This is a genomic window from Chryseobacterium viscerum, from assembly GCF_002899945.2.
GTDB lineage: Bacteria > Bacteroidota > Bacteroidia > Flavobacteriales > Weeksellaceae > Chryseobacterium > Chryseobacterium viscerum.
This window is the reverse complement of the sequence record NZ_PPEG02000002.1, coordinates 173,014-230,684: the sequence shown is the minus strand read 5'-3', so window position 1 is coordinate 230,684 and position 57,671 is coordinate 173,014. Positions and strand designations below refer to the sequence as shown.

The 57,671-nt window shown below is 36.9% G+C and carries 51 protein-coding genes (2 of these 51 only partly in view); 25 read left to right on the top strand and 26 right to left on the bottom strand.

Going from position 1 to position 57,671, the window contains the following annotated elements:
* Together C1634_RS04690 and C1634_RS04685 are read left to right on the top strand one after the other, a co-directional pair.
* Window positions 1-257 carry the 3' portion of a hypothetical protein gene (locus C1634_RS04690; protein ID WP_103233033.1) on the top strand. 100 nt of this gene lie to the left of the window's left edge, so the window shows 257 of its 357 coding nt (coding positions 101-357); its start codon lies off the left edge, out of view; the stop codon is at window positions 255-257.
* Window positions 258-311: 54 nt separating this feature from the next.
* Window positions 312-1,325, top strand: coding sequence for a TQO small subunit DoxD (locus C1634_RS04685; protein ID WP_103233034.1), 1,014 nt, complete (start codon window positions 312-314; stop codon window positions 1,323-1,325).
* 346 nt (window positions 1,326-1,671) lie between these two features.
* Here the strand turns inward: C1634_RS04685 and C1634_RS04680 are convergent, their stop codons facing one another.
* The gene (locus tag C1634_RS04680; protein ID WP_103233035.1) at window positions 1,672-2,268 is read right to left on the bottom strand and encodes a hypothetical protein; all 597 of its coding nucleotides are present in this window, start codon (window positions 2,266-2,268) and stop codon (window positions 1,672-1,674) included.
* Between the two features lie 356 nt (window positions 2,269-2,624).
* Here C1634_RS04680 and C1634_RS04675 point away from each other — a divergent pair, with 356 nt between their 5' ends.
* Window positions 2,625-3,320 (top strand): HNH endonuclease, encoded by a 696-nt coding sequence (locus C1634_RS04675; protein ID WP_103233036.1) that lies wholly within the window; start codon window positions 2,625-2,627, stop codon window positions 3,318-3,320.
* A 43-nt stretch (window positions 3,321-3,363) separates the two neighbouring features.
* Here C1634_RS04675 and C1634_RS04670 read toward each other — a convergent pair whose 3' ends face one another.
* The 5 genes from C1634_RS04670 to C1634_RS04650 form a co-directional block, all read right to left on the bottom strand.
* A complete protein-coding gene (locus tag C1634_RS04670) occupies window positions 3,364-4,941 on the bottom strand; it encodes a DHA2 family efflux MFS transporter permease subunit (protein WP_103233037.1) in 1,578 nt (525 codons plus the stop codon).
* A 140-nt stretch (window positions 4,942-5,081) separates the two neighbouring features.
* Window positions 5,082-6,185, bottom strand: coding sequence for an HlyD family secretion protein (locus C1634_RS04665; RefSeq protein ID WP_103233038.1), 1,104 nt, complete (start codon window positions 6,183-6,185; stop codon window positions 5,082-5,084).
* 16 nt (window positions 6,186-6,201) lie between these two features.
* Window positions 6,202-7,518, bottom strand: coding sequence for a TolC family protein (locus tag C1634_RS04660; protein WP_103233039.1), 1,317 nt, complete (start codon window positions 7,516-7,518; stop codon window positions 6,202-6,204).
* Entirely contained in the window at window positions 7,502-8,140 is a 639-nt protein-coding gene (locus C1634_RS04655; protein ID WP_109737965.1) for a TetR/AcrR family transcriptional regulator, read from the bottom strand. The genes C1634_RS04660 and C1634_RS04655 overlap by 17 nt, the downstream gene beginning before the upstream one ends.
* Before the next feature lie 381 nt (window positions 8,141-8,521).
* Complete coding sequence (locus C1634_RS04650; protein ID WP_103232936.1) at window positions 8,522-9,640, bottom strand: DNA polymerase III subunit; 1,119 nt, start codon at window positions 9,638-9,640, stop codon at window positions 8,522-8,524.
* A gap of 252 nt (window positions 9,641-9,892) precedes the next feature.
* Between C1634_RS04650 and mdlD the strand changes: the two genes are divergently transcribed.
* The 4 genes from mdlD (at window position 9,893) to C1634_RS04630 (ending at window position 14,369) form a co-directional block, all read left to right on the top strand.
* A complete protein-coding gene (gene mdlD / locus C1634_RS04645) occupies window positions 9,893-11,212 on the top strand; it encodes an NAD(P)-dependent benzaldehyde dehydrogenase MdlD (RefSeq protein WP_103232935.1) in 1,320 nt (439 codons plus the stop codon).
* Between the two features lie 196 nt (window positions 11,213-11,408).
* Window positions 11,409-12,722, top strand: coding sequence for a hypothetical protein (locus C1634_RS04640; protein ID WP_103232934.1), 1,314 nt, complete (start codon window positions 11,409-11,411; stop codon window positions 12,720-12,722).
* A gap of 1 nt (window position 12,723) precedes the next feature.
* A complete protein-coding gene (gene lptC / locus C1634_RS04635; protein WP_103232933.1) occupies window positions 12,724-13,314 on the top strand; it encodes an LPS export ABC transporter periplasmic protein LptC in 591 nt (196 codons plus the stop codon).
* 11 nt (window positions 13,315-13,325) lie between these two features.
* A complete protein-coding gene (locus C1634_RS04630; protein WP_103232932.1) occupies window positions 13,326-14,369 on the top strand; it encodes an anhydro-N-acetylmuramic acid kinase in 1,044 nt (347 codons plus the stop codon).
* A gap of 51 nt (window positions 14,370-14,420) precedes the next feature.
* Here C1634_RS04630 and C1634_RS04625 read toward each other — a convergent pair whose 3' ends face one another.
* A complete protein-coding gene (locus tag C1634_RS04625) occupies window positions 14,421-14,810 on the bottom strand; it encodes an orotate phosphoribosyltransferase (protein ID WP_103232931.1) in 390 nt (129 codons plus the stop codon).
* A gap of 36 nt (window positions 14,811-14,846) precedes the next feature.
* Here C1634_RS04625 and C1634_RS04620 point away from each other — a divergent pair, with 36 nt between their 5' ends.
* A complete protein-coding gene (locus C1634_RS04620) occupies window positions 14,847-15,455 on the top strand; it encodes an NUDIX hydrolase (RefSeq protein WP_103232930.1) in 609 nt (202 codons plus the stop codon).
* A 153-nt stretch (window positions 15,456-15,608) separates the two neighbouring features.
* Here C1634_RS04620 and C1634_RS04615 read toward each other — a convergent pair whose 3' ends face one another.
* Together C1634_RS04615 and gldJ are read right to left on the bottom strand one after the other, a co-directional pair.
* On the bottom strand, window positions 15,609-16,880 hold the full coding sequence (locus C1634_RS04615) for a UDP-N-acetylmuramoyl-tripeptide--D-alanyl-D-alanine ligase (RefSeq protein ID WP_103232929.1): 1,272 nt from the start codon (window positions 16,878-16,880) through the stop codon (window positions 15,609-15,611).
* Window positions 16,881-17,036: 156 nt separating this feature from the next.
* The gene (gene gldJ / locus C1634_RS04610; protein ID WP_103232928.1) at window positions 17,037-18,638 is read right to left on the bottom strand and encodes a gliding motility lipoprotein GldJ; all 1,602 of its coding nucleotides are present in this window, start codon (window positions 18,636-18,638) and stop codon (window positions 17,037-17,039) included.
* Window positions 18,639-18,802: 164 nt separating this feature from the next.
* On the opposite strand from gldJ, the gene porU reads away from it, so the two are divergent.
* Both porU and porV read left to right on the top strand, forming a co-directional pair.
* Window positions 18,803-22,705: a type IX secretion system sortase PorU gene (gene porU, locus C1634_RS04605; protein WP_109737964.1), complete on the top strand. Its 3,903-nt coding sequence runs from the start codon at window positions 18,803-18,805 to the stop codon at window positions 22,703-22,705.
* A 59-nt stretch (window positions 22,706-22,764) separates the two neighbouring features.
* Window positions 22,765-23,928, top strand: coding sequence for a type IX secretion system outer membrane channel protein PorV (gene porV / locus C1634_RS04600; protein ID WP_034699905.1), 1,164 nt, complete (start codon window positions 22,765-22,767; stop codon window positions 23,926-23,928).
* A gap of 84 nt (window positions 23,929-24,012) precedes the next feature.
* On the opposite strand, the gene blaCHM is transcribed toward porV, so the two are convergent.
* Entirely contained in the window at window positions 24,013-24,771 is a 759-nt protein-coding gene (blaCHM, locus tag C1634_RS04595) for a CHM family subclass B1 metallo-beta-lactamase (protein ID WP_103232925.1), read from the bottom strand.
* A 214-nt stretch (window positions 24,772-24,985) separates the two neighbouring features.
* Here blaCHM and C1634_RS04590 point away from each other — a divergent pair, with 214 nt between their 5' ends.
* Window positions 24,986-27,250, top strand: a complete 2,265-nt coding sequence (locus C1634_RS04590) for an FUSC family protein (RefSeq protein WP_109737963.1) — start codon at window positions 24,986-24,988, stop codon at window positions 27,248-27,250.
* Here C1634_RS04590 and C1634_RS04585 read toward each other — a convergent pair.
* A complete protein-coding gene (locus tag C1634_RS04585) occupies window positions 27,231-27,845 on the bottom strand; it encodes a 4'-phosphopantetheinyl transferase family protein (protein WP_103234621.1) in 615 nt (204 codons plus the stop codon). The two genes, C1634_RS04590 and C1634_RS04585, sit on opposite strands and share 20 nt — an antisense overlap.
* Window positions 27,846-28,008: 163 nt before the next feature.
* On the bottom strand, window positions 28,009-28,527 hold the full coding sequence (locus C1634_RS04580) for a HugZ family pyridoxamine 5'-phosphate oxidase (protein WP_103234620.1): 519 nt from the start codon (window positions 28,525-28,527) through the stop codon (window positions 28,009-28,011).
* Between the two features lie 172 nt (window positions 28,528-28,699).
* Here C1634_RS04580 and ahcY point away from each other — a divergent pair, with 172 nt between their 5' ends.
* The 7 genes from ahcY to C1634_RS04545 all read left to right on the top strand — a co-directional run bounded on the left by ahcY (window position 28,700) and on the right by C1634_RS04545 (window position 38,037).
* Window positions 28,700-30,013 carry an adenosylhomocysteinase gene (gene ahcY, locus C1634_RS04575; RefSeq protein ID WP_103234619.1) on the top strand — a complete coding sequence of 438 codons (1,314 nt, stop codon included), beginning with the start codon at window positions 28,700-28,702 and terminating at the stop codon, window positions 30,011-30,013.
* A gap of 102 nt (window positions 30,014-30,115) precedes the next feature.
* Window positions 30,116-30,919 (top strand): DUF2963 domain-containing protein, encoded by an 804-nt coding sequence (locus tag C1634_RS04570; RefSeq protein WP_109737962.1) that lies wholly within the window; start codon window positions 30,116-30,118, stop codon window positions 30,917-30,919.
* Window positions 30,920-31,281: 362 nt separating this feature from the next.
* A complete protein-coding gene (gene yiaA / locus C1634_RS04565) occupies window positions 31,282-31,674 on the top strand; it encodes an inner membrane protein YiaA (protein ID WP_103234617.1) in 393 nt (130 codons plus the stop codon).
* 208 nt (window positions 31,675-31,882) lie between these two features.
* A complete protein-coding gene (locus tag C1634_RS04560) occupies window positions 31,883-33,184 on the top strand; it encodes a BspA family leucine-rich repeat surface protein (protein WP_165835258.1) in 1,302 nt (433 codons plus the stop codon).
* Between the two features lie 31 nt (window positions 33,185-33,215).
* Window positions 33,216-34,889 carry a BspA family leucine-rich repeat surface protein gene (locus tag C1634_RS04555; protein ID WP_109737961.1) on the top strand — a complete coding sequence of 558 codons (1,674 nt, stop codon included), beginning with the start codon at window positions 33,216-33,218 and terminating at the stop codon, window positions 34,887-34,889.
* A 15-nt stretch (window positions 34,890-34,904) separates the two neighbouring features.
* Complete coding sequence (locus C1634_RS04550; protein ID WP_103232585.1) at window positions 34,905-36,461, top strand: BspA family leucine-rich repeat surface protein; 1,557 nt, start codon at window positions 34,905-34,907, stop codon at window positions 36,459-36,461.
* Between the two features lie 16 nt (window positions 36,462-36,477).
* A complete protein-coding gene (locus tag C1634_RS04545; RefSeq protein ID WP_103232584.1) occupies window positions 36,478-38,037 on the top strand; it encodes a BspA family leucine-rich repeat surface protein in 1,560 nt (519 codons plus the stop codon).
* 55 nt (window positions 38,038-38,092) lie between these two features.
* Here C1634_RS04545 and purE read toward each other — a convergent pair whose 3' ends face one another.
* Window positions 38,093-38,596: a 5-(carboxyamino)imidazole ribonucleotide mutase gene (gene purE / locus C1634_RS04540; RefSeq protein ID WP_103232583.1), complete on the bottom strand. Its 504-nt coding sequence runs from the start codon at window positions 38,594-38,596 to the stop codon at window positions 38,093-38,095.
* A gap of 53 nt (window positions 38,597-38,649) precedes the next feature.
* Window positions 38,650-39,480: an AraC family transcriptional regulator gene (locus C1634_RS04535; protein WP_165835257.1), complete on the bottom strand. Its 831-nt coding sequence runs from the start codon at window positions 39,478-39,480 to the stop codon at window positions 38,650-38,652.
* 85 nt (window positions 39,481-39,565) lie between these two features.
* On the opposite strand from C1634_RS04535, the gene C1634_RS04530 reads away from it, so the two are divergent.
* Both C1634_RS04530 and C1634_RS04525 read left to right on the top strand, forming a co-directional pair.
* Window positions 39,566-40,576, top strand: a complete 1,011-nt coding sequence (locus tag C1634_RS04530; RefSeq protein ID WP_228409983.1) for a zinc-dependent alcohol dehydrogenase family protein — start codon at window positions 39,566-39,568, stop codon at window positions 40,574-40,576.
* Window positions 40,577-40,690: 114 nt separating this feature from the next.
* Window positions 40,691-41,596: a DMT family transporter gene (locus C1634_RS04525; protein WP_103232581.1), complete on the top strand. Its 906-nt coding sequence runs from the start codon at window positions 40,691-40,693 to the stop codon at window positions 41,594-41,596.
* A 177-nt stretch (window positions 41,597-41,773) separates the two neighbouring features.
* Here the strand turns inward: C1634_RS04525 and C1634_RS04520 are convergent, their stop codons facing one another.
* On the bottom strand, window positions 41,774-42,703 hold the full coding sequence (locus tag C1634_RS04520; RefSeq protein ID WP_103232580.1) for an alpha/beta hydrolase: 930 nt from the start codon (window positions 42,701-42,703) through the stop codon (window positions 41,774-41,776).
* A 155-nt stretch (window positions 42,704-42,858) separates the two neighbouring features.
* On the opposite strand from C1634_RS04520, the gene C1634_RS04515 reads away from it, so the two are divergent.
* The gene (locus tag C1634_RS04515; RefSeq protein WP_103232579.1) at window positions 42,859-43,422 is read left to right on the top strand and encodes a hypothetical protein; all 564 of its coding nucleotides are present in this window, start codon (window positions 42,859-42,861) and stop codon (window positions 43,420-43,422) included.
* A gap of 6 nt (window positions 43,423-43,428) precedes the next feature.
* Window positions 43,429-45,552 carry a cation:proton antiporter gene (locus C1634_RS04510; RefSeq protein ID WP_103232578.1) on the top strand — a complete coding sequence of 708 codons (2,124 nt, stop codon included), beginning with the start codon at window positions 43,429-43,431 and terminating at the stop codon, window positions 45,550-45,552.
* A gap of 293 nt (window positions 45,553-45,845) precedes the next feature.
* On the opposite strand, the gene C1634_RS04505 is transcribed toward C1634_RS04510, so the two are convergent.
* Together C1634_RS04505 and C1634_RS04500 are read right to left on the bottom strand one after the other, a co-directional pair.
* The gene (locus C1634_RS04505; protein WP_103232577.1) at window positions 45,846-46,958 is read right to left on the bottom strand and encodes a 5-(carboxyamino)imidazole ribonucleotide synthase; all 1,113 of its coding nucleotides are present in this window, start codon (window positions 46,956-46,958) and stop codon (window positions 45,846-45,848) included.
* Window positions 46,959-46,982: 24 nt separating this feature from the next.
* Window positions 46,983-47,534 (bottom strand): DUF1543 domain-containing protein, encoded by a 552-nt coding sequence (locus C1634_RS04500; protein ID WP_103232587.1) that lies wholly within the window; start codon window positions 47,532-47,534, stop codon window positions 46,983-46,985.
* Between the two features lie 97 nt (window positions 47,535-47,631).
* On the opposite strand from C1634_RS04500, the gene C1634_RS04495 reads away from it, so the two are divergent.
* Both C1634_RS04495 and C1634_RS04490 read left to right on the top strand, forming a co-directional pair.
* Window positions 47,632-48,462, top strand: a complete 831-nt coding sequence (locus tag C1634_RS04495) for a sulfite exporter TauE/SafE family protein (RefSeq protein WP_103232576.1) — start codon at window positions 47,632-47,634, stop codon at window positions 48,460-48,462.
* The gene (locus C1634_RS04490; protein WP_109737959.1) at window positions 48,462-48,845 is read left to right on the top strand and encodes a DUF1634 domain-containing protein; all 384 of its coding nucleotides are present in this window, start codon (window positions 48,462-48,464) and stop codon (window positions 48,843-48,845) included. Before C1634_RS04495 ends, C1634_RS04490 begins: the two co-directional genes overlap by 1 nt.
* Before the next feature lie 3 nt (window positions 48,846-48,848).
* Here the strand turns inward: C1634_RS04490 and gloA2 are convergent, their stop codons facing one another.
* Together gloA2 and C1634_RS04480 are read right to left on the bottom strand one after the other, a co-directional pair.
* On the bottom strand, window positions 48,849-49,226 hold the full coding sequence (gloA2, locus tag C1634_RS04485) for an SMU1112c/YaeR family gloxylase I-like metalloprotein (RefSeq protein ID WP_103232574.1): 378 nt from the start codon (window positions 49,224-49,226) through the stop codon (window positions 48,849-48,851).
* Window positions 49,227-49,249: 23 nt separating this feature from the next.
* Complete coding sequence (locus C1634_RS04480; protein WP_103232573.1) at window positions 49,250-49,690, bottom strand: nuclear transport factor 2 family protein; 441 nt, start codon at window positions 49,688-49,690, stop codon at window positions 49,250-49,252.
* 110 nt (window positions 49,691-49,800) lie between these two features.
* Here C1634_RS04480 and C1634_RS04475 point away from each other — a divergent pair, with 110 nt between their 5' ends.
* Complete coding sequence (locus tag C1634_RS04475; protein ID WP_103232572.1) at window positions 49,801-50,883, top strand: endonuclease/exonuclease/phosphatase family protein; 1,083 nt, start codon at window positions 49,801-49,803, stop codon at window positions 50,881-50,883.
* 44 nt (window positions 50,884-50,927) lie between these two features.
* Here the strand turns inward: C1634_RS04475 and C1634_RS25875 are convergent, their stop codons facing one another.
* The 7 genes from C1634_RS25875 to C1634_RS04445 form a co-directional block, all read right to left on the bottom strand.
* The gene (locus C1634_RS25875; RefSeq protein ID WP_153816324.1) at window positions 50,928-51,071 is read right to left on the bottom strand and encodes a hypothetical protein; all 144 of its coding nucleotides are present in this window, start codon (window positions 51,069-51,071) and stop codon (window positions 50,928-50,930) included.
* 1 nt (window position 51,072) lies between these two features.
* The gene (locus tag C1634_RS04470; RefSeq protein ID WP_103232571.1) at window positions 51,073-52,131 is read right to left on the bottom strand and encodes a diphosphomevalonate/mevalonate 3,5-bisphosphate decarboxylase family protein; all 1,059 of its coding nucleotides are present in this window, start codon (window positions 52,129-52,131) and stop codon (window positions 51,073-51,075) included.
* Between the two features lie 21 nt (window positions 52,132-52,152).
* Window positions 52,153-53,922, bottom strand: coding sequence for an AMP-dependent synthetase/ligase (locus tag C1634_RS04465; protein ID WP_109737958.1), 1,770 nt, complete (start codon window positions 53,920-53,922; stop codon window positions 52,153-52,155).
* Window positions 53,919-54,932, bottom strand: coding sequence for an NAD-dependent epimerase/dehydratase family protein (locus tag C1634_RS04460; protein WP_109737957.1), 1,014 nt, complete (start codon window positions 54,930-54,932; stop codon window positions 53,919-53,921). Before C1634_RS04460 ends, C1634_RS04465 begins: the two co-directional genes overlap by 4 nt.
* Window positions 54,933-55,430: 498 nt before the next feature.
* A complete protein-coding gene (locus C1634_RS04455; protein ID WP_103234559.1) occupies window positions 55,431-56,435 on the bottom strand; it encodes an MvdD family ATP-grasp ribosomal peptide maturase in 1,005 nt (334 codons plus the stop codon).
* Entirely contained in the window at window positions 56,428-57,384 is a 957-nt protein-coding gene (locus tag C1634_RS04450) for an MvdC family ATP-grasp ribosomal peptide maturase (protein WP_109737956.1), read from the bottom strand. The genes C1634_RS04455 and C1634_RS04450 overlap by 8 nt, the downstream gene beginning before the upstream one ends.
* A gap of 75 nt (window positions 57,385-57,459) precedes the next feature.
* Window positions 57,460-57,671, bottom strand: partial view of a microviridin/marinostatin family tricyclic proteinase inhibitor gene (locus C1634_RS04445; RefSeq protein WP_109737955.1) — the 3' portion only. The gene runs 13 nt beyond the window's last position; only the last 212 of its 225 coding nucleotides appear in the window; the start codon falls outside the window, past its right edge; it ends in the stop codon at window positions 57,460-57,462.

Sequence of the window (57,671 nt, the reverse complement as noted above, 5' to 3'; positions counted from 1 at the left end):
ACATCAGCGGCCTCAATAAAGTAAAAACAACCTCATCTCTTTCCTTCAGTTGTGATTCTGCATCTGCTTCCTCCGGAATTTCAGTTTTAAAAAATAAAGTTCAGAGCCGGTACAAAGAATCTTTTTCCGGTATTTATTTCGTTGCTGGGAACTCTTTTGAAGAGAAGATTTTTTTCAATCAATATTCAGGGCATTCTACAGGAAACAGCCCGCCGAAATATATTTTATTTAAAAGACTGAAACTTAATCTGGTTTAAACTTTTTTAAGCCTCATTAAAAATCAGTTTTTTACAATAACAATATTAATTTCAATGAAACATACCATAAACAGCCTGTCTTCGGACCTGGCCGGATTATATACATTATCCCTCCGAATGGTTATCGGATGGACTTACTTTTCAGCTTTCTGGCGCAGACTTATCCTTGAAAACAAACTTATTCCCGATGAACAGGGATATATCGGGGAAAAATTCAATCATTTCTTACCCAATGCCCTCGGAATAAAACCAATTATTGAGTATCTGGTTACCCATCCCGATGCTTTAGAGAGATCCATGATTACTTTCACCATCATTGAAGCCATTGTTGGATTATTGATTATTCTTGGATTATTTACCCGGCTGATGAGCATTGGGATCTTCAGTCTTGCCCTTGGGATCCTGCTAGGATCCGGATGGCTGGGCACAACCTGTCTTGATGAATGGCAGATAGGGGTTTTAGGAGTCGCAGGCGGATTTGTTCTGTTTCTTACCGGAAGCGGCCCTTATTCGATGGATTATTATTTCATAAAGAATAACAAGAGCTTCACTCAAAAAAAATGGTTCCCATGGTTAGGTTCGGGAGATCTCCCTGTTTCAAAACCTAAAACGATTGTCTTTGCGGGCTCGCTGATTATATTCGGATTAACTCTTTTTACCAATCAATATTTCCATGGAGGTGTATGGGGAACCTTACATAATAAATCGGTAAAGCCAAAGCTGGAAATATCAAACATCTCTCATAACAGTTCAGATCTGACATTTAAAGTGTACAGAACAGAAGGTGCTGATGTCTATGGTTCTTTTCTGATAGGCATTCATATTCTGGACAAAAACGGAAATATTTTAAAAGAATTGAACCATAAAGAACTTTCCGATTTTTCTAAAGAAAATATAAAAAACCATTACGTTGCCAAAGTAAAACCCGGAAAACACAGTCTTGTTATTCCGTTGGGAGCAAAGCCAGATTTAACTCTAAATATTGATGATGTTCTTTTGAAAAGTGAAATTTATACCCTGAAACTAATTGATGTAAGTGGTATTGAGTGGATAGAGAGGATTGAATAAAATATTTTATTGGTGTACGCAAAGGCGCGGAAAGTTTTGTATAAATATCTTATAAGACGCAGGGATTTTATCTCCGATAAAATTGAATACTACTGATATTTTTGATAATGTTATCGTTAAAGTGTGTGTGATTTTATGTTTTGGCTAAAGCCAATTGAAGGTATTATTCTTTTGTAAATGGGCTAAAGCCCACTCCTATTGAATTTTCTGTATGATATAATTTCGTTAAAATAAGATCTGCAGAATCAGCAAAATCTGCGAGAAGCTTTATGCACTTTAGCTAAAGCCATTAGATATTCATTTACAGAAAAAGCGGACTAAAGTCCGCTTTTATTCATATTTGATGTTATTTTTCTGAGACAATGACATGATAACTGCATGAACTGTCCGGATCAAGCTTCAGGACTTTTATTTCAAGTAAAACATCCAGTCCCATGGTATCGCAAACTCCCTGTATGAAAGGTTTGATGACCGGCCATTTCAGCAAACCTGCAATCTGCAGGCTATGGGTGATTTTGTGGTAACGGTCTACTCCTTTAATCAGCAATTCGCCTCTGTGATCATTTAATTCTTTAAATTCAAAATTATATTCGGGACTGGATGTAAAAACTGCTCCTATCAATATTTTTGCTACAGCCGGAATACCGGGTTGCAGATTAGGTTTTGCTTCAAGGTTCCTCAGGGCCATTCTTGATCCGAGATCATACATAAAAATACTGGAAAGCTGCTCAATAGCTTCTGCTCCGTAAAGCTTTCCGATCTGCTTGAGCATGCCTCCATAAAACGCTCCTGTAATATCTGACAGGCGTTGGGTAAGCTCTGTAAAGGTTCCTGGAAAAAAATCTGAAATAATCTGAGCCTGATTCATTTCAGGAAGATAAATATCATTTTCCCTGAAATCTGATAATGCCAAATAGGTCTCTGGAAGTTGTATTTGATTCATATTTAATGTTTTGTAAGTGTTTTGAGATCATGGTTAAGTTTAGTATGAAAGAAAAAATAGTAGTAATAACAACCTTTAGGAAAAAAGACTATCACATTTATGGGTATAAAAGCATCGTAAAGGGTAAAGTACGATGGGCTGAGATACAAATACTCTTCAGATAAAAGTCCTGTAATATAGTAAGACTCTACTTTTTGAAAAGACATTTTCGGGTTGAGGGAATCTATTCATATTTTTTCATTTGGTTATGTAAAAATAAATAAATTCTCCAATAAGTGATATTAATTTATTTAAAAAGTACATTAAGGTATAAATAGTTTATATTTAAATATTTAATTAGAAAACTTACAGATAATATGAGTAGACATATACCTAAAACAATCAGTGATAAAGTATTTCAAATGCATTTTTTTGAATGTGCTTGGTGTTGTGAAAAATTAACTGAACGTCATCATATTGAGGAATATTCAAAAGGAGGAAAGCATGAAGTTGACAATTTAATTTTATTGTGTCCCAATTGTCATACGCAGGTTCATAAAAATGAAATTTCAGAATCCGATTTACTTAAGAGAAAGTCAACTCACATGAAAGGAGACAGACTATCTGGAGGAATACAGTTTGACATTAGCACTTTAAGAGTAAAATTAGGAAATAATTTTTTTGAAAATGTTCCAATTTTGATAATGATTAATAAAGAAAATATATTGGGATTACAAAAAGTAAATAATAATATACTTTTAAATTGTAGATTCTATAATGAACAAGGTTATCTAATATTTTGGATGTCTGCAAATAGATATTGGGCTCAGTCGGATTTTATAATTAGATATAAAAAAAATGAAATAACTATAAGTAATACAGAGAATGATAATTATATCTTAAAAATATGGGCTGAAAACGAAGAAATTAATATAGCTGGAAAAAACTACGTTAATGGTTCAATTGTTGAATTCTCGCCAACCTTTTTGAATTTTAATACCCCTACAATGTACTCATCCTTTAATAATTGCATATTTGCTAATAGTCCAGTTGGCATAAATATAAAATATTAAATAAAAAAAACCTTCGAAAATTTCGAAGGTTTTTTTTAAAAATTTAGTGCATGGCTTCACTCAAATCTATTTTTTCTTTGCTTTTCCTTTCTTTTACGAGTAAGATAAACGGAATACATACCAGGAATACGATTCCGAGGTAAAGAAATACGTCCATATAGGACAATACTGTTGCCTGTTTCGTTACAGATAAATCAAGCATTTTATAAGCGGCATTCATGGCTTCATCAGGTGTTTTTCCTTTTGCTATAAAACTTGCTTTAAGAGCTGCGAGTCTCTGCTGAACTTCAAAGCTATTTTCGTCCAAGTGGGAAATCAGATTATTCCTGTATTTCTGACCTGCATTGGCGATAAATGTTGTAATGGCAGCAATACCAAATGAACCTCCTAACTGTCTCATCATTCCTGTAAAGGCTGCTCCCTGACCAATCTCCTGACCTTTCAAGGTGCTTAGTGATAAAGAGGTAATCGGGATAAATAATAATCCAAGACCGGCCCCTCTTACAATCAGCATCCAGAAAAAGGCATCTTTACTGGTATCCGGTGTCAGAATTTTATATCCCCAGAAACTATAGACAAAGAAGATAAAGAGTCCTAATGAAACCAGGATCTGCTGTTTGGCTCCTTTTGCTAATAGTCTACCAATAATAGGCATCATAAAGGCGGTTGTCAATGCAGCCGGAATCATTAATGCTCCTGACTGAAGAGCCGTCCATCCCAAAATACTCTGTGTATAGAGTGGAACGATGAACGTGGAACCATAAAGTCCGAATCCAAGCACGAATGACATCATTGTTCCGATTCTTAAGTTACTGTTTTTAAGTACCCTGAGCTCAACGATAGGATACTTAAAGGTGAGTTCCCGCCAAAGGAATAATATAAATCCTAAAATTGCCGCTGCAGTAAATGCTACAATCATTCCGCTTTCAAACCAGTCTTCTTCATGACCTCTTTCCAGAATGAACTGTAATGAACCTACCGTTACTGCCAGTAAACCAATTCCAATCCAGTCGACATCCGAAACCTTACGCTTTTCTGCATATTTCGGACTTCTTACAAATTGCAGCGTCATCAAAGTTGCTGCAATTCCGATCGGAATATTAATATAGAAAATATATGGCCAGCTGAAGTTATCAACGATATACCCCCCAAGAGGCGGACCTAATGTAGGCCCGATAATTACTCCCAGACCATAAATAGCCTGAGCCATACTTCTTTTTTCAATCGGATAAGATTCCGTAATGATCGTTTGTGAAGTTACCAATAAGGCTCCACCACCGATTCCCTGCATCAATCTGAAGAACACGAGTTCCCAGATATTGGTCGCATTTCCACATAAAAATGAAAATATGGTAAATATAATGATGGATGCCGCAAAGTAATTTCTACGCCCAAACTGCTGGGAAAGCCAGCTCGTCATCGGTACTATAATTACGTTACCAATGGCATAAGCCGTAATTACCCATCCCACTTCTGAAAGTGTAGATCCAAGATTCCCCTTCATTTCATTCAAGGCAACATTGACAATCGTGGAGTCTACAATTTCTAGAAGGGCACAAAGGATAGCTGTGATCGTAATGATCACTCTCCGCGCTCCATATTCTACTAATGAATCTTGCATAAGTTTTTACGATGTAAAAGTCAATGGTAAATTTTGCTCCGCAAGTGAATCGTGAATATTAAATCTGTCCGTTTTAAATTGACAGCAAAACTGATTCACTATTGACAACGAAGCTTATTGACTTTTAGTAATTTTAAATGTTATTTCAAAGCAACCTCTGCCTTCACGTTCATCCCTGTTCTCAATCTTTTTGCAATATTCTTATCAAGATTTACAAAATCAATTTTCACAGGAAGTCTCTGAACTACTTTTACGAAGTTACCACTCGCATTATCCGGAGGAAGTATAGAGAAAGTAGCTCCTGTAGCCGGAGAGAAAGAACTTACTACTCCATCAAATTTCTGGTCAGGAAAAGCATCAATTTCAATTTTCACTTTCTGTCCTTCTACCATTTTATCTACCTGTGTTTCCTTAAAGTTGGCCACTACCCATTTCTGGTCGTTTTTAACCAAAGCAAACAACTGTGATCCTGCCTGCAGATACTGACCAGCCTGAGTAGATACTTTTCCTACATGTCCATCTTCAGGGGCAAGGATTACGGTATATGATAAGTTTAATTTTGCATTTTCAACATCTACTTCTCTCTGCTTTGCCACAGACCCTGCAACACTGATTTGTTGTGAGCTTGCTGCCGTCTGAGAAGAAGCTATATGGGTTTGCTGAGCAATTTGATTTCTCTGATCAATCAAAACCTGTAGCTGTCTGTCTGCTGATTGTTTTGCAGCCAGAGCCTGCTCATATTGCTGCTCTGTAATAGAGTGGTCTTTCACAAGATTAGCATATCTTTTCAGATCCTGAGTAGTTTTCCAAATATTTACTTTCGCAGCTTCTATCTGAGCATTAGCAGTTACTACAGCAGCTTCTGAAGAACCGATATTTTTTGAAGTAGCCGTTGTGGTAGCTTCTGCATTTGAAATATTACTTTTGGCTGTAGATAGTGCTGCCTGAGCCTGCTCAAGAGCCATTTTCTGATCTCTGTTATCCAAAATCACCAAAGTATCTCCTTTCTTTACAAACTGATTATCTTTTACCTTTACCTGAGCTACATAGCCAGAGATTTTAGAAATTACAGGAGCCATATTGGAAGTAATCTGAGCATCGTCAGTTTCTTCATGATACTGTCCGTAAGTGAAGGCTCTGTAACCGTAGATTCCTCCTCCGATTACTACTGCCGCTAAAATGATAGGAAAAACTAAACTTTTTTTCTTTTTAGGTTCAATTACCTGTGTATTATTATTTTCCATTTTGGTTTCGATCTGCTTATTTAATTGTTAAAGTTCCTGTTGTCTGTAATAGTTTTCTGTATGCCAGTGCAGCATCTGCCTTAGCATTGATCACGCCAACGTTGGCCGCGATCTGAGCGGCGTCTGCATCCAGCAATTCGGTCATGGTTGCAAGACCGTTATCATATTTATTTTTTGTAATTCTATAATTCTCATTAGCTTGTTCAGCAGTTTTTTCGAAAACGACAATTCTCTTTTTTGAATAGTCTGTGTTCTGATATTCTCTGTTCACATCAAGCTTAATGTTGTCATTTAATAATTCATCAGTAGCTGCCAGCTGCTTTTCTCTCGCTTTGTACTGTCTTAATGAAGAATTTTCTTTCCAGATATTGGATAAATTATAAGAAACTCCAATCCCAACATTAACGGCATTGTAGACCGTAAGAAACTTAGGAATATCTGCTGCTACATACCCTCCGGTAAATGCTATAGAAGGAAGGTTTTCTGCTTTTGCCGATTTGGTACCCAATTCTGCTGCTTTTCTCTGTTGTGCTAAAGCCTGTAAGTCTTTACGGTTTTCTCTGGCCTCAGTAACATAGAAATCAACAGGTTTTACCTCTGTTCCTTCTTCAATATAATTCTGATCTACTTCAATCTCAGTTGTTTCAGGAATACCAAGTAATAAATCCATATTGATATTGGCAATATTGTAATTATTTTTAGCTTCCAACAGCTGAAGTTCAATATTTGAAGTCTGAAGATTTGCTTTTAATCTGTCATTTCTGGCAATCAACCCGTTATTTTCCATTTTAAGGAAGGTTTCATCTCTTTTTTGAGAAGCAGACAGGTTTTCTTCAAAAACTTTGATCGCCTGATTGGCTTTAAATAGATTATTATAAGCCTGGGCAACATTATAAGCAATGGCTGTTTTATCGTTCTCAGTACTTAGTTTTGATGCTTCCACCAAATATTTAGCTGATTGTATCCCATATCTGATTCTTCCTCCGCTGTAGATAGGAACGCTAAGATTAGCTGAACCATAAAGCACCTGATGTACTTCAGGACCGCCTGCTCCGCCTGAAAGCCCAGGAAGTTTAATATCAACATTCGGTTTTATCGGAAGGTACATGTAACTACCTGACACTTTCAATTCTGGTAGCTGTCTGTTTTTCGCCTCCAGAAGATCAGCTGTAGCCTCTTCGATCTTGGCTGCATCGATCTTGAGATTCTTGCTGTTCTGGATTCCCAGCTGAACGGCTTCGTCAAGAGAAAGTGTTTTTTTCTCCTGAGCATTTGCATTTGCTATTCCTACGAATAGTGATAATGCAATCACTGAGTTATTTATTCTCTTCATAACCTAAAAGGTCTTTTAGTAAATATTTTATATGTTTATTAAGTTCTGTATAGTATTTTTCGTCAAAAGCCTCCTCATCTTCTGTTTCGTTCAGGAATTCTTTATACATCTCTTTGGCATTGAATGCATAAAACAGAGTTCCGCTTACGGTAGAATGAAGCAGATAAATAGGTGGGTTTTTGGTAAAAATTCCATTTTTAAGACCGCTTTCCAATATTTGTGAATACATAGAAAGGAATCCCATTTTGGTTTGCTTCAAAAACTCTACAATCTGAGGATTCTTACTGTGCAACTGCTCTCGCTGCATAATCCTGTAAAAGCATTTTTGAGTTCGGATCTTGTTAGAAAACTGATCAATTACTCTTTCAATCTTCTGCCATTCGTTGATATCTGTTCTTCCCAAAAGATCTTTTGAAAAAAACTGACCTTCATTCATTCTGTATTCCACTAATTTCTCATAAAGTTTTTCCTTAGAGCCAAAATAATATGAGATCATAGAGATATTTACATGAGCATCTTTTGCTATTTCCCGGGTGGAAGTTCCTTCGAACCCCTTTTCTGCAAAGAGCTTCTCGGCCGCAAATAATATATTTTCTTCTTTTGAAATCATGTTAGTGTTCATTTTTCAGGGCGCAAATTTACATAAGTTTTTGTTAAAATCAAACGATTGATTGATTATTTAATATAGATTTAATTGATTGTAAACAAAAGACTGTTTCTATAATTACATGTAAGAACAACAGACAATCCCCTATTTATAAAAAGAAACCGCAGTAATATCTCTGTTTATCTGAGATTATAGAAATGAATCAAAAAAGAATTACATTGATCAACCTTAGGAATTGAGATCATGAAAAAAATAATTTCAATTGCAACGGTCATTTTTTCACATCGGATTATGCTCAGGAAAAACTTAATGAAGGTAGATGTTGTTCTGTAAAAGATAAAAAAGCAAAGACTGTGACGTAAAAACAAAAACTCCGGTAATGTTACCGGAGTTTTATTATGTGCTTTTGTGAATGTATCTTGATAATTTTATGCCCAGATCGGTCCATACAATTTTAGGATTTCCGTTTCGGGTCAGATGCAGATCTGCGGTATTGATTTCTTCTAAAATACTTTCAATATTAGCTCCGCTGATGAATTTCGAAAATCCTGCCCAGTTGAAGCCATTGGCATTGATCTTTTTATATACCAGATTTTCGGACTGATAATTCTGAAGGAGTGCCAATCTAAAAATTTCAGAACAGTAATTCAGGAAATTCTTCTGTTTTTCTCTGTTCCATCCAGCAATTTCTCTCGCCCAAAGAATAATACTCCTAAGATACTCGGGTTTCTTTTTCACCATAAAGGCATCTCTCACCCATTGTACAAAAAGTTTTTCAAATTCGTTGGTTTTGTCTCCCGAATTAAGAAGCTTTACAGCATCATTCAGATCTCCCTGTGCCTCATGAACAATTTCTCTTATTTTATCTTCTGAAACAGATAATTTCGTTTTAAGATGGCTTTCAATATCTTCATCAGTGATTCTTGGGATTTCTACCACCTGCGTTCTGGAGAGAATAGTAGGAAGTATATCATTTGTACTTTCTGCAGTAAGAAGAATGATCGTTTTGGCTGGCGGTTCTTCCAAAAATTTCAAAAACTTGTTGGAAGCGGCAATATTCATTTTATCGGCTCTCCAGACAATAAGGATTTTGGTTCCTCCTTCATAACTTTTTAGTGAGAATTTTTGATTTTGATCATCAATCTCATCCGCCGAAATAAAAAGCTGTTTATTTTCAGATTCTAAAAAAGCCGTCCAGTCATCATAGCTTGCATAAGGAGAAGCCAGTATCATTTCTCTGAACTCTTCAAATTTATTCTTGCTTAAAGAATTTTTATTATCTGTAAAAACCGGAAAGCTGAAATGCAGGTCCAGGTGATTGAGGTGCTCTACTTTCGCTGCAGCATGTTCATTTTCCTGACTTAAAATTTCCCGTGCATAGGCCAATACCATAGGTAGAGTTCCGTATCCCTCCTTTCCTACAAAAAGTTGGGCATGGCTCACTCTGTTTTCGGCGATGCTTTCTCTAAGAAGTTTTTTCAGATTCGTCTGTCCCGCGATGTTCTCCCAATTCATGTTTCAAAGATAAAAAATCTTATCTCAATTTATAAAATTAAGTCTGCTTAAAATGCATAAAACTCTAGATCATCAATTCCGGAAGGTTCAGAATATCTATTATATGATAGGAAATATCAATAATCTTATTAGAATAAAATTAAAAATTAAATTGTGTAAGATTTAATTTTATCCAATATATTTGTAAAGTAAAATTTCTCGTAAATTACATTACCATATCAAATTATACCTTAATAGTAAAATCATCAACCAATGAATAAAGATTTAGAACAAAAAATCAAAAGTGTATTTCAGGAACAGAAGGCTTTTTTCAAAACGAATCAGACTAAAGATATTGAATTCAGAAAGACCCAGTTAAGAAAATTCCGTGAAGTATTTTTACAGCATACGGATGATCTTTGTGAAGCTTTATCCATCGATTTGGGGAAAAGCAGAAAGGAAGCAGAATATGTGGAAATTCAAATTGTTATCAGTGAACTTGATTATCTTCTTGAGAATATTGATGAGTGGGCAAAACCGACTCCGGTGCTTTCAAAACCACATCCATCAGGAGCAGAAGTTGAGAGCAAGATAACCTATCAACCTTACGGCGTTACTTATATTATTGGCCCATTCAACTACCCTGTTCAGCTGACTTTCAGTCCGCTTATCGGAGCACTGATTGCAGGAAATACGGCTATTATAAAACCTTCGGAAAATACCCCTCACGTGGCAAAAGTTCTTGAGCAAATTGTCAATGAATCTTTTGACGAGTCTTATGTTACAGTTATTCAGGGAGCTATTGAGGAAAACACCCTCTTATTGAGCTTTCCTTTTGATTATATCTTCTTTACAGGAAGTCCGAATGTTGGAAAAATCGTCATGAAAGCTGCTGCAGAGCAATTAATCCCTTTGGCTCTGGAACTTGGAGGAAAATCTCCTACTATTGTTCATAAGGATGCAGATCTGGATAAAGCAGTAGCAAGAATATCCTATGGAAAATGGATCAATTGCGGTCAGACGTGTGTTGCTCCGGACTATATTTATATCCATGAATCTATAAAAGATGCATTTATCGAAAAGTTTAAAGCAAATTTAGAAACCACTTATGAAGGTAACTCTTTAGGGAAAATCGGAAAAATTGTAAGTCAAAACCAGATTAAGCACCTTGCAGGTTACCTGGAAGCAGCTCCTGAAAAGGTGATCTATGGAGGGCATTATGATATTGAAACCCGTCATTTTGAAGCAACTGTAATGGATAATGTTACCTGGGATGATCAGATTATGCAGCAGGAAATTTTTGGTCCTATCCTTCCTATTATGACGTATAATGACATTGAAGAGGCTTTGGAAGAAATCAATAATCGTCCTAAACCGTTGGCTTTATATGTTTTCACGGAAAATCAGGAGTTTGCAGATTATGTTCTCAATCATACGACAAGCGGAGATGCGGAAATCAACAGTACCATCATCCATGTTGGTTCTCACTATTTACCTTTTGGAGGGGTAGGAACTTCAGGAATGGGAAAATATCATGGCAAATTCAGCTTTGAAAGTTTTAGCCACAGCCGTTCTGTTCTTCAGGTAAAATAATAATAGAGATAATACTCTGTATAAACCAAGACTGTTCATCATAGAACAGTCTTTTTTGTATAGCAGAATTACTATTTTTATTGATAAAAATTTGCATTTTTCTTTTAAAGGAAGGCCCTTAACAAACTTTAACCACATATAATTTTTACAATTCATTAATATTTAAGATATTTGCGCATTATTTTAAAAATAAAGAATGAAAAAAATCTTTGTAGTATCATTCATATCAGTTGGATATTTTCTGAATGCACAGAGTCTAAGCAACTCACCTTATGCAACTTATGGAATTGGAGATGTGAAATATGATAATACGATCGAAACTGCTTCTATGGGAGGTATATCCACTGCTTTTATCAGTGATTTTACCAGTAGTTTCAATTTTGCCAACCCGGCGAACAATGCCAATTTCGAACTTACGAGTATCAGATTGGAGGCTACCAATGAAAACAATTATTTCAAATCGAACTTTAACGATATGAAATCTACAAAGCATTCTACGTACCTTTCCAGTATTTCGTTGGCATTTCCGTTATCTTCAAAAGTAAAAATGGGAATTTCTTATCAGCCATACAGTTCTAAAAGCTACGATATCGTAACGGAACAGTTTGCTGAAGATAAGACTCCTCTTTATAGAAATAACTTTAAAGGAAGCGGAACTTTGAACACCGCACAGGTAGCTGTTTCTTATAAAATCAATCAGGAACTTTCTGTGGGAGCAAGAGCTAACCTTTATTTTGGAGATCTTAGTGACCTTAACGAGTTCCGTGCTTATAATGCTGCCACTGGTAGTTATGCTGGGGAATATGTGAATGGTTATCAGACGAAAAACAGAATCAGAAACTTTAACTTTACCCTTGGTACAAGTTATCAGACTTTAAATACACGTACTGACAAGAAGTTTACAGTAGGAGCTACTGCTACATTTGGTAACACGAGTAATATGACTACTGAGTACATCAACAGTACCTACAGATATGCTGATACTCAGGAAACGACAAAGGTTAACGGGTCAGAAACAATTATAGAACAACAGGATACAAAATCTAAAAACCTTCTTCCATTACAGGCCTCTGTAGGGGTTGGATATGGAAGTGAAAACCATTGGTTTGTATCTGGACAGGTTGATTATAAAAAAGGAGAAAACATCGCATATTTTGGTAAAACTTTTGATTTCCAGGATACCTACAGAATTTCTGCCGGTGGATGGTACCTTCCTAACTATAACAACTTCAGAAGCTACTTCTCAAGGGTAGTCTACAGATATGGGGCTTTCTATGAAAGAGGAAATCTTAACCTGGATGGAACGAGCATCAATAAATTCGGTATCTCCGGAGGGGTAATGCTTCCATTCAAAAACAGCAGTATCACCAGAATGAGTGGTCTTGAAATAGGAGTAGAAGTTGGAAAAAGAGGAACTCTTAGCAACAACCTGATCAATCAGAATTTCATCAACCTGAAAATCGGCTTTAATTTTGCTGATAAATGGTTCAGAAAGACTCTTTATAACTAGAATGAATTTTTCAGAAAAAATATCATATAAAAATATAGCATGCCTTTTTAGTTGTGCTATATTTTTTATATTGACATCCTGTGAAGAGGATCTTACCAAAAGAAATGGCAGTCAAAGTAAAAACTTCCCTTCACAGATTATCAACAACGCCAATATTATACAACGCGACTCTGGTTTTGTCACTTTAAAAGCCAAAGCACCGATCATTGAAAAGTATGAGCTTATTGACAGCCCGTATGTTGTAGCCAGAAAAGGAATTGATATCGAGTTCTTTGATAAAAAGAAACCAAAAGTTCCGGGAAGGATTACAGCCAAATACGCCCGAATCTTTGAATACAAAAAATTCTACGAAGCCAAAGGTGATGTAAGAATAAAAACCAATGAAGGACAGAGATTTGCGATGCAGAGTATTTATTGGGATCAAAGAAAGAACAGAATCTATACTAAAGATACGGTGTATGTCACCATGGAAGACGGCTCTACTCTGGTGGGTGCCAATGGAATGACTGCTAAAGATGATTTTTCCGAATATACGTTCTATAACAACTCCGGAGATTTCAGTTCAAAAAGAATTTCCGAGAATAAAAAATAAATCCAAAAAGAATGAAAGCTCTTGCTATTGGACTGATGTCCGGGACGAGTCTGGATGGTTTGGATATCTGTCTTGCAGCATTTGAAAAACAGGACAAATGGACCTTTCAAATCCTGAAAGCCGAGACATTACCTTATTCTGAAGATTGGGAAAACAGACTCAAAAACTCCATTCATCTTTCTGCTGAAGACTTACTGGAACTGCATTCTGAGTATGGTTTTTATCTGGGAGAGCAGGTTAAGGAATTTATTCATCACCATCAGCTTGAAAATATCAGTCTGGTCGCATCCCATGGCCATACCGTTTTTCATCAGCCTCAGAGAAAATTTACACTGCAGATAGGCGACGGCAGAGCAATCAATCTGGAAACCGGATTACCTGTCATCTATGATTTCAGAAGTCAAGATGTCCTGATGAAAGGAAACGGAGCTCCATTGGTTCCTATAGGTGATGAATTGCTTTTTTCAAAATACAGTGCTTGTCTGAATCTTGGTGGATTTTCCAATATCTCTTTACAGTCAGACGGAAAAAGGATCGCTTTTGATATTGCTCCTGTTAATATTGTATTGAATCATTTAGCGAAGAAGCTTCATAAAAGTTTTGATGAAAACGGAGAACTTGCGAAAAAAGGGAAAATACATCAAGCTTTACTTAATGAGCTTAACAACTTAGATTTCTATCAGCAATCACACCCGAAATCATTAGGAATAGAATGGTGTAATCAACATGTATTTCCGGCTCTTGAAAATATCGAAATTCTAGATGCCCTAGCCACTTTTACAGAGCATTGTGCCCAGCAAATCGCTCATGTCATCAATAAGAACAATATAAAAGACATCCTTATCACCGGAGGGGGTGCTTACAATACTTTTTTAATTGAAAAAATAAGAGCAAAAACAAAATCCGAAGTTATCATCCCTGAAAAAGAGATCATCGATTATAAGGAAGCTCTGATCTTCGCCTTTATGGGTGTTTTAAAAATAAATAACGAGGTGAATGTATTGTCTTCCGCCACAGGAAGCTCCTATGATCACTGCTCGGGAATCATAGTTTAAACACATCATCTGATAAAAAACAAAAAACCTTCAAAAATGAAGGTTTTTTTATTATTTATAAGCTTCGATCTTATCGGTAAGCGTATTGATAAAGTTCTGTAATGGTTTTTCTACCATCATTTTGATGAAAGGATTAAATTTCCCTTCAAACAACATCTGAACTTCAGTCTGGTTTTCACTAATTGGGTTTAAAGTTGCTGTTAATGTAAAATCCAAGCTTGAACTTGCAGATCTTAAAACAGCCTTTTGATCATCTACTTCATCTATTTTTAACGCGATTTCCGGCATTCCCTGTAATCCAAATTTAAATCCGTTATCTCTTGTTTCAAACTTTTGAAGACCATCCGGCATAAAATCTTTGTAATTTCCAGGTGATTTTAGCAATTCGGTAAGCTCTTTAGATGATTTATTGACAATAATCTTTCGTCCTTCTAAATTCATTTTTTATTTTTGTATTTAAATTCTTAACTCTTACAAATGTATAAAGTTTTTATCAACGAAAAAAAATTATTAATATCTAAGCATCCTGAAGAACTTGAAAAAAAGCTTGGGTATGAAAATTATACGACTTTAGAGATCGCTCTTGATCTTTTGGAGAATACTTCTGTGCAGGAACTGAATGTATATGGTGAGAATTTGGACGAAATCTGGCAGGAATTCCAAAAGCTTTTCAGAATTATAGAAGCGGCAGGAGGTCTTGTCAATAATCCTGAAGGTAAGATTCTTTTCATCAAAAGACTTGGTAAGTGGGATCTTCCCAAGGGGAAAATGGAAAAAGGAGAATCCAGAGAAGAGTCTGCAGTACGTGAAATAGAAGAAGAAACCGGTCTGAAAGATGTTGAACTTCTAAAGTTCATCAATACCACCTATCATATTTATATAGAAAGAAATGGTGAGAAAATCTTAAAATGCACCCATTGGTTTGAAATGAACTTCGATGGAGAAGACACTTCCACGCCTCAAATAGAAGAGGGCATTACTGAAGTAGCCTGGAAAACGACATCACAGATTGAGAATGAAGTATTTCCGAGCACATTCAAAAATATTCAACTCATTGTACAAGAATTCTGGGATTTGAAAAAATAAGTGATGGGTCCGGAAGTTGGAAGCGTGAAGCCGGAAGTTACTATCCGGCAATCCACTTCATTCGGTGATCATTTATTATAAAGTTGAATAAAGGAGAACAACTCTTCGCTTGTCGTCGGTAACTTCCCTCTCCCAGCTTCCTGCTTCCTGACTCTAAATAAAGTCAATCAGTTTCTCAAGGGCAATTCCTCTGGATCCTTTCAACAATATATTTTCAGATTGAATTTTATTCTGTTTTAAATATTCCATCAATACTGTTGTATTTTCAAAAGCAAGATCTGAAGGATTAACTGCCTTAAAATGCTTTCCTACCGTAATAATTTCATCGAAATTCAGATCCTGAGACAGTTTTAAGATGTTTTGGTGCTCTTTCTCACTTTCATCACCCAGTTCAAGCATATCTCCGATAATAATGGTTTTACGGCCTTCAAAACTGATGAAGTTATTCAATGAAGCAGTCATAGAACTTGGGTTGGCATTATAGGTATCCAGAACCAAGGTTCTCCCCTCTTTTTTCACCACCTGCGATCTCATATTGGTAGGCGTATACAATTCCAGAGCATGTTTTATTTTCTCAAAACTGATTCCGAAATGAAGTCCTAGACTTGCAGCTGCACAAAGATTGGTAAAATTGTATTCTCCTGTCAGTTTTGAAACAGCTTTTACTCCCTGATAAGTTAATCCTATAAAATGTTCTTCCGAAAAAGATTCAAAATTATAATCGGATGCATCTTTTCCAAAGGTAATTTTCGGTGAATAATTTTCCGTTTTTTCAACCTGGATAGGATCATTTTCGTTAACAACGATAGTTTTATGATTACTTTTAAGATAATCATACAGCTCAGACTTTCCTTTGATCACTCCTTCGAAGCCTCCGAATCCTTCTAAATGAGCTTTTCCAAAATTGGTAATATATCCGAAATCAGGTTGTGAGATGGTACACAGAAATTCAATTTCTTTCTGATGATTGGCTCCCATCTCAATGACGGCCATCTCATGTTCAGGCTTAATGGAAAGGATCGTCAAAGGAACTCCGATATGGTTATTCAGGTTTCCGAATGTATACTGAACATTAAACTTTTCTGAAAGAACAGCATGAATCAACTCTTTTGTAGTAGTCTTTCCGTTACTTCCTGTAAGCCCTATAAAAGGAATGGCAAGCCTGCTTCTGTGATAGAGAGAGAGCTGCTGTAAAAACTCAAGGGTAGACGGAACATAGAAAATATTTTTATCTCTGTTTTCAAATTCCGGAAGCTCAACAATCACTGCCAAAGCTCCATCATCTATGGCTTTTTCCGCTAAGGTAGCCGCATTGAAATTCTCACCGGAAAAGGCAAAGAAAATATCATTCTCTGCTATTTTTCTGCTATCAATAGTCACTTTTGCGGCCTGCAGAAATAAAGGATAAAACTGTTCTATATTCATGTGGAAATATATATATATATTTTTAAAGAAGTCATTTGCAATCGCCAAATCTATATGAGTATTTTAGACTTTTTAATCAAAGCGATTTCATGGTTCAAAAATAAAAAAACCTTCCGGAAATCCGGAAGGTTTTTTATAAGTATTTTTTGATAAATATTATCTTCTAGTTCTACTCTTATCGTTCGTTCTAGAATCCTGTGCAACACGGAATCCTACCCAACCATAAGCTCTGTTTTGATTTTTATATCTTCTTTGTCCCGGGTCTAGCCAATAAGCTGTATCCTGCCAAGAACCACCTTTTACTACTCTAACCTCGTTAGAAATTCCAGAAGTTCTTTCTTTAGTATCTTTCTGTAGTTTCACTCTACCCGTTCCATCTACAACGAAACTTGTTTTAGGAGCGTTGTACATATCAAATCCTGCAGCAGAATCTGAAGCTCTGTAATATTCTAAAGAAGATTGTCTGTCACCATCTCTATAGTTTCTATAGTCAGCGATAGTCTGTCTTTCGAATTGTCCAGGAAGTCCTTTATACACTAATCTTCCGTCAGCCAAAGTATCATACTTGATACTACCTTCGTCGATCATTTTATAAGTTCCGTCACCGTTTCTTACGATAGCTTGAGGCATGTTTCCTCTATAGTAGTTGAAATCACTGTAATCCTCATCAATGATAGGTCTGTAAACATCAGCAGTCCATTCTGAAACGTTACCGAACATACCATAAACACCAAGATCATTAGATGGATATTTTCTTACATCAGAAGTTTGTGCAGAACCATCATTCTTCCAACCTGAGATACCAGAATAATCCCCTTTACCCATTTTGAAGTTTTCAAGGAACATTCCTCTGTCTCTTCCTTTAGTACCTCTTAATCTTTCGATTTCAGGTTTTTTACCTAAGTATTGGTTGTATTCTCTGGTTTTAGCCATACCAAGAGCTGCATATTCCCATTCTACTTCAGTAGGAAGTCTGAACTTCTGTACCATTGCAGAATTTGGAGCTCTGTTGGCAGCAAGCAATCTCTGGTTTGTCGTTTTCATACCAGTTTTTTGCTGCATTCTTTTCTCATTAATATATCCTTGCATTTCAGGATCATTCGATTTGAATTTATCCATGTTGAATGCAGTACCTCCTTGGTTATTGGATTCGTTGATATACAAATCTTTAGCAATAATACCAGACTGCATCAAAGCTTTTTCGTTCGCTCTGTCTGTCAGCCATTCACAGTATCTGTTTGCCTGTGTCCAAGAAACTCCTACAACTGGATAGTAATCGAATTCCGGAGAACGCAAATACGTTTCGTTATAATCGTTTCTAGCTAATTTGTTGTCCCATAATAAGGTATCCGGTAAAGCACCGTTATAGATCTCCTTAAAACTCGGGTCACTTGGTGGGAATACATACTTCAACCATGTCAGGTATTCGCGGTATTCGTAGTTAGTAATTTCAGTTTCTCCGATAAAGAATGAACTTACCTGCATTCTGCGAGGTGTGTTATTCCAATCGTGCATAACATCATCTTTCACTAATCCCATCGTAAAAGTTCCACCTTCTACATATACCATTCCAGGCCACCCCTTCTGCTTCTGTTGCTTTCCTGCAAAAAACCAACCTTGTTTCTCGTTTGGTTTCCAACCTGTTTTGCTGACAAATTTTTTGGTACCGCCACCCTTGCTGGTTCCTGATCCGCCACAGCTGGTTAATGCAAGTGTAGAACTTAATGCTATTAATGAAAACAACTTTAGTTTTTTCATAGTTGATATAAATATTTTCAAAGTACAAAGAAAAAATAAATTATTCAATAAATCAAGTAAACATTTGATTTTTTTGAAAAACGTTAACAAATTAATTTTATTGTATCGCAATTTAATTCTAAAATTTTCATTTATTTTGTAATTTAGCAATTTCAATAGTAAACATGAAACGAAAAATTACGCTTTTATCTTTAATCGCTTTTGCATCAACACTTTACGCCCAGAGAAACACCATAGAATGGAGTGGCTCTAAAATTCAGGATTTTGGTGACACAAAATTGAATCTTCCAAATTTTAAAAATGAAGGTTTTTCTTTCAACCAAAATAACGTTTTTATAGTAACCAAGCAAAAAATTGGAGAAAAGCAATTAAAAATTTCAGACCTTGTCTGGGAAAACGTTTCCAATCAGGATTTATTTGAACTTGATAAAGGGAATCTTCCCAATTATGATGTGGCAGATGTTGCCTATTATACTTTAGATGGAGACAGCTATGCAAGTGTGAGTATCGCTTTATTTAAAAATGTAAAAGGCCGTGTTCAGAGATTATCCTCATTTAATGTTTCAGAAGCCTCCGCATTTGTCAATACTACAGGTACTGTCAGTAAAATAGGATCTAATATTAACCCATTATCTAGTGGGAATTTCTACAAAATAAAAGTAGACAAGTCTGGAGTCTTCAAAATTACCTCTCAATTTTTAAAAGATAACGGAATCAATCCTGGTTCTGTAAATCCTAAAAATTTCAGAATCTATGGAAACGGAGGTGTAATGCTTCCTGAGTTTAACCAGGATACGAGATACGGAGCTTTACAGGAAAATGCCATTCAGGTAGTAGGTGAAGATGACGGCGTATGGAATGATAATGATTATGCCCTCTTCTACGCACAGGGACCTGATGGATACAATCTTTATGATACTTCCAACGGAAATGGTTTTAAAAGAAAGGATACCCGATTCAGCGAAAGAAGCAATAATGTCAAAAATATATATGAGGATTTCTCTTATTACTATATCAACTTTGACAAAGGTTCCGGTAAAAGGGTTCCGACGATTGATGGAACTCTTCCTGCCCAGGTAATTACAAGATACGACAATTATCAGGTGATCAACAAGGATCAGAAAAACCTGTTGAAAGTGGGTAGAACATGGGTAGAAGATACTCCTTTCAACAATGAAAAAACAATAACATTTGCTACCAATTCGCCCATACAGGCGAATGATGTTGTACGATACAGAACACAAGTGGTTGCTTATAATTCTCAACAGAATACAATTGATTTTAAGATCAATAATTTAAATCCGCACACACTACAAATAATCCCTTCAGATACATCATCATATCAGTATACCTTCTATCCTGTAACCTATACAGGTTCTCTTACCAATCTTACCGGGAACCAGATTACAATGGTTTTGAACCCTGATATTTCTAAAAACCCTAACGGAACTTTCTATTTTGATTATGTAGAAGTTCAGTATAAGGAAAATCTGGCTTTCAATGGTTCACAGATGAATTTCAGAGATTATTCGATTGTAAGTGGAAGCAATACAGATTATGGTTTCAGCATTAGCAACGCGGCTAATATTGAACAGGTATGGGATGTAACGGATATTACAAATGCTACTAAAAGGGTAAATAAAGGAGGAGCTGGCTCTTTCAACTTTGCCTATACTGCTGCTGATCAGAATTTCAATAATGAATTTGTGGCTTTCCGTGCCGATGCTGCTTTCAGTCCTCAGTTTGTAGGAAGAATTTCAAATCAGAATCTTTCTGCTTTACAAAATGTAGATTACCTTATCCTTACTGTACCTGAAATGATGGGCCAGGCACAAAGACTTGCCAGTTATCATCAGACTAATCATAATTATAAGGTAGAAATTGTAGACGTTAACAAGATCTATGAGGAATATGGCAGTGGAAGCAAAGACCTTACTGCTGTAAGAGATTTTGTAAGCAAGCTTAATACTCCTCTAGGGAGACTTCAGTATGTATTTATTCTGGGGGATGCCTCATTTGATTATAAGAATAGAGTTCCGAATAATACAAACGTTGTTGCCAGCTACCAGAGTGAGCAGTCTTCAGATTATGTATCATCATTTGTAACGGATGATTATATTGTAATGACTAAGCCACAGACTACATTATTAATTGAAAATAATTTACCGGATCTGCCAGTGGGTAGAATTCCTGCTGCGAATACCAGTGAAGCCGGAGATATGATCAATAAAACGCTGGCTTATTATAATTCTCTTCAGGGACAATCAAGTCCTTTCGGAGACTGGCGTATGAGACTTGACTTCGTAGTGGATGATAATAACGAAGGAGGAAGTCCTTTCCACAATGTTATGAACAACTCTCTGGTTAGTATATTTGAACAACCTGGTCAGGTAGATCTGAAAGAATATAATGTTAAAAAATTATATCTGGATGCCTTTACCGCTCAGAGTACATCCGGAGGTAGAAGATATCCGCAGGTAAACCAGGCTATTTCCAATGCTATCGGAAACAGCTTATACCTTTTCTATTTCGGACACGGAGGAATCAACGGTTGGGCACAGGAAAGAGTATTGACAAGTACTGAGGTTCAGAATGCCAATAACTTCTCCAATGTATACAGCAGATTCCCGTTTGTATCCACCATCACCTGTGAATTTACTTTATGGGATGAGCCTTCAACCAACTCTGTAGGAGAACAGTTTATTAAAATGAAACAGGGAGGTGCATCAACAATGATTACTTCCAGCCGTGCCATTGGGGTAGATTACGGACGTGACTTCACCAATACATTGACTCAAAATATATTTAAGCTAACCAACGACGATTTCAACTCCTTAGGAAATGCTCATTTAATTGCTAAAAAACAAAAGGGACCCAACAATAATCACTTAAAGGTAAACTTATTGGGTGACCCCGCTATGAAACTGAGCAGACCACAAAGACTTCTGATCATTGATAATATTGAAACCCCTGTTCCGGGATTGATAAGAGGGTTAGATTTTGTTAAAATAAAAGGACACGTCAATAATACGAACGGAACATTGAACAGTACCTTCAACGGAAAGGTCAGCATCAATATTTTCGATAAGAGATTAAATAAGAAAACTTTAAATAACAATGGAGTTTTATCTCCTGTATTAGATTACACTGAAGAAGGAAGCGCCATTGTAAAAGCTGCCGGAACTGCTGTGAACGGTGTATTCACTGCCGAATTCTACGTTCCTAAAGACATCAACTACGCAGTAGGTCAGGGAAGAATACTAGCCTACGCAGACAACAAGTCTACGGATGTTTTCAACAACCAGGCTGTACAGGTAGGTGATATCAACCCTAACGGAATTAATGATAACCAGCCGCCAAAGGTAAAACTGTATATGAATAACACCAACTTTGCAGATGGTGGAATTACCAATCAGAACCCTATGCTTCTGGCTTGTCTTACAGATGATACAGGAATTAATTCAACCGGATCAGGAGTCGGTCACGATATTACCGTATACCTTGACGGGCAGATTATCAATACTGTTGTTTTGAATGATTTTTATGCTCCGGGAGAAGGAAACGGATGTTTAAACCCAAGTCTTGCCGACTATCAGAAAGGAAATGTAACCTATCCTTTCAGAAATATGGCAATCGGACAACACCAATTGACATTTAAAGTTTGGGACATAAACAATAATTCAACAAGTGCTACGTTAAATTTTGAAGTTAAGGATGAATCTGACCAGCACCTGACGATCAACCGTCCGCTGAACTGGCCAAATCCATTTACAAATAAAACATATATTCAGTTTGAACACAATTGTGATGATATTCTGGATGTGAACGTACAGATTTATACAATAACGGGAAGATTGGTAAGAACTTTATCACAACCGGTGGTGGCAGAACCGTTCCTACAGGGCTTTAGAACCCCTCGTCAGGCAATAGAATGGGACGGAAGAGATGATTTTGGTGCTACTGTTGCAAAAGGTACGTATATTTTTAAGATATTTGCAAAAAGTCAAAATCAAGAAAAATGCAAAGGAAGTGCTACAGCTGTAGAAAAAATGGTACTTTTGAAATAATTAAATAATACATAGACAATAATATTAACAAAAAACTGATAATATATAAAAGACAACATATGAATTTAACTACTAAACTGCTTTTAGGATTTGGTTTGAGTGCTGGTTTTTTAGGCTATTCGCAAGATTTAGGTAAAGTAAACCCAGTTCTTACCGGAGCTCCTTTCCTAAGAATTGCTCCTGATGCGAGATCGGGAGGTATGGGAGATCAAGGGGTGGTAACCTCTCCGGATGCATTTTCTCAATTCTGGAATGCGGCTAAATATCCTTTCAGCAGAACAAGTTCTTCCGTAGGTCTTAACTATACACCTTACATGGGAAAACTTACCAATGATGTATTCTTATTATATGCTTCGTTCCACAAGTTCTTGGGGCAGGAAGAAAGATCTACAATTTCTGCAAGTATCTATTATTTCAACATGGGACAGGTAGACCTGACTCAGTTGGTAGGTACAGAAATTGCATCAATGGGTACCTCAAAACCAAACGAATTCTCAATTGACGTTGCCTACGCTTTGAAGCTTTCTGATTCATTCTCTGGTGCTGTTACCGGTAGATTCATCCGTTCAGACTTAGCCGGAGGATTCAACACAGATACTACACTTAAGGCTGCAAACAGTTTTGCAGTAGACGTTTCAGGATACTATACTTCTCCAAGATTCTCCAGTATTGGTGGATATGATGGGAAGGTAAATGCAGGTTTGGCGATTCAGAACTTAGGTCCGAAACTGGATTATACAGGAAATGAAGAATCAAGATCTTATCTTCCGACTATGGCAAGATTAGGGGTTGGATATGACATGTACCTGGATGATATGAACAGAGTAGGAATCTCTGTAGAAGGTTCAAAACTTTTGGTTCCTGGATCTGAATATGCAGGAATAGACCCTAATACAAGACAGCCTATTTATCAAATTCCTAACGTAGGGCCAATGGCTGGTATTGGAAAATCTTTCAAAAACAAAAATAGTATCATGTACAGTGGTGCTTTAGAATATTCTTATGACAATGCTTTTTCTGTAAGAGGAGGTTACTTCCATGAAAGTGAAGAGCAGGGAGCAAGACAGTTTGCAACAGCGGGTGTTGGACTAAGATACCGTTCTTTCGGACTTGATCTTTCTTACCTGATCAATATGTCTAAAATCAACAGTGCATTGGATAATACTCTTCGTTTCGGTCTTACCTGGAACATTGGAGAAGAAACATCCAATAACGATCGTTAATAAAAGCAACAGCTATACAAAAAAGCCTCATACATTGTAATGAGGCTTTTTTTTGTCAATTTATTTTTATACTGCAACAATTGATTATTCACCTTTAAATAATTGAATGGTATAATCAAGAAGTCTTCCATCCCCATAATCTCCATGTCCGGGAACGACGATTTTCACATTGGGATATTCTTTTTTTACTTTTTCAACGGTATTGGACCACGCAGAAACATTGGCGTCTCCCAAATATCCTTTGCCAGCCTCAAGTTCTTTCAACAAACAGCCTCCAAACAGAATATTTTCACTTGGAAAATACCCCACTGCATTATCCTTTGTATGCCCTTCCCCAAAAAATTTTGCAGTGACCTCTTTATCTCCTACTTTCAAAACAACTGCATCATTGAAACTGTTTTCAGGAATGACAAAATTATTTTCTTTGGCCAGTTCAATTGTTTTAGCATATGAATAAGAAGGAATATTATTCTTGTGGAATGCCATCAATCCACCTAAACTATCATCATGAAAATGGGTAGGAACCACCGCATTGATTTTTGCATGGAGTTTTTCAGTAATCCATTTAATCAGCTCCTCAGAACTTTTATCATTAGTAGGAGTATCAAAAACGATAGTTTCATCCCGATCTTTTACAATCAATCCGTTACAAGGGACATTTCCGAAATCATTGGTCTGCTTAAAGGAAGTATGAATAAAAGAATGTTCTGAAATCTGAGTAATGATCAGAGTATTGGATTTATAAATTTCTTTTGCTTTAAAAGGATTTTTATTCCGCGAACTGCAGCTTAGAATAATGAAAGACAATAAAATGACAACTATATTATTACTACTAATTTTCATGAGCCTGAATATTTAAGAGTTGAGATAAGCTAAGGTAAGAATTCATAAAACATGATTAGTCAGCGGAAATGTTAAAGTGAATCCTCAATCTGCTTTTTCTTGTCTCTTTATTTTTAAACACTCAATAACGCTCATTAAAAAAATATAATATTTAAGTTTACAAAAGTCTCTTTTTTATGGCGCTTTTCTTAAATTCAATAGCTATTTTTGTAATATGAACTATTCGGCGGAACTAAAAAAATTTGTAACCAGTCAGTATGTATATTCTGCCATCAGAATTACATTAGCTACTGTTCTGCCTTGTCTAGTCCTCGCCCACTTCGGGATTTTAAAAGAATACTTCCTCTTCCCTCTCGGAACCAGCTTTGTAGCCCTTACGGATCAGCCCGGTCCGTTTATCCGAAGAAGAAATGCCCTTACCTTTGCGATCTTCTGTTTTGTTTTTGTCGCACTCATTGCAAGTCTTGTGATGAATATTAAGCTATTGGTCCTTCTTGAGGTTATCGTATTCGGGATGTTTTTCTCACTCATTGGAGTGTATGGTCAAAGACTGGCTGCTGTAGGCTCATTATCCCTGGTTGTTCTTGCGATCTTTATTGACGGGCATCTTACGGGAAGTAATATCTTTAAAAGCCTGCTGATCTTTGCTTCAGGCTGTATCTGGTTTTTACTCATATTCCTTATCGTAACCACCATACGTCCTTATAAACTGGCGAGTCAGATGATTGGAGAAAATTATCTTCAGCTGGCTGAATTTTTAAAGATTAAAGCCAATTATTACCAGAAGAATCCAGATTTTAATAAACTGACCACTCAGGTAATTGCAAAACAGATTGCAATAAAAAACCTGCAGGAAGATACCCGGGAAACGGTTTTTAAAACGAGAACCATCGTCAATGAATCTACAACCACCAGCCGCTTATTGATGCTGATGTTCCTAAATTCTATGGATCTTCATGAAAAGCTGATGACTTCTGAAAGTGACTATCAGAAACTGCAGCAGAGTTTCGAAGACAGTATGATTCTGGTGAATATTCATGATTATCTCAATCTTTTGGCAGAAGAGATTACCAATATAGGAATCGCCCTTCAAAGTGGAACCAGAGCAAAACCGCTGTCTGATCTGGAACTGGAATTAAAGAACTTAAATTATAATTATTTCGAGCTTAGAAATAAACAACTGTCTTCCGACAACCTGGAAAACTTCATGATTCTGCGTCAGATCCTGATGCGTATCTATGAAATCACGAAAGAAATCAACGAGATCTATAAAGTATTTTCTCAGAATATAAAACTGGCGAAGAGTTTATCCACAGGATTAGATTTGAAAAAATTTATGCCTAATGAGCCTAAACTTAATGCCAAGGTTTTAAGAAATAATATTTCATTATCATCTTCCCATTTCCGTCACGCCATAAGAATTACAACCGCTTTATTGTTGGGGTACCTTTTCTCTATGTTCGATCTTCTGGGACTGGGACATACTTACTGGATATTAATTACCATTACGGCTATTTTAAAACCTGCTTATTCCATTACAAAACAGCGAAATCTTCTTCGTCTCTATGGAACCATTGCGGGAGCAACGATTGCTTACGTTATTCTGCATTTCATCCATATTAACGGAGTATTACTGGCTATTCTGCTCATCAGTATGATCATGTGTTTCAGCTTTTTGAAAGGACGGTATTTCTGGGCGGTATTATTCATGACTATTTATGTTTTCCTGAGTTTTAATTTTTTAAATCCCGGAAAAGTCAATATCATTTTTAAAGACAGAATCGTTGATACAGCGATTGCGGGAATCATTGCTTTTGTGGTGTCTTATATTGTATTGCCGGTCTGGGAACATACCCAAAATCTGGATCTGATGAAAAAGTCTGCTGCAGACAACCTTATCTATTTCCAGAGTGTAATTTCTAAATTCTTAGAAGGAAATTTTGACCTTGAGGAGTATAAAGTAAAAAGAAAAAATGCCATCATATCTTTGGCCAATCTTTCCGATAATTTTCAGAGAATGATTTCTGATCCTAAAAATCAGCAGAAAAAACTGGAAGTGGTGCATCAGTTTGTGGCAACCTCCCATTTGATCACAGCCTATACTGCTTCGTTATCTCAATACTCAAAAAGTAATGAGGTATATCCTGAAATAGATGCTGAAAGCTGGAGCAGAAAAATTGAAGCAGAAATGCAGCAAACCTCTACCCTTCTCAACGGTAATGACGTGAACGAAACCCTGAAAATGGAAAGCCGTCTTGAGCCGGAAGATTCTTCCATTGAAGATATGCTGTTGAAAAGAAAAACCGAGATTGAAGAAAATGACATCGTTGACAGAAGAGATCCTGATAAAATATCACATTTGACGGAGCTTAAAAATATCCACGATATTCTGGAGCTGATCTATGATGTCGCAAAAGAACAGAGAAAGGTTATCGAAAAATACAAAAACGAAACAGAGCCTACTCCTCCACAATCGTAAAGCAGTAGTCATCAAAAAACTCTACCCTGGCCTTGAATTCATCTGAAAACTGATCGTCATATACACGACAGCTTATTTTATGAAGATGCTTCAGCTCAAAAGGTTTCACCTCATAATTCTTCTTTAAAGACCAATATTTTGAGTGATGAATTTTGTACATGCTTTCCTTTACACTCCATATAATGGTGTAAAAAGTATCGGCTTTATCTTCGGGAATGAATCCGCGCTCATTTTCATAGGTGAATTTATCGATTACCCTTAAAATCTTAGGGTTGAATTTTTCGACATCAATCCCTATTTTATTTTTAGAAATGGCTATGGCAGCAAAAGGAAAAGAATGCGTAATGGAAATTTCCGCATCGTTGGGAGCAAGAAAAGGTTCTCTTTCTTTATATAAAATTTTAGAATGAGGTTTTAGTCCTTTCAGGAGTTTACGGACCATCAGGACTTCAAGGAGTTTCTTAGGATGATAATCTTTCACCTTTTCAGCATTCTCCGGCTCCAGAAGTTCGTTGATATCAAGCTCTTCATCCTCATCATATTTCCAAACAAGGATCGTGGCATTATCATCTGAAAAATCTCTGTAAAGGGGCATTCTTTTTTTATTGGACAAAAATACTAAAAAGAAACCATTAGTGGAAAAGAAGAAACGAAGATGGAAGCTGGAGGATGGAAGTTGCTACTCGTTATAAAAATAAATTCTTTGTTTGATTAATCTTTATAAACCTTAAGCCTCCTTCTTCCAGCTCCCAGCTTATTTATTTAGATTGGTGATTCGCATCATTTCTATGCTCTACAATGTCAAGTTTGGCATCTACAAAATAAGCACTTCCAAATCCGTTCACATAAGATCCTTTTACAGGCTGCAAAGCAATTAAAATAAAATCTCCCATTCCGGAAATGACATCCACTACTTTTCCGTGAGTTTCTTTTAATTTAGCCACTACATCATTCCATACTTCAGAATCTCTTTCAATTTGAGAAGGTGCTGCTTCAATAGTCAGACGCTCGCGGGCATAGATCTGTTTGGTCGCAGATTCGTCTTCAATAAACATGATAGAAGCATTTCTTCCATCAGCAAGGTTTTTTGTATGTTTTGCCATGAAAGATACCAGGATATAAAACGTCTGTTCCACCTGTACAAAAGGGGCATAGCTGGAATTAGGAATTCCTTCAGCATCCACTGTAGCCAGGATAATACTTTTGGAAGCATTGATGAGCTCCTGTACTTTTGGAGCAATAGGCTTAGCACTCTTTTCTGTATGAGTATGATTCATAATATATATATTTTTTTATCCGCTAAAATTAACTATTTATATTAAGACTAAATAATATTAACTTATGTTTAATCTCATAAACCTGAACTTAATTTTGCCGTTTTTATATCTTAATTATTAATCGTAATTTTGCCTTTCGTTATCAATTGAATTTAAAAACTATTCATTACATATGAGTACTACAACACAATACGTTCCTTACAAAGTTAAGGATATCTCCCTTGCAGAATGGGGTAGAAAAGAAATTACCCTTGCAGAAGCAGAAATGCCTGGTTTGATGTCTATCCGTGAAGAATACGGACCCTCTCAGCCACTGAAAGGAGCAAGAATCGCAGGATGTCTTCACATGACTATCCAGACGGCTGTGCTTATCGAGACATTGGTCGCTTTAGGAGCTGAAGTTACCTGGTCATCTTGTAATATTTTCTCTACACAGGACCATGCTGCTGCGGCTATTGCTGCTGCTGGAATCCCGGTTTATGCTTGGAAAGGTTTAAATGAAGAGGATTTTGACTGGTGTATTGAGCAGACTTTATTCTTCGGTGAAGACAGAAAGCCATTAAACATGATTTTGGATGATGGTGGAGATTTAACAAACATGGTTTTCGATAAATACCCTGAATTCACAAAAGATATCAAAGGTCTTTCTGAAGAAACTACGACAGGAGTACACAGACTGTACGAAAGAATGAAGAACGGAACTTTGGTAATGCCTGCTATCAACGTAAATGATTCAGTAACTAAGTCTAAATTCGACAACAAATACGGATGTAAAGAATCTGCTGTAGATGCAGTAAGAAGAGCTACAGACGTAATGTTGGCTGGAAAAAGAGTGGTAGTTTGCGGATACGGAGACGTAGGTAAAGGTACGGCTGCTTCATTCAGAGGAGCTGGTTCTATCGTTACTGTTACAGAAATCGATCCAATCTGTGCGCTTCAGGCTGCAATGGACGGTTACGAAGTAAAAAGATTAGATACAGTGGTAGATAATGCTGATATCGTTATCACAACTACAGGTAACTTTAATATCGTTAGAGGGGAACATTTCCTTAAAATGAAAGATAAAGCTATCGTTTGTAACATCGGTCACTTCGACAATGAAATCGATATGGCTTGGTTAAACCAAAACTATGGTCAGACTAAATCTGAAGTGAAGCCTCAGGTTGATATCTATACTATTGAAGGAAAAGAAGTAATTATCCTTGCAGAAGGTAGATTGGTAAACTTAGGATGTGCTACAGGTCACCCAAGTTTTGTAATGTCTAACTCTTTCTCGAACCAGACTTTGGCTCAGATCGAATTATGGAACAACTCTGCTGCTTATGGAAACGAAGTATATATGCTTCCTAAGCACTTAGATGAGAAAGTAGCTGCTTTACACCTTAAGAAATTAAGCGTTGAGCTGGAAACTCTTTCTCCTGAGCAGGCTGAATATATCGGAGTAGACGTAAAAGGGCCATTCAAGCCTGAATACTACAGATACTAGGATCTATATAAAACATGATATTATCCCACTATTTCTAAGATAGTGGGATTTTTTTATGCAGAGCCATAAGGCAATCTGTATTTTTGTCAGCAAAAAAATAACATGAAAAACTTCTTATTTCTAGGGTTGATGAGCTCTGTAGTATTCTTTAACAGCTGCAGCAGTAATGATGATAATGATGGAACCAATACCCCTTCTGAACCAAAGGTATTATTGAGTAAAATTACTACAGTTTATTATGACAACCCAGCTCAGCCACAGACCAGTATACAAACCCTTGAATACAATAATCAGGGAGAACTTATAAAAACCTTGTCCGCATCAGGAACTTCTAAGTTCGAATACAGTAACGGAAAACCTATAAAAACCACTTATTATAAGCCAGACGGCACAATAGACTATTATTCATCTTATACTTACAATGGAGATCTACTTACGACAGTTAAGGCAATCTACACTACTAATCCGGATTACAACAGAACGATTACTTATAATTATAATACCAACGGACAGGTGATCTCTTCCTCGCTTTGCCAGTCACCGGACTGCTCCAATCCGATTGTAGATACTTATGTTTATAACGGAAACAATATTTCATCAGAAACTTCAGAAGGCGGGGGATCTAGCTACAGCACTAAAATTGTTTACTCTTATGATGATAAACTGAACCCCTACACAAACATCAATAAATATCTCAAAATTATGATGGGAGGAGCTTATGCTGTAAGCAAAAACAATTATCTGACAGAAAAGATAAGTTTCAAAAACAACGGTACCTGGGAACAAAATCAAACCAGAACTTCTACCATACAATACAACAGTTCAGGGTTGCCTGCACAAGTTATTTCAAAAGAGGCCAACGGAAGTCTTTCCGCTCAGTACAATTACGAATATATTACTCAATAAGATAAGAGCTCTCCAATTTGGAGAGTTTTTTTATGAGCTGATCCCGCTATCCGCTCATACTCCTCACGCCATCGCTCTCCCACATCTTAACTCTTCAACTCTCCCACTCTTGCTCCGGGGTAACCGCTGCTATCGAGGCTAGGGAGGAATTATGGATCATCCATTTTCATTCAGCCTTATAAACATTCAAAATAGGAACGGACATTAGTCCGTTTTTACTATTCAATAAAAGTCCATTGGCTTTAGCCAAAACTTAAAATTAATGAATCTATTTCTACCGTATTTTGCCCATATTTTCCCTCTGTTAGAGCTCTATTTATAAAAAATGAATATCTTAGCCCCTTAAATAAAACAGTAAATACATGAAAAAACAAAAAGTCTCGAATGCATTCATCGCTGCATCTTGGGTAGCATTGGGAGCCGGAATGATCGGTTTCATCGTGGGTCTTGTGAGGGCTGAAATGCTTCTGAATGAGAAAGGATATTATTTCACCATCCTTCTTTATGGCTTATTTGCCGTTGTTTCTCTGCAGAAAGCAGTAAGAGACCGATTAGAAAACATTCAGGTAACCGATATTTATTATGGCATTTGCTGGTTTGCTACATTATCATCCATTATACTACTAGCCATAGGACTTTGGAATGCAACCATTCTTCCAAGTGAAAAAGGATTTTATGCCTTTGCCTTTTTGCTCGCTCTCTTCGGAGCTATTGCAGTCCAGAAAAATACCAGGGACAATATGATTCAGGAATAAAGTAAAACTCTCCATTTTGGAGAGTTTTTTATTTTATCAGAATAAACAAAATTCAAAACAAATACGAAAAACATCATAAATATTTTAAATTTTTATTATATTTATATCGAATAAAATAGATATATCGTTAAAAATATTCTTTATTTCTATTTTTCCCATGAAAAACTAATACCATAAAACAATAAGCATGATTTTAAAAAAAATCCCAATGCTCATTTTTCTTTTGTCAATATTCACGGCAAAAGCGCAAAATGAATTCATCACCATCTGGAAAACCCAGACCGCACAACAAATTAAATTTCCAGGAAGAGGAACCAATTTTCAGGTTTCCTGGGAAGAGGTCGGATATCCACAACACAATGGAACGATGAGTAATGTAACCTCTACTAAGGAATTCATCATCAATCTGGGCACTCCTTTAAATCCTCAATCATCCCAAGCCAGCTATAAAATCAAAATCAGCAACGGAAATGGAAGCTTTGATCAGGTAAGGTTTTTCGACAATACAATAGTCCCTGCTTACAATGCTGCAGACCGAACAAAAATTACCCAAATTGCTCAATGGGGAAATATAAAATGGAAAAGCTTTGACAATGCTTTTGTATTCTGCAACTTTATGGATGTGACAGCAACTGATGCTCCCGACCTGAGCATGGCAACCAGTATGCGTCAGATGTTTTATATATGTTCAGCATTGGTAGGCAATCCTTCTTTCAATACGTGGGATACTTCTACCATTACAGATATGTATTATATGTTTGGTGATACTGATGTGTTCAATCAACCGGTAGGAAGCTGGAATACAGCTAATGTCACAGATATGTCGTTTATGTTTGATAATACGGCATTCAATAAACCTCTCGGCGAATGGAACACATCGAAAGTGACCACCATGGAGCATATGTTTCATGAGGCTAAGAATTTCAACCAGGACATTCAAAACTGGAATATATCCAGTGTTACCAATATGAACGAAATGTTCCACCATACAGCTTTTAATCAAAATCTGGGAAAATGGGACCTCAGCTCGCTGGTAACTGCTAATGATATGTTTCTCAATTCTGCCATGAGTTGTCTGAATTATGACAAAACACTTTTCGGATGGAGCCAGAATTCATCAACACCTAATAATATTAATTTATCTAGTGTTTCTCCAATAGTGTATTCTCATCCTGATGCAGTTACCGCAAGAAATTATTTGATCAATTCTAAAGGCTGGACTATATCAGGAGATGTTTATAATGCGCTATGTAATCAAACTCTTTCAACTTCTGAAATGGAGATTAGCAATAAAGCTTTCATCTATCCCAACCCTGCCAAAGATAATATTCACCTGAAAAACATTTCGAATACAGTACATTATATCATCACCGATATGAACGGAAGAACTGTTGCCAAAGACCGTCTGGAAAATGATGAAATTCCTGTCAGGTCTTTATCTCCGGGAAATTACATCTTACAGGTAGTTACCAAGAATAAAATTCATTCCTTCCCATTCATTAAAAAATAACCGTAAAACTAATCACTATAAAATTTTAATCATGATTTTAAAAAAAATTCCGATACTCATTTTCCTTTTGTTCATATTCATGGCAAAAGCTCAACATGAATTCATTACGGTATGGAAACCCAGCCTGCCCCCTCCTGCCTATGCTTATATAGGAATTCCTGTTAACTCAAACAATAATCAGATCTGGTTTCCCGGAAGAGGAACCAATTACCAGATCTATTGGGAAGAGATAGGCTATCCTTCTCACAATGCTACTTTAACGAATGTGACTTCCGCCTATCATACCTTGATCGATTTCGGAGCTCCACAAAATCCCAATCCATCAGATGCTACTTATCGGATAAAGGTAAGTAACGGGAACGGAAATTTTCATCAGATAAGATTTGCAGACTGGGATATGCTAAATGATAACGGAATTGTAGGGGATGTTCATAAAATACAATTGGTAGAACAGTGGGGAACTACTCAGTGGTCTTCTATGGAACAGGCATTCCAGGCGTGCAAAATTTTAGATTTTACCGCAACTGACATTCCCGATCTGAAGATGGTAACGGATATGTCTTACATGTTTTCAGGATGCTATGGTTTAGTTGGAAACCCCAGTATCAACAACTGGAATACGGCTAATGTCACTACTTTGCTGGGAACGTTTACAGGATGTTTTGTCTTTAATCAGCCGGTTGGAAATTGGAACACTTCCAATGTGACTATGATGGGAATAACCTTCAACGCAGCGAAGCTTTTCAACCAGCCATTAGACAACTGGGACACTTCTAAAGTAACCTCCACTACAGCAATGTTTAACACGGCTGGGGAGTTTAACCACCCTATTGGAAGTTGGGATATGTCTAATAATCTTGATGCTGAATTCATGTTTTCAAATGCTTCAAAATTCAATCAACCAATTGGAAACTGGAATACTTCGCAGATTATAGAAATGAATAATATGTTTTTGAATGCAAAGGCTTTTGACCAGGATATCAGCAACTGGGATACCCAAAATGTAAAAATTATGAGTAGCATGTTTCATAATGCAGAGAACTTCAACAGTAATATTTCTCACTGGGATACAAGAAAAGTAGAATGGATGCAGGATATGTTCAACGGAGCCAAAAAATTCAATCAGGATATAGGAAAATGGAATGTAGCTTTAGTAAAAAGTACCAACAACATGTTCAATAATGCCATTGTCTTTAACCAAAATTTAGGAAGCTGGGATCTGAGTTCTTTGATTTATGCTTCCAATATGTTTAAAAACGCTGCACTGAACTGCCAGAATTATGACAGCACTCTTTATGGCTGGAGCCAGAATCCTTCAATCCCTGATAATATCAATCTGTCTTCGGTTTCCCCTCTTACTTATTCTCATAATGCGGCGGTAACTGCCAGAAATTATTTAATCAACAGTAAGGGATGGACCATTATCGGAGATACTTATAACGGAGAATGCCAATCCTTGCTTGGAACTTCCGATCTAAAGATAAAAGGTGAAATCAGTCTGTATCCCAACCCTGCTGCAGATATTATCTATGTGAAAAACTCCAATGCGAAAGACTTTAAGATTATGGATCTAAACGGAAGAATTGTTTTACAGGGAAATGTAGTGAATGAACAGATTAATATCCAAGCATTAACTTCTGGTAATTATATTTTACAGCTGTATTCAAAAGAGAATATTCAGAATTTAAAATTCATCAAAAAATAATCTTAAACATTCAACATGATACTAAAAAAAATCCCAATACTCATTTCTCTTTTGTTGGTTTTGATGGTGAAAGCTCAGCATGAGTTTATCACCATCTGGAAGCCAGCCTCTACTGCACTCCCAGCATTAAATGTAGATGCCCCGTATCAGGCTACCACTGAGCAGATATGGTTTCCCGGAATTGGTGAAAATTATGATATTTATTGGGAGGAAGTAGGCTATCCCCAGCATAATGGTACCCTTACCGATGTAACCTCTACAAAACAGGTTTTTATTGATTTTGGGACATCAATCGCAGATAAGGATGATGCAAAATACAGAGTAAAAGTTACTAACGGCAGCGGATCTTTCAAACAAATAAAATTCGGATCTGCTCAACTATTTGCTGCTCCTGAACAATTCATTCCTATGTGGCAGGTCAACGGAAGTGCAGATAAATTGTTAGAAATAGAGCAATGGGGTAATATCTCATGGACTACGATGAACGGTGCCTTCAGCCTATGCAGACTTATGGGGCTTACGGCAACAGATACTCCGAAACTTAATAATGTGGATGATGCTTCTTTCATGTTTTTTGGTACAAACAGCTTTACAGGTGCCAGCTCTATGCAAAACTGGGATACTTCGAAAATCAAAAATTTCAGTTTTATGTTTTCACTTTTATTTGATTCTCCACCAGTCGCCATGACAGATCAGTTTAATCCTCCTTATTTTGACACCTGGAATATGTCTTCTGCAACGAACCTCAGCTATATGTTTGGAAATAGAAAGGTTTTTAACCAAACTCTGAATAGCTGGGATGTTTCCAATGTGACCGATATGAGCTGGATGTTTGGCCAGTGCCTAAGTTTCAATCAGCGTCTAGACAATTGGAATACCTCCAATCTTGAAGATATGCATTTTATGTTTCATATGATCCCTGTTTTCAATCAGCAACTGAATTGGAATACTTCCAAGGTGACTAATATGGCGCACATCTTCCATGGATGCTCATCTTTTAATCAACCTTTAGAAAACTGGGATATGACTAAAGTAACGAAAATAGATCAGATCCTTAATACTGCTTCAAGTTTTAATCAACCGTTAGGAAACTGGAACTTAGCTTCGCTTATTAATGGGAACAGTGCTTTTACGATGTCAGGCATTAATTGTGAAAATTACAGCAAAACACTTCTGGGATGGGCAGACAATCCCAATACGGCAAACAATGTTTCACTAGGTTCTTTAATAGGGATAAAATATGCTTCAAACGTCTCTGACAAAAGGGATATTCTCATCAATAAAGGTTGGATATTAGGAGGTGATGCCGTGGGAAGCTGCTTATTGTCTTCATCAGATTTGAAGCTGAATAAGAAACCCCTACTTTATCCTAATCCTGCAGTAGATGATATTCACATTGAAGGTTTAAGCGATATTAAGAATTATAAAATTTATGATGCAAGTGGAAGACTGGTAAAGGAAGGAAATCCTAATAATGAGATGATCAATGTAAGCTCTTTACCAAAAGGAAATTATATGATACAACTTATCATGAAAGAAAAAACAGTTTCTTCAAAATTCATTAAGAAATAACGATAAACTCCTCTATATGATATTGAAAAAATTGTTAGCCAGCTTTTTTATTTTACTGGTATGTATGGTGAAAGCCCAGAATGAATTTATCACCATCTGGAAGCCCGCTTCTACTGTGATGCAGCCTATCAATGTAAGTGCTCCCTATCAGGCAAGTTCTGAACAAATATGGTTTCCCGGAATTGGTGAAAACTATGATATTTATTGGGAGGAAGTAGGCTATCCTCAGCACAATGGTTCTCTTACCAATATAACCTCTACCAAACAGGTTCTTATTGATTTTGGGACATCAATCGCAGAGAAGAATGATGCAAAATACAGAGTAAAAGTTACTAACGGAAATAGTATTTTTCAACACATAAAATTTGGAGATGTACAGGAGGTTCAGCTTCCTGATCAGATTTTCCCGATCTGGCAGATCAACGGAAGCGCTGATAAAATTCTGGAAATAGAACAATGGGGAAACATTGTCTGGACCACGATGGACAGTGCCTTCAGTCAATGTAAACTCATTCAGATCACGGCTACTGACACTCCCAATCTTAGTAATGTTGAAGATGCCTCTTATATGTTTTTTGGTACAAAAAGCTTTACCGGTGCCAGCTCCATGCAGAACTGGGATACTTCCAGAATTAAGAACTTCAAATTTATGTTTGCTATTCTCTTTGATAGCATCACTACCTCACTTCCTGATCAGTTTAATCCACCTTATTTTAATAGTTGGAACATGTCATCAGCAACTGATCTCTCCTTTATGTTTGCAGGAAGAGGATTCTTTAACCAAACATTGAACAACTGGGATGTTTCGAAGGTAACTGATATGAAATGGATGTTTGCTCTTTGCTCAAGCTACAATCAGCCTATGGATCACTGGGATACTTCAAGTCTTGAAGATATCCGTTTTATGTTCCATTTTATTCCTGCTTTCAATCAATCCCTAAACAGTTGGAACACTTCCAAAGTTACCAATATGGCTCATGCTCTCCATGGCTGTACAACCTTTAATCAGTCTTTAGAAAATTGGGATATGACCAAGGTTACCAGAATAGATCAGCTCCTCAAGACGACTCCGAGTTTTAATCAATCACTTGCCAACTGGAATCTGGCCGCCCTTAATGAGGGTATGCAGGCGCTGACGGAGACAGGAATAGATTGTGAGAACTTCAGTAAAACACTGGCAGGATGGGCAGACAATCCTAATACTGCCAATAACATTAACTTAGATGATGTTACCTCTTTAACCTATGCTTCCAATGCAACAGATAAAAAGAATATTCTTATCAATAAAGGTTGGGCGATGTCGGGTGATACGGTAGGAAACTGCTTACTGGCTTCATCAGACATCAAACTCAGAAAAAAACTTTTGCTCTATCCTAATCCCGCAGTAGATGATATCCACATTGAAGGATTAGAGGATATTAAAAGTTATAAAATTTATGATGCAAGCGGAAGGCTCGTAAAGGAAGGAAATCCTAATAATGAGATGATTAATGTAGGATCTTTACCAAAAGGAAATTATATTTTGCAGCTGATTCTGAAAGAAAAAACAATCTCTTCAAAATTCATCAAAAAATAAAAACAAAAAAGCCTCGCAGTACAGTGAGGCTTTTATTTTTGAGTGTAATGATCAACTATTTATCAAAATGATTTGGATGCTGGGCTTTGATGTCATCCACGGTTCCCAGTACTTTATCTTTTAAAGAATCCTGATACTTCTGAAGTTTAGCTGCCACTTCTTCATTACCGCTTCCTAAAATTTTAGCGGCTAGAATTCCGGCATTTAAAGCTCCGTTCAAAGCTACTGTTGCCACAGGAATTCCCCCTGGCATCTGAAGGATAGATAAAACAGAATCCCATCCATCTATAGAATTACTAGACAAAATAGGAACTCCGATTACCGGAAGTGTAGTACAGCTTGCCACCATTCCAGGAAGATGTGCTGCTCCTCCAGCTCCAGCAACAATTACTTTCAACCCTCTTTCCTTAGCTGTTTTTGCATAGTCGAACATTCTTTCCGGAGTTCTGTGTGCTGAAACTACTGTTAATTCATAAGGGATATCAAGGCTTTTAAGAAAATTTGCAGCCTGTTCCATGATTGGCAGATCACTCTGACTGCCCATAATAATTCCTACCATCTTCAATTTTATTAGATGTTCAAAGATAAATGTCTTCTTTTAAAATAACAACTTTATTCGTTTCTAAATACAGAAGGTGATATTCCTTTCACTTTTTTAAAGAACCTGTTCAGGTGGCTTTTATCGGTAAATCCAAACTCATCGGCTATTTCACTGATCCGCATATCACTGTACCGCAGGCGGTTTTCAATAAGCTTCATCTTGTACTGAGCAGAATATTCATTTAATGTTTTTCCTGTATTATTCTTAAAATAACGGCCTACATATGTTTTTGAGATACCAAACACAGTACTAATGTTTTCACTCGTCAGTTTTTTAGGAGTATAAATATTCCCCTGAACATACTGAATAATGTCTGCTGCCTTATGATCAGTGCTTTCATTGACTTCCAATATATTTTCTTTGACCAGATTCTGAGCCACTATCGTCAGAACAGCCTGTACAAGAAGCCGGACTAATTCATCATTATAGAAATTCTTGCTTTGCATGGCAATTATCAGGCTTTCCATCATTTTTTTGATCAGCAGGTTGTTCTCCTCCCCTTTAATAACAGATCCCTGCAGCGTATGACTGGAAAAAACCTTCTCCAGCTGTTTCATAAATACAGGGGTCATCGCATGAAGCTGAAAAAAAATCTTATTGAATCTTATAAAAAAAAGCTGAGTTTTTGTTTTGAATAGGAAACGGTGGGAATCTTCCGGCACAAGCAAAAAAAGGTTTCCTTGATTGTAAGAAAACGTATTCCCATTAATCTCCTGCTCCCCTTCTCCTGAAACAATATAAACAAGTTCAAAAAAACTGACGCTGTGATCTCCTCTCGGACATACCTCTGCTGGTTCTTTCAAAGCAAGTTCAAACGGCTGCTGAAGAAAATCTTTTTTCATGACAATATTATACTCTTTTATCATGTAAAAATACAACATACTGAGGTAGCAAATCATAGAAATTTGCAGAAGAAAAAAGAAAATAATGAATTCACAAATCAATAACAGAAAAATGCAGGCATTGGTATCAGAACAATTTGAAAAACCTTTTGTATTAAAAGAAATAGATAAACCTACCCCCAAAGATCATGAAGTTCTTATTCAAATCAAATCAGCAGGATTGAATCCTTTAGACCTTAAAATAAAAAATGGGCAGGCAGCTCACGCCAAGGTCACTCTTCCGGCTGTACCAGGCATTGACATGTCAGGAATTGTGATAGAAACAGGGAAAAATGTAATAGGGTTGAAGAAAGGAGATGAAGTATTTGGAATGGTTGGTGGAATTGGCGGCCATCAGGGAACTTTAGCAGAATATATTACGGCTGATGCAGAACACATTAGTTTAAAACCTAAAAACATCTCATTTCAGGAAGCTGCTGCTGTCCCTCTGATATTCATTACAGCATGGGAAGCATTAGCTGATAAAATTAATATACAACCTGGCCAAACGATATTAATTCACGGAGGAGCCGGTGGTGTTGGTCATATGGCTGTTCAGATCGCAGCAGCCATGGGAGCAAAAGTATATACTACTGTAAGCCCAGATCATTTTGGGAGGATAAAAAATTATGGTGCTACTCCCATAGATTACACTACCATACCCGTTGATCAGTATGTGAATGAATATACTGCCGGAATTGGATTTGATGCTATAGTAGATACAATAGGAAATAGCGTGCTGGATGATTCTTTCTTGGCCGTAAAAAAATATACAGGGCATGTAGTGAGTATTCTGGGCTGGGGAAATCATAATCTGGCTCCTCTATCTTTTCGTAATGCTACCTATTCAGGAGTATTTACCCTATATCCGTTATTGAGTGGAGAGGGAAAAAAGCATCACGCTGATATTTTAAAAGTAGCTTCCCAACTTTTTGAAACTGGAAAATTGAAGGTTCAGCTCCATCATCAATCCTATACTTTAGATCAAATAGAAACAGCTTATGAACTCCTTGAAAACAGAAAAGCAAGCGGAAAAATAGTCATTACGGTTTCTTAACTGCTGCAAATTCTATCCTGCATACCAGCATCTGTACCAGCAAAAATCAAAGCAACTGTATCCATCAAAATTATTTTAAAACTGCTAAATTTGCTTGTTACACTTTGATTTACGTTGAAAGATTATAAACTTATTTTTGCTGTTCTTACCGTTGCCATTGTCTGGGGAACGACTTTTTTAGCCATCCGTGTTGCTGTGGAAACAATTCCTGCATGGTTTGTTGCCGGAATCCGTCAGTTTCTGGCTTCAGTCATTATGCTTGTTATTCTTCTTTCAAGAAAAGAATTCAAATGGATCGGCTGGAAAAGTTTAGGATATCAGATTGTTTTTGCTTCTCTGATGCTGGTAATTGCTAATGGGATGACCACAGTGGCTGAAGAAACGGTATCCAGCAGTCTTGCTTCATTGATCAGTGCCTGCTCACCTATTCTGGTGTTTTTGGGGAGTGTGGCTGTAGGATTACAAAAGTTCAGTCTGCGGGCTCTTAGTGGCATCATATTATGTTTCAGCGGCATCCTTTTTATTTTCTGGGATGGACTTCAAGATCTCGCCAACCCGGATTACAGAATGGGAATGATTTTCCTTTTCTGCGCGATCGCAGGTTGGGCTTCCGGAACCATTTTCACCAAAAAATTAAACATCCAGAGCGGAAATATAACGTTGAATCTGTTTTACCAATTCCTGTTTGCCGGAATCGTTCAGATCATTCTTGCATTCCTGTTTTCTGATCATTATAACTTTGGAAACTGGACTGCAAAAAGTATTTCAGCCATGTTATACCTTTCTGTTTTTGGTTCTGTAGCTGCTTTTTTTGCATTTCATTATGCATTAACGAAAATTTCGCCGGTACAGGTTTCTATTTTGGCATATATCAATACCATTATCGCCATATTTCTAGGCTGGCTGATTATGGATGAGAAAGTTACATTTAAATTCATCCTTGCTGCTGTAATGATCATTTGTGGTGTTTTTATTATCAATTACAAACCGGAAATGTTCAAAAGGCAGAAGGTTCAATAACGAAAAGAGAGTTTTCTCAACCACAAAAGACATCTTAATTTTAAAAGTTAATAGCACCTTGCTAAAAGGTTCATTTAAGTATTAAAATACGCCAAGTATCACCGTAAACACATGTATTAAAGGTGATTAAATAAATTAATATTAGATTTCAAAAAACATATTTAATTTCCTGAGGACCTACTCTATTCTGCTATAAATACCATTCACTTGCAACCATTTTAAAAACAGGTCTGTCCACTCACCGGTATTAGTTCCTTTTTTTCCCATTCCCCAGCCATGACCTCCTGATTGAAACAAATGCAGTTCAGCAGGCACCTTATTATTTTTCAAAGCCTGATACATCAGAATACTGTTTTCTACAGGAGAAATAGGATCATCTTCTGATTGAGCAAGGAAAGTGATGGGAGTCTGAGCGTTCACCTGCTTTTCAACCGAAAGTCTGATCTGATCCTGAGTAGCAGCATTTTTTCCTAGTAAAGATTTATAGGAATGGGTAGTATTGTTGGGCGGCAGCATCGACACTACCGGATAGATCATTGCTGTAAAATTGGGCTTAGCAGAAATCAAATCAGTTTCATCCTGAGGTGGATAATAAGATGTATCGAATGTAGAAGAAATATATCCGGCAAGATGCCCTCCTGCAGAAAACCCGAGCACTCCTATTTTATTGGGATCTATTTTATATTTTCCAGCATTCTTTCTAATGATTCGTAAAGCACGCTGTGCATCCTGAAAAGGAACTGATTTTGTTGCCCAGCCTTCTCCTGGAAGCCTGTATTGAAGTTCAAAAGCTGTAATTCCCAGGGATTTCAGCCACTCTCCTGCAGGATAGCCTTCTGATCCTGATTCAATGTGGGCATATCCACCGCCACTGATAACTAAAACAGCAATTCCGTTAGGGTTTGCAGGCTGATGAATCATAAGTTTTGGGGTACTGATATGAGTAAGGGAACCTTTGGGAGAGATGATCATTTCACCACCCGGCCCGGGGCCATCCGGAATTGACTGCCACAGATTAATGGTAGGTAATAGATCCTGGTTTGAAAGCCCGTTTTGAGCAGAAAACAGGCTTCCGAAAAACAAAAAAGAGAAAAAAATATTTTTCATTCCATTCAATTTTAATGTAAAAATAATATCAATAATCTTACCTAATCTATCCAACTGTTTTTTAACTTATTAAATATAATTAAAATCAGATATGCTTCAGTTGGGTTTTGTATTTCCTTCATTTTCCTTATATTGTATACTCCAACTTATACAATATGCTGAAAAACACATTTTTTTTATTTCTGGCCGCATCTTTTCTTTTGATAAGCTGCGACTATAAAGAGAAAGAGAAGAGCCTTACGGACAGGGAAAAACAATTATTAGAAAAAGAAAAAGTATTCGCCAAGAAAGAGTCTGAATATCAGTCGCTCCTGAAAATGAGGGACAGTATTTATGCAAAAAAAGATTCTGTAGTGATTGCGACATGGCCTGCAGAGATTTCCGGTCCCTGGAACGGAAAGGTAATCTGTACAGAATCCAACTGCAGTGAATATGCTGTGGGTGATCAGCGTACCGATATCTGGGAATTCGATAACGATTCTACCCAGCCTATTACCAAAATCATCAATAACAATAATCTGGTAAGGCTGTATACAGGCAAATTTGAAAATAATGAGATCAGATTGTCTTTCAAGACAGATTCTACAGCTAAAAAGAATGTAGAAATGAGCGTTCTTCTTAATGATATTTCAGACAACAAGATCAAGGGTACAAGAAGCATCACCTCTGATGGCTGTACTGCCAAGTTCTCTGTTGAATTAGTACGTTCCACAAAATAAACACTTATGATTTTACTGAGTATACACAACCTGAGTCTTCCTATAGAAGATCCGGTACTGAAGTTCCTATTGGTACTGGTCATTATCCTTGCAGCACCCCTGCTGCTTAATAAAATTAAAGTTCCTCACCTGTTAGGGCTTATCATTGCCGGAGCGATCATTGGTCCCAACGGATTCAATGTATTGTCCAGAGACAGCAGTATTGTTGTGACAGGAACTACCGGATTGCTTTACATCATGTTTCTGGCAGGGCTGGAAATTGACATGGGAGATTTCAAAAAAAATAAATGGAAAAGTCTCACCTTTGGTATCTATACCTTTACCGTTCCTTTTGTATTGGGATATCTGGGAGGTTATTACCTTCTTCACTTTTCGATGCTGACTTCTATCCTGTTTGCCAGTCTTTTTTCATCCCATACTCTTATTGCATATCCATTGATAAGCAAGTTGGGAATTGCAAAAAATAAAGCGGTTAATATCACCGTTGGAGGTACAATGATCACAGATATTCTGGCATTATTGGTACTTGCCGTGATTGTGGGAATGTCTCAGGGAGATGTCGGAACAGAGTTCTGGGTTAAACTATCTGTCTCTTTTGTCGTTTTTGCTTTAATTGTACTGATTGTATTTCCTATTATAGGACGTTGGTTTTTCAAAAGAGTGGATGATAAGATCTCACAGTATATTTTTGTATTGGTGATGATTTATCTGGCCGCTATGCTTGCAGAATTGGCTGGTGTGGAAGCTATTATCGGGGCATTCTTTGCAGGATTAGCTTTAAACAGGCTTATTCCTCACACTTCTTCTTTGATGAACAGGGTTGAATTTGTGGGAAATGCCATCTTTATTCCTTTCTTCCTGATCAGTGTGGGAATGCTGATTGATTTTAAGGTTTTCTTTAAAAGCTGGGAAACGCTGGAAGTGGCCGGAATTATGCTGGTAGCTTCTATCGGAGGGAAATATCTTTCTGCAGTGGCTACTCAAAAAACATTCAGACTGACCAAAGAAGAAGGAAAACTTATTTTCGGATTGAGCTCTGCCTCAGCAGCGGCTACACTGGCTTCAGTAATGGTAGGATACAACATTATCCTCTCTGAAACGGAGACTGGAGAACCTGTAAGATTATTGAATGAGCATGTCCTGAACGGAAGTATTTTACTGATCCTTATTTCGTGTACCATCTCTTCTTTCATTTCTATGGCTAGTGCTCAGAAAATTGCGGAAAGCGACAATGAAGATACCGTTTCCGGGAACACTCATGAGGAAGAGAATATTCTATTGGCCATCAATCACGAAGCCACTGTTGAAAGAATGGTGAACCTTGGAATCCTAATCAAAGCCCACTCTAATACAGAAGATCTGTTTGCTTTAAATGTCATTAATGAAGATAAAAATGAATCTTCTGTAAAAAATGCAGAAAAGCTTCTTCATCAGGCAGCAGATGCCGCGGCAGCAGCGGATGTTAAATTGCAAGCCCTAAAAAGATACGACAATGATGTTATCAATGGGGTCAACAATGTTATTAAAGAACAGAAAATTACAGACCTCATCATAGGATTGGAGGGTGAAAAAGGGTTCTCCCCTTCTTTTGTATATAATCTTTACAATGGTTATCTGCAGAATGATGATGTGAATGTACTCGTATATCATGCAGCACAACCCCTTTCCACCATCAAAAAATATGCAGTGATGATTCCTGAAAATGCCCATCAGGAAGCTGGATTCTTCCATGCCCTGCTGAGAGTCTGGAATATTGCCAGGAATTCCGGAGCAACAGTTGCTTTTTATGCCCCTGAAAACATTATTGATATTCTACAGAAAATTATTAAAAAAGCCAATATAGAAGCAGAATTCATTATTATGAGCACATGGCAGGACGGAGAAAGAACCGCTGCTCAGCTGAAAGATGATGAAGCATTGATTATTCTGATGGCAAAACGTGGGATGAAGTCCTATATTCCGCGAATGAGACTGATTCCGGAACTTCTGAACAGAAACCTGAATGATAATAATTATCTTTTGATATTCCCTTTCTCAGAATATGATAAAAACAGTCCGGAAATACGCTCCGTAGGAAATCACGGAGATTTTGTGGAGATCGGAAATGTGATTCAGAAGATTTTTAAGTAAAAGAATGGGAGCTGGAAGAGAGATGATGGAGGTTACCTATGAGCGAATAATCACTTTTCTTACATTATCAGACAATTGAGTCATCAATAGGATCGGGCTTTAGCCCGATATAAACAACATGCATACATTTGGCTTTAGCCGAAACCTAAAATAAAGTTTTGGCTAAAGCCACTTGAATCTATAATCATTGGTAAACGGGCTAAAGCCCATTCCTTTTGAATAATGATATAACAAAATAAAAGGAGCTGTTTTTAAATATAAAACAGCTCCCTTTTATTTATTTTAACCTGATATTACTCAGCAATCACTCTCACCATTCCTTTCACCTGTACAAGCTTTTCCATCAGCTCTTCTCTGGAATCTGCAAGGACGTTGATATGTCCCATTTTCCTTCCTGGCTTGGTTTCTGTCTTTCCGTACAAATGGATATAAGTTTCAGGTAACTTAAGGACATCTTCCATTCCTTCATAGACTACTTTTCCTTCGTATCCTTCTGCTCCTACCAGATTCAGCATTCCGCTGTATGTGATGGCATCGGTATCTGCTAAAGGTAGGTTTTTTACCACACGGTACATTTGTTCAAACTGTGAATTGGTATTTCCTTCCTGGCTTTGGTGTCCAGAATTGTGAAGTCTTGGAGCGGTCTCATTCACCCATATTTTTCCTTCTTTATCAAGGAATAATTCGATGGCGAATAGTCCCGGAGAATTCACTGCATTCAAGAATTTCTCTGTAATAGAATCAATCTGCCCCTGAACATCTTCTGTCAGAAGAACCGGGCATACATTGAAGTCCAAAAGATTCAGTTTTGGATCGGCAACCATTTCCGTTAGTGGGAAAATATTGGTTTCTCCTTTTTCATTTCTCGCTACAATGACGGAGAGCTCCTTATCAATATCGACCAAACTTTCAATTACTGAAGCTTCTGTCCATATATGCTGATAATCTTCTTCTGTTTTGATCACCTGTACTCCTTTCCCGTCATAACCTCCTGTATTCATTTTCTGAACGAACGGCAACGGCATGATAATTTTCTCATCACTGTTCCATACCACCTGAAATTCAGGGCTTGGGATATCATGAGTTTTATAAAATTCTTTCTGAAGGATTTTTTGCTGGATCGTTTTGATGATATTGGCATTAGGAACCACTCTTATTCCTTGTTTTTCAAGTTCTGCCAATGCTTCAGCATTTACGTGTTCTATTTCAATAGTTACGACATCTTTATCTTTTCCGAAATTCAAAACCGTTTCATAATCATTAAAATTTCCCTGTGTAAAATACGAGATATTATGACATGGTGCATCAGAAGCCGGATCCAGAGTATAAAACTCATCATCATACTTCAGTGCACTTTGTATCAGCATTCTTCCCAGCTGTCCGCCACCCAGAATTCCTATTTTCATTTTTTATTTTTATTAGATTTATCCTTATTGAATTTTATCGATTTTTAAATAACCAAGCCCCATTGGATTCTCCTGGTTTTCTGCATCAGATTTTTTAAGAACGATAGAATATTTTTCTTTCATATGTACCGGAAGAATATCACTCACATTGAAAATATCATCAATGTCTACTCCATGTTTATCATCAATATGACTTACCGCTCCTTCAAATCCCATGGTCTGATAAAACTCGGTACCTCTTGCTCTTTTTACAATTTCTCCCATAGACAGCCCCACCATCAAATGCTGCTCATGAAATTCTTCAAAAAAACCGGGCTTATACCCTCCCAGATTGAGAAAAAAAAGTTGATCTTCAGAAGAATTTTCTCCTTTTTCTACAATCTCCACTTCATATCCGTCGGCGAATTTTACTTCCTGATGACAGTCTACATGAATTTTCCCTTCTGCTTCCTTCCAAAACTCCTTCATATCCGGAACAAGATCTTTAAGATTCTCTGCTATTCCGAAGAAAACATCGTGCTGCTCAATGTTTCTTCCTTTAGGGGTAGCCCCAAGGATTACATAAAATAATTTCATTCTGTTTTTCATGCATGCAAAAATACGTTAAATTTATCTTTTTCAAATGTTTGGCAGACTACTACAATAATTTTATATTTGTAACATTATTTGTAGTATGTCAGAAATCATCATACTCTTCCTTGGCGCAATTTCCGCTGGTCTTTTAGGTTCACTTACGGGTTTAGGAGGAGGAGTCATTATCATTCCTTTATTAACGCTGGGCTTTGGCGTTCCAATGCATTATGCTATCGGTGCTTCACTCATCTCGGTGATTGGTACCTCTTCTGGTGCGGCTGTAGCTTTCGTCAAAGAAGGTTTTACCAATATGAGAATCGGTATGTTTCTCGAAATAGCCACCACAGCGGGTGCTATTGCGGGTGCTCTGGTTTCAGGAATGCTTAACCCGAATACCATCGGAATTATTTTTGCAAGTATCCTTCTTCTTACGGTTATTTTGAATCTTAAAGGAAAGCCTGATCACCAGGAACCTCTGATCAAAGGAAGTCTGGAAGAAAAACTGAAATTGTACGGAACATTCCCAGATAAAGGAGTATTAAAAAGCTATTCTGCAAGAAATACTGTTCCAGGATTTTTGATGATGATGTTCGCAGGTGCCATGTCCGGACTTTTAGGAATAGGTTCCGGAGCATTGAAAGTACTGGCAATGGACAATATGATGAAACTGCCTTTCAAGGTTTCTACCACAACAAGTAACTTCATGATTGGAGTAACGGCTGTAGCCAGTGCACTGATCTATTTCCAGAGAGGAGAAATTATTCCGGTCATTGTAGCTCCGGTATTGATTGGAGTTGTAATCGGAAGTTTTATCGGTTCAAAAACGCTGATGGTATCAAAGACCAAAAAATTAAAAGTATTTTTTGCCATTGTTATCACCATTCTTTCGGTTTATATGATGTATAACGGTATCAACAAAAGCTTCAGATAATGAAAAAGAATTTTACAGATGTAGATCTTAACCGCTCCGTAGGAAATCTTCTTAGACTGGGTGTTATTCTGTCTGTGGCAACCTCCCTGATTGGTTTTATCAAGTTATTTTTTGAGGGGTTTAAAATGCCTGAAAAATATACCAGTCTTGTGGTAGGTACTTCTTCAGAGAAAGTATGGAGTCATTTCTGGAATTCCCTGTGTAAAGGGGAAGGTATGGCTATTATTCAACTGGGGATCCTTCTATTAATCTTTACACCTTTAATGAGGATTGTTTTCGCTTTAATAGGCTATTTAAAAGAAAAAGACTACGTATATGTAGTCATTTCTTCTATTGTTTTAGCAATTATGGCCGTGAGTTTCTTTGCAGGCTACGCCCACTAATTTTTACATTTCATAAAACTCCAACGGCAATTGGTCCGGATCCTGAGTAAAGAAAAATTCTTTTCCGGTGAATTCGTCTATGCGGATTTCTTCACAGCTCAGCCCCTTTCCGATCAGTTCATTTCGTTTTTCTGTAACATTGTCAACAGAGAAGGCAAGATGTCTTAAACCGCATGCTTCCGGACGTGACGGACGCTGACCTGGATCAGGAAAAGAAAATAGTTCTATGACATAATGATCTCCTATGGCCAGATCAAGCTTATAAGATTGTCTTTCTTCACGGTAAACTTCCCGAATGATATTCAAATCTAAAATTTCTGTATAAAATTTCTTTGAAACTTCATAATCTGAACAGATGATTGCAATATGATGAATTTTCATTGTCTCCTTCTTGTTTAATTTTATTATTTAATTTCCTTACAATTATCCTTTCTTCTCGTGTCAATAATATATTGAATTTTCCATTCATTATTCTGCTTCACCAACTGAAAACTATTTGCTCCACAATGAGACAGCTTTCCTTTTAAATAAAAAGAATAAGGGGTAAACACACTTGCCAGGTTACCGTCTGTATGAATTGCTTCTACAGTAATTCTTTCATCCAGATCTCCTTTCGGAAATTTAGAAACTGAAGCAATGAAATCCTGTATGCTGTCACTTTTTACAGTACCTTCTTTGGTAATAGTCTGAAGAACTGCATTTTCTGCAAAGGCAGATTTTACCAGCTCAGAATCTGCATTTTTCATGCCAAGGAATAGGTTACGGATGGGTTTTTCAATATCCTTATTTTGCTGACCGAAAGCTGAAATACTGACCAGCAGAAGCAGTGCCATAATTTTATTCATAGAATATGATTTATATAAATAAAAGTAAGCAAAATTTAAATTAATGAATGGATTCTACAATTGATTTTCCTTAAATTGTACCAAAATTATTTCAGCCAAAGAATTTTCATATGTGGATTATTTATCTGGTTCTGGCCATACTTTTACTGGTCTTGACTATCCTTCCAAAAATTCAGCACTCTCACTGGATATTCCGGGTTCCTGAATTTGCTAAGATACAGGTCGCTTATCTTATCTTTTTCACTTTTCTATTAGGACTCATCATTGATCCTATAGAATATGTATGGTATTATCAGGGGGTTTTACTTGTGCTATTTGTTTATCATAGCCAAACCCTCATCAGATATACCCCTCTTTATCCTGTAAAAAAATACAAACAGCACACCAAGTCCTCTGGAAAGCTTCATTTCATTTCAGCTAATGTCTATCAGTTCAATAAGGAATATGATAGGTTTTATAAACTTATTGAAAAGTATAACCCGGACTTTTTCATGACTATGGAAAGCAACGGAGACTGGGAAAAAGCAATGAGACCTTTAGAAAAAGAATATGGTTACCAACATAAGGTGACCCTTGAAAACACCTACGGGATGCATTTCTATTCCAGGATTGAAATTAAAGAAGCAAAGACTCATTATTTCGTAGCTGATGATATTCCGAGTATTGAGGTACATATGAAAACAGCTGATGGCTTTTCTTTTGTTTTCTTCGGAGTTCACCCACCACCGCCAAGTCCTACAGAAGAGGAAACATCAAAGGAAAGAGATGGCGATCTTTTAAGCACAGCTAAATGTGTAAAGGATATCAAAAAACCAGTCATTGTAGTAGGAGACTTCAATAACGTTGCCTGGTCAAGATCGTCGATACTTTTCAGAAAAACAAGTCATCTGATAGATCCGCGAATCGGGCATTCTTTCGTTTCTACCTTTCATGCAAAATACCGTCTTTTAAGGTTTCCTATCGATCTGATGTTTCACAGTGAAGATATTTTTATTAAACAGCTGAAGACCTTGGAGAATTTTGGTTCAGATCACCTTCCGGTATACTGCGAGTTTTTTATTGACCATCATAATGATGAACAGGAGGAGCTGATAGAAACAGCAACTTCCAAAGAAAAAGCAGAAGCTGAAATGATGATCGAGGAAGGAAAGAAAGAAGATGGAGATCGGGAAACTGTTGTTACTGAGGATTAAAAAAGTGGGCTAAAGCCCACTCCTATTGAATATTATTATTTTTATCAAAATCCGAAGTTCCATCCCCAATTAATAGTTCTATTTCTGCCCCAGCTGCCTGTTTCTGTCCCTACCTCATATTCGGTAAAAAACATGAGTAATAAAGCAATGGCAATGGCAATGAGGATATAAATTTTCTTCTTTTTCATACTAGAATTTCATCACATCCTTCACTACTCCATTCTTCTGTGTATGCTGTAATAATTCAGCTTCAATGAAGGTTTTGATCTGTTCTTCAGAATCATTGCTTGGAAACAGAAGGTGAACATTGGCTCCTGCATCCAGGGTAAAGAATAATGAAAGTCCTGTTTCTCTTCTAAAATCCCAGATTTTGTTGATGACTTCCAGGGTTCCTGTTTTCATCAGGATAAACGCTGGATCACTCATCATCATCATCGCATGCAATGTAAGCGCCTCATGCTCTACCAATTTGATAAAACGTTCCATGTCTCCTATTTTCAGGATCTCTTTCATGGGAACAAAGTTTTCCCTTGCTTCCTGAAATCTCCTTTCTGCGTAAGGGTTGGTATTCATCAAACCGTGTCCTACCGTTGACGAAACACTTTTTTGTCCTTCATGAATTAACAACACCCAGTCATTAAAGTTTTTAAATACTTCATGAATTTCTGTATCCGGATATTGTACTCCAAATAGATCAGAGCTTCCTTCTACGTCATCAGTTTTTCCCCAGACAACAAGTCCGTTGTATAAACTTCGGCATGCACTTCCACTTCCAAGTCTTGCTAAAAATGAAGCTTTTCTCAAAGATTCTTCCTCAGACATTTTCTCTGTAAATGAAGCATCCAATGCCATCAGACATTGTGCAATCGCTCCAAATCCTGAAGCCGAGCTCGCAATCCCTGAGCTATGTGGAAATGTATTTTCTGTTCTGATACTATATCTTCCTTTTAAAATCCAGGGAAGGTATTGTTCTATATTTTTGAAATATTTCTCAATTTTTTCAGCAAACTTCACTTCTTCATTTCCAGCCAGAAAAGTCTGTACTGAAAAAGGCTCACCCGCTATAAACTCCATTGAAGTATTGGTTTTACAGTGGTTTAGAGTATAGCTGATACTCGGATTGGCAGGAATCTGATTGTCATATTTTCCCCAGTATTTAATCAGAGCAATATTAGACGGACAGCTTTCTGAAACCGTTTGTGTATGAATGCTGAAATTTTCTTTTCCTATAAATTCTTGTGTCGTCATCGTTTAATTTAAGTGTATTATTTAATACATCTTCTCTATAATGTCTGCATATTTTTTGATCACCACATTTCTTTTGACCTTCAATGTAGGAGTGATTTCTCCTGTATTGATATCAAATTCTGCAGGCATCAAAGTGAACTTCTTCACTTTCTCATAGTCTGCCAGGTGGCTCTGTAATTCTTTAATCTTTTCTTTGTAAAGGTTGATTACCTTCTCATTTTTCACAGCATCTTCCCAGTTGGTAAAGGGAATATTATTTTTCTTGATATAATCCTGTAAAAATTCAAAATTAGGAACAATTAACGCTGAAACAAACTGCCTACCTTCCGCAATCAGCATGATCTGCTGGATAAAATTGTTGTTGGTCAAAAGGTTTTCAATCTGTTGCGGAGCGATATATTTCCCATTGGAAGTCTTCATCAGATCTTTGATTCTGTCTGTAATGATCAGGTTTCCTTTATCATCAAATTTTCCTGCATCACCGGTTTTGAACCATCCATCTTCCGTGAACACTTTCTGGGTTTCTTCAGGCTTGTTATAATATCCTTTCATGATCCCGTTACCTCTCGCCTGGATCTCATCACTTTCTCCGATACGCATTTCTACTCCCGGCAAAGGTTTTCCGCTTGTACCATGTTCAAAATGAGTTAAAGGGAAAAGAGTCAATGTTGCGGTAGTTTCTGTTAATCCATAACCAACAGTCACGTGAATTCCCACTGAATCAAAGAAACGGGTAACTTCCGGTGACAGAGAAGCACCACCACATGGTAAAAACCAAAGTCTTCCGCCCATTTTTTCTTTAATTTTACTGAAAACCAGCATATCTGCGACAGATTCTTTAAGTTTCAATACAAAAGGAATCGGTTTTTCATTTCTTTTCAATTCAGCAGTTTCCCATCCGGTTTTAAGCGCCCAGTCAAAGATTTTTTTCTTCAATGATGAACCTTCTTCTGCTTTTTCCAGGACTCCTGCATATACTTTCTGAAAAAATCTCGGTACCGCACACATTGCAGTAGGCTTTACTTCCTCCAATGCTTTAGCTATATTTTTAGGATCTTCCAGAAAATAAACTCGGGCACCTCCGTATAAACACAGTAAACTCCAGCTTCTTTCAAAAACATGACTTAAGGGTAAGAATGCCAGTGAAAGCTCTTCTTCAAAGTTTTTAAACTTAAAAAATTCAAAGTGAGAATCGAATGCTTTAATGAAATTTCCATGGGTAAGCATTACCCCTTTTGGAATTCCGGTGGTTCCGGAAGTATAGATCAATGTGGCAGTATCATCATTTTCTTTCTTACAGAACTCCAGCTCTAGTGAAGCTTTTGCAATAAAGTCTTCAAGATAAAAACTATTGAATTCCTTCTTGATCCACACTGCTTTTTTAGAAACAATAATTGTTTCCAGATTATTTTCTTCTTTATGTAAAAATTCTAAACAAGCATCATACTGCAGCTGGTTGCCCACTAAAACAACTTTAGCTCCGGAATCGTTGATGATATGTTCTGCCTGCTCAGCATTATTGGTCGAATAAATAGGAACTGTAACAGCACCAATAGCCATTGAAGCAAGGTCCACGATCATCCATTCGGATGAATTATCTGAATAAATAGCAACTCTGTCATTTTCCTGAACACCAGCTTCTTTTAAGGAGTTGGCGGTTTTAAAAATAATCTCACTGAATTTTTGCCAGCTCAGCTCTTTCCAGGCTGCATCTTTCTTTTTAAATCCGATGGCCGCTTTTATAGGATGTTTTTCTACATTTTTAAGGATAATTGCCTCTGCAAGATTCATTTCTTCAGCTTTTTGTCGTTAATATAATTATTCAGGTGAAAGTCTATACTTTCTTTTACAGGAATAAACTGATAATTCAGCTTTTCTTTGACTTTGTGATTGGAAATGGTGTTGAATGATGAAATGGCCTCAATATTTGATTTGGTAACCATTTTCAGTTTCGGGATTAGCCATCCGAAAAGGGTGTTGGCAATTCTTCCGATATTTAATATGGATTGTGAAAGAATTCTGGCATCTTTAAGCCCCAGACGGGTTCTCACTTGTTTTGCCAGGTCAGCATATCGGTTGTTTTCAGCAACAATGATAAAACGTTCTCCAAAAAGATTATTTTCCATCAGCCCGATCGCAGTATTGGCTACGTCTCTTACATCAACGTAGGCAGAACCACCGGAAAAGGTAAAACTATTATCTTCAAAGGTAGAGAAAAGCTCCCCACTGCTTTGGCTCCAGTTTCCACTTCCTACGATCATTCCCGGATTGATAATGATGGTATTCAGACCTTCTGCTGAAGCTCTCCATACTTCCATTTCTGATAAGTGTTTTGAAATAGCATAAGCAGAGTGTTCCAGTTTTGGATTAAACTCAGAATCTTCATCCAGCTCTCCTTTTTCATTGAAATTATCAAGAACGGCAACAGAACTTACATGGAGAAATTTTTTCACGTCTGATCCTTCACAGGCAAACAACAAATTTTCTGTACCCTTGATATTTGTACGGTACATTTCTTTTTCATCTTTTGGATGAAAACTTACTTTTGCGGCACAATGATACACCTCATCTACACCTTGCAGTGCAGTTTTCAAAGAATCGAGATCATCAAAATCTACGTTTACCCATTCGATCTTATTGAAAAAATCGTCGGGATTCTCCGTATAAAAGCTGTATGAATGCTTTACTTCGTTTAAATTGCTGCCCGGCCTTTTGGAAGCACGTACATTTTTACCTCTTTTAAGAAGTTCCAGTACAATTATTCTTCCCAGAATTCCGGTAGCACCCGTTACAAAAATCATTAATTATGTTGCTTGATTGCTGACTAAAATATAACAATATTTTCTATCCGGCAATTCTTCGGAATCCTGTGAAAATTCCTCTGAAAAACCGCTTTTGCAAATTTGCGATTTTTAAAGCATAATTCAACTTAATTTAACCAATATTATCATTTTGAAAACGATAAACTTGAAAGTTTTCACCATAAAAGTCCCAAAATTTTTTAGCCGTTTTTGTTTATTTAAATTATAAACTTTGCGTGAAAAAGTACACCTAAGTTTTGAGGCTATAGATTTTTAAACATCGAAAGGATATTTAGATTCCTAACTGCAAAAAAAAACATTGAACAACCTTACAATGATGACAAAATATTCCAACTGAAGGGGCGAAAATTCCCCTCCTCTGGAGGGGTGGCAAAAATTCAACGAATTTTTGACGGGGTGGTTCTCACCAATTCAATAAAAAAGTCCTGAAAGAATTGACAACTTTCAGGACTTTTATGATAAAAACATACTTTGTTTTTAAGCCATCACCTCATTATTTCTTCTTGGAGCTTTGTCGCAGAGAACATCTGCAATACTCTTAGAAATAAGATTTCCTTCTGTAAGATTATCCAGCCAGAAGAACTCCCCTGCGGCATTGATCTCAATAAAGTAATATTCATCTTCAGGGGAAACGATCATGTCTATTGCACCATAATCTACATTGTAAATATCAAGCAACTCCAGCAGCTTTGCTTCTACATCTCCCGGAAGTTCTGTTCTCGTCCATTTATCAATGAGATTAATTCCGTCTTTTCTCCAGTCTACTTTAGCATCTTCTGACTGTTGAGAGTCTATTTCAAATGCATAGACATCTCTTCCCACAATGGTAATACGAAGTTCTTTTTTCTTTTGAATCATCTGCTGAAACTGCATTGGGCAGTACAGTAGTGAATCTAGTTCTTCCAATTTATCTTCACTGACAACGTTGGTAAAAACTACATTTTCAACACCATCTTCATAGATCGCAAAACCGGTTTGCATTTTGGCCACTACATTCTGATGTTTTATAATAAATTTTCTTGCTTCATCAGGATTGTTGGTAAGGCAGGTTGCCGGAATGGTCAGACCTAATTTATCAGCGATTTTCAATTGCTCTTCCTTACTGTCGAGTCTTCTGTAAACACTTGGTTTTCCTAAAGAATAAGTATCTACCGATTCAAAGAAACCAAAAAGAGTATTGCGGATCTCGCCCATTGTCGCTCCGTAAAACTTAGAGTCTATCTCTTCTTTCAGTCCTTTTCCGATATTGTAGGCTCTCCTGTACCAAATGGCTGAAATATCATCCAGGCGATGTTTTGCTTCAGGAGTTTCAAGGTAGCTTATCCATTCTCCATCCTGGAAAATGGTAGACAGTTTGTTTTGTAAAGGATATACATCAACATCAAATCGGATGACTTCACAGCCGTTTTGGCCAATATATTCTGTTACTTTTTCAATTGAAAAATTATCTGCAGTATGCGTTATAATTAAAATTTTATTCATGGAAATTAATTCTTTTGATAAGATTGTCGGCAATTCTTTCTGCAATGGGAAATCCCAGTTCTTTCTGCAGCATTCCCCATTCTCCCTGTGGATTGACTTCAAGGAAATAATAGGCTCCATCTCTTCCTTTGATCATATCGATTGCTCCGATATAAAGCCCCATTTCATTCATCATGGAAGTGAGATTGGCTTTCACAGAGTGCGGCAGTTCATAAGCTGACCAGAAATAACCTTCACGGGCAACTCTCCAATCTGCATTTTCGCTGTTATTAATTTTTCCTGTAAAGAAATCACCGTCTACATAGACGATTCTTAATTCATATTCTTTGTCAATATAAGGTTGAAAAATCATTGGGCAATATGCGATATCTGACAGATGTTCCAAAGATTCTTCGTCAATAACAGTCGTGGAAATCATGTTTTCACCTGACATCGTTTTTGCCGTTACTCCATGAAGTTTAGCAATTGCTTTTCCCTTACAGTATTGATGAAAAAATACCGTTATTTTTTCTGAGTCATTGGAAAAAAGAGTTTTAGGAATGGTCAGGTTATTTTTTTGAGCGATTTTCAGCTGAAATATTTTATTTCCATCGACTTTTTTTTCCTTTTCATAGGGATTGATCCAGGGAATATCTTCTAAAGCTGTCATCAGATTATACCTCAGACTTCCATATTCATTCAGAAAAATCCTTTCATAATCCTTATCCAGTTCTTCAGGAGCACTAATTTTCCAGGCTTTTCTGTGCCATACTCCTTTAATAGAATCGGAATGGATTGTATTTCCGGATTCGTCAGTTAATTCAAACGAATTTTCATGAATACTGATCTTCTGAAGATGATTCAGCCGGTCAGAATTCAGTCTGAAATAAGGGATATTTTTGGAGGTCAGATATTCGAAAAAGAGATCGATATTATAAAAATCCTGTGAATGAGTGATGCAGAGAATCATTTGCCGGTTTTTATTAAAAAGGGAAACTTAATGTCTAAGTTTCCCCCTATTATTTTTATTTATATTCTACTTATTCTATAGTGGAATAGTCATCGTATCATCATCACCGTCAGATGGATATTTCATCGTATGCATCATATCATCTTTTGGAGATGTTACAGTGTCTACTGAAGGTTTTGTGATCATATCTCTTTCAGGAATTGAAATATCTGTTCCTCCTTTTACCGTTTCCGGATCTTTCACCTGTTTTTCTAAAAATGATGCGAAAAACGGCTTTTTCTTTGAGC

Bases quoted from the DNA above. Each gene is read 5' to 3' on its own strand.
- C1634_RS04455 (WP_103234559.1), bottom strand. From the start codon at position 56,435: ATGAATAAAATTTTAATTATAACGCATACTGCAGATAATTTTTCAATT.
- C1634_RS04495 (WP_103232576.1), top strand. From the start codon at position 47,632: ATGTCAGAAATCATCATACTCTTCCTTGGCGCAATTTCCGCTGGTCTT.
- purE (WP_103232583.1), bottom strand. From the start codon at position 38,596: ATGGTAGGAATTATTATGGGCAGTCAGAGTGATCTGCCAATCATGGAA.
- C1634_RS04560 (WP_165835258.1), top strand. From the start codon at position 31,883: ATGCTCATTTTTCTTTTGTCAATATTCACGGCAAAAGCGCAAAATGAA.
- C1634_RS04450 (WP_109737956.1), bottom strand. From the start codon at position 57,384: ATGATTCTCTGCATCACTCATTCACAGGATTTTTATAATATCGATCTC.
- C1634_RS04580 (WP_103234620.1), bottom strand. From the start codon at position 28,527: ATGAATCATACTCATACAGAAAAGAGTGCTAAGCCTATTGCTCCAAAA.
- C1634_RS04550 (WP_103232585.1), top strand. From the start codon at position 34,905: ATGATACTAAAAAAAATCCCAATACTCATTTCTCTTTTGTTGGTTTTG.
- C1634_RS04460 (WP_109737957.1), bottom strand. From the start codon at position 54,932: ATGATTTTTGTAACGGGTGCTACCGGAATTCTGGGAAGAATAATTGTA.
- C1634_RS04510 (WP_103232578.1), top strand. From the start codon at position 43,429: ATGATTTTACTGAGTATACACAACCTGAGTCTTCCTATAGAAGATCCG.
- yiaA (WP_103234617.1), top strand. From the start codon at position 31,282: ATGAAAAAACAAAAAGTCTCGAATGCATTCATCGCTGCATCTTGGGTA.
- blaCHM (WP_103232925.1), bottom strand. From the start codon at position 24,771: ATGAAAATTAGTAGTAATAATATAGTTGTCATTTTATTGTCTTTCATT.
- C1634_RS04515 (WP_103232579.1), top strand. From the start codon at position 42,859: ATGCTGAAAAACACATTTTTTTTATTTCTGGCCGCATCTTTTCTTTTG.
- lptC (WP_103232933.1), top strand. From the start codon at position 12,724: ATGAATTTTTCAGAAAAAATATCATATAAAAATATAGCATGCCTTTTT.
- C1634_RS04555 (WP_109737961.1), top strand. From the start codon at position 33,216: ATGATTTTAAAAAAAATTCCGATACTCATTTTCCTTTTGTTCATATTC.
- C1634_RS04520 (WP_103232580.1), bottom strand. From the start codon at position 42,703: ATGAAAAATATTTTTTTCTCTTTTTTGTTTTTCGGAAGCCTGTTTTCT.
- C1634_RS04675 (WP_103233036.1), top strand. From the start codon at position 2,625: ATGAGTAGACATATACCTAAAACAATCAGTGATAAAGTATTTCAAATG.
- C1634_RS04475 (WP_103232572.1), top strand. From the start codon at position 49,801: ATGTGGATTATTTATCTGGTTCTGGCCATACTTTTACTGGTCTTGACT.
- gldJ (WP_103232928.1), bottom strand. From the start codon at position 18,638: ATGAAAAAACTAAAGTTGTTTTCATTAATAGCATTAAGTTCTACACTT.
- C1634_RS04530 (WP_228409983.1), top strand. From the start codon at position 39,566: ATGAATTCACAAATCAATAACAGAAAAATGCAGGCATTGGTATCAGAA.
- C1634_RS04505 (WP_103232577.1), bottom strand. From the start codon at position 46,958: ATGAAAATAGGAATTCTGGGTGGCGGACAGCTGGGAAGAATGCTGATA.
- mdlD (WP_103232935.1), top strand. From the start codon at position 9,893: ATGAATAAAGATTTAGAACAAAAAATCAAAAGTGTATTTCAGGAACAG.
- C1634_RS04535 (WP_165835257.1), bottom strand. From the start codon at position 39,480: ATGAAAAAAGATTTTCTTCAGCAGCCGTTTGAACTTGCTTTGAAAGAA.
- C1634_RS04665 (WP_103233038.1), bottom strand. From the start codon at position 6,185: ATGGAAAATAATAATACACAGGTAATTGAACCTAAAAAGAAAAAAAGT.
- C1634_RS25875 (WP_153816324.1), bottom strand. From the start codon at position 51,071: ATGAAAAAGAAGAAAATTTATATCCTCATTGCCATTGCCATTGCTTTA.
- C1634_RS04480 (WP_103232573.1), bottom strand. From the start codon at position 49,690: ATGAATAAAATTATGGCACTGCTTCTGCTGGTCAGTATTTCAGCTTTC.
- C1634_RS04615 (WP_103232929.1), bottom strand. From the start codon at position 16,880: ATGAATATAGAACAGTTTTATCCTTTATTTCTGCAGGCCGCAAAAGTG.
- C1634_RS04640 (WP_103232934.1), top strand. From the start codon at position 11,409: ATGAAAAAAATCTTTGTAGTATCATTCATATCAGTTGGATATTTTCTG.
- C1634_RS04570 (WP_109737962.1), top strand. From the start codon at position 30,116: ATGAAAAACTTCTTATTTCTAGGGTTGATGAGCTCTGTAGTATTCTTT.
- C1634_RS04650 (WP_103232936.1), bottom strand. From the start codon at position 9,640: ATGAATTGGGAGAACATCGCGGGACAGACGAATCTGAAAAAACTTCTT.
- C1634_RS04685 (WP_103233034.1), top strand. From the start codon at position 312: ATGAAACATACCATAAACAGCCTGTCTTCGGACCTGGCCGGATTATAT.
- C1634_RS04490 (WP_109737959.1), top strand. From the start codon at position 48,462: ATGAAAAAGAATTTTACAGATGTAGATCTTAACCGCTCCGTAGGAAAT.
- C1634_RS04655 (WP_109737965.1), bottom strand. From the start codon at position 8,140: ATGAACACTAACATGATTTCAAAAGAAGAAAATATATTATTTGCGGCC.
- porV (WP_034699905.1), top strand. From the start codon at position 22,765: ATGAATTTAACTACTAAACTGCTTTTAGGATTTGGTTTGAGTGCTGGT.
- C1634_RS04630 (WP_103232932.1), top strand. From the start codon at position 13,326: ATGAAAGCTCTTGCTATTGGACTGATGTCCGGGACGAGTCTGGATGGT.
- C1634_RS04660 (WP_103233039.1), bottom strand. From the start codon at position 7,518: ATGAAGAGAATAAATAACTCAGTGATTGCATTATCACTATTCGTAGGA.
- C1634_RS04625 (WP_103232931.1), bottom strand. From the start codon at position 14,810: ATGAATTTAGAAGGACGAAAGATTATTGTCAATAAATCATCTAAAGAG.
- gloA2 (WP_103232574.1), bottom strand. From the start codon at position 49,226: ATGAAAATTCATCATATTGCAATCATCTGTTCAGATTATGAAGTTTCA.
- ahcY (WP_103234619.1), top strand. From the start codon at position 28,700: ATGAGTACTACAACACAATACGTTCCTTACAAAGTTAAGGATATCTCC.
- C1634_RS04680 (WP_103233035.1), bottom strand. From the start codon at position 2,268: ATGAATCAAATACAACTTCCAGAGACCTATTTGGCATTATCAGATTTC.
- C1634_RS04470 (WP_103232571.1), bottom strand. From the start codon at position 52,131: ATGACGACACAAGAATTTATAGGAAAAGAAAATTTCAGCATTCATACA.
- C1634_RS04585 (WP_103234621.1), bottom strand. From the start codon at position 27,845: ATGCCCCTTTACAGAGATTTTTCAGATGATAATGCCACGATCCTTGTT.
- C1634_RS04670 (WP_103233037.1), bottom strand. From the start codon at position 4,941: ATGCAAGATTCATTAGTAGAATATGGAGCGCGGAGAGTGATCATTACG.
- C1634_RS04500 (WP_103232587.1), bottom strand. From the start codon at position 47,534: ATGAAATTATTTTATGTAATCCTTGGGGCTACCCCTAAAGGAAGAAAC.
- C1634_RS04465 (WP_109737958.1), bottom strand. From the start codon at position 53,922: ATGAATCTTGCAGAGGCAATTATCCTTAAAAATGTAGAAAAACATCCT.
- C1634_RS04590 (WP_109737963.1), top strand. From the start codon at position 24,986: ATGAACTATTCGGCGGAACTAAAAAAATTTGTAACCAGTCAGTATGTA.
- C1634_RS04620 (WP_103232930.1), top strand. From the start codon at position 14,847: ATGTATAAAGTTTTTATCAACGAAAAAAAATTATTAATATCTAAGCAT.
- C1634_RS04545 (WP_103232584.1), top strand. From the start codon at position 36,478: ATGATATTGAAAAAATTGTTAGCCAGCTTTTTTATTTTACTGGTATGT.
- porU (WP_109737964.1), top strand. From the start codon at position 18,803: ATGAAACGAAAAATTACGCTTTTATCTTTAATCGCTTTTGCATCAACA.